Here is a 50,588-nt window from a genome sequence, read left to right on the forward strand (position 1 = left end):
CGTCGAACCGGGCCTTGATCTCGACGAGCGCGAGCACCTGCTTGCCCGCCTCGGCCGCGTCGATGAGCGCGTCGACGATCGGCGAGTCGCCCGACGTCCGGTACAGCGTCTGCTTGATCGCGAGCACCGCCGGGTCGGCCGCCGCCTGCTCGAGGAAGGTCTGCACCGACGTCGAGAACGAGTCGTACGGGTGGTGCAGCAGGACGTCGCGCTCGCGGATCGCGGCGAACACGTCCGTCGGGGACGAGCTCTCCACCTCGGCGAGGAGGCGGTGCGTCGTCGGGACGAACGGCGGGAAGTGCAGGTCCGCCCGGTCGAGGTCGGCGATGAGGTTGAGGCCCGTGAGGTCGAGCGGCAGCGGGATCTCGTACACCTCCTCCTCGACGACGCCGAGCTCGCGCACGAGCAGCGCGCGGATGCGCGGGCTGATGCCCGGCGTGAGCTCGAGGCGCACGGGAGGGCCGAACCGGCGGCGCAGCAGCTCCTTCTCCATCGCCTGGAGCAGGTTCTCCGCGTCGTCCTCCTCGACCTCGACGTCCTCGTTGCGCGTGACACGGAACAGGTGGTGCTCGCGCACCTCCATGCCGGGGAACAGGTGGTCGAGGTGCTGGGCGATGACCTCCTCGATCGGCACGAACGACGTCGGCCCGCGGTCGGGCGACGCCGTCTGCGACGTCGGCGCGCTCGGGCGGCCCCGCGCGTCCACGGCGATGAACCGGGGCAGCAGCGGCGGCACCTTGACGCGCGCGAAGTGCTCCTTGCCCGTCGTCGGGTTGGCCACCACGACCGCGAGGTTGAGCGACAGCCCCGAGATGTACGGGAACGGGTGCGCCGGGTCGACGGCGAGCGGCGTGAGCACGGGGAAGATCTGCTTGCGGAAGAACTTGTGCAGGCGCTCCTGCTCGCGCGTCTCGAGCTCGTCCCAGTGGACGAGCGTGATGCCCTCCGCGGCGAGCGCCGGCTGCACGTCGTCGGCGAAGACGCGCGCGTGGCGGTCCATGAGCTCGTGCGCGCGCTCGCTGATCGCGTCGAGCACCTGGCGCGGCGACAGGCCCGAGGCGGCCGTGACCGCGATGCCCGTCGCCATGCGGCGCTTGAGGCCGGCGACGCGGACCATGAAGAACTCGTCCAGGTTGGACGCGAAGATCGCGAGGAACCGCACCCGCTCCAGCAGCGGCTGGCTCGGGTCCTCCGCGAGCTCGAGCACGCGCTGGTTGAACGCGAGCCAGCTCAGCTCGCGGTCGGCGAACCGGTCGTCGGGCAGCGGACCGAGGTCGAGCTCCGCACCCACCGGTTCGATCTCCGGCTCCTCGGCGATGTGCTCCGCGATGTGCGCGGCGAGGTCCGGGTCGAGGGTGCGCTGCGTGGACGTGTCGGTCATGGGTTCATGGTGGCACCAGATGATGAACGGTGCGTGACGCGGGTCACCGCGCGGTCACCGCGGCCGGGGCGGGGTCAGCGGGCGGGGCGGGCGTACTGCACGTGCACGGCGCGCCGCACGAACCCCGCCCGCTCGTACGTCCGCACCGCCGGGACGTTGTCGCCGTCCACGTACAGCACCGCCGTGCGTGCCCCGCGCTCCGCGAGGTGCGCGAGCCCGACGGCGGTCAGCAGCCGCCCGAGCCCCTCGCCCTGGGCGGACGGGACCACGCCGACGACGTAGATCTCGCCCTCGCGCGCGGCGTCCGGCTGGTCCGTCGGGATCTTGGTCCAGACGAACCCGACGAGCTCGGGCGCCCCGTCGCCGGGCGCCGGGTCGCGCTCGAGGAGCAGGAGGCCGGCGGCGTCGAACCAGTCCTCCCGCATCCGCGCGCCCAGGTCGTCGGCCGTGAGCCGGCCCTGCTCCGGGTGGTGCGCGAACGCGAGCGCGTTCGCCCGCACCCACGCCGCGTCGTCGTCCCCGGGCACGAACGCGCGCAGCCGCAGACCCGCCGGGACCGCGGGGCGCTGGTGCTCCGCCGGGCCGCCCAGCGGGCGCTCGAGCACGAGCAGCTCGCGCACGACGGCGTACCCCGCCCGCGCGGCGAGGGCCTGCGCCGCGGGCAGGTCGCCGTGGGCCCACACGCGCAGCGGCGCGACGTCCCTGCCGGGGGAGGGGGCCGGTGCGGGGGAGCCGTCCGTCGGGCCCTCGTCCGGGGTGCCCGCGTCCGCGGCGCGCTCGGACGGGCGCGGCTCGACGGCGCGGTCCGCGGCGCTCCCGAGGAGGTGGAAGCCGAGGCCGTGGCGGCGGTGCGCCGGGCGCACGACGAGCTCGGCGCTCGGCGCGTCCCCGCGCTTGTCCACCTGCGCGTAGCCGGCGAGCTCGCCCCCACGCCACGTGAGGAGGTGCACGACGTCGTCGGTCGCCTCGCGCAGGTTGAGCAGCGGCTGCTCGGAGAGGGGCGCGACGCCGTCCTCCCGCTCCGCCGCCGCGGCGAGGTCGTGGACCTGCGCGATCTCGACGTCGTCGATGAGCGGCCCGGTGTGCCAGAGGATCGCGGTCTCCACCGGTCCATCTTGCCCCCGGCGCCCGCGCACGACCGAACGGGCGCAGCCGAGCACGGGGTTGCTCGCCGTCGACCACGGGGTTGTCGTCGTGGAGAGCGCGATGACGACGGCAACCTCGTGTTCGGCACCTCACCTCGGGGTGGGGGAAGGTTCCGCGAGGGCGGGCCGTTGTCCCGGACGTGAGCGAGCGGACCCACGGGCGAGAGACGGCGGCACCGGGCACGGCGGGCGCGGACCCGCTCGGTCCGGGCGGAGTCGTGCACGACGTCGTGGTCGTCGGTGCGGGCCAGGCCGGGCTGTCGGCGGCGTACCACCTGCGGCGCGCCGGGCTCGACCCGCTCGTGCTCGACGGCGGGCGCGGCCCGGGCGGCGCGTGGCAGGACCGCTGGGACGCGCTGACGATGGCCGAGACGCACGCCGTGCACGACCTCCCGGGTGTCCCGCTCCCGGCCGGCGACCCGGACGAGCGCGCGAACGTCGCCGTCCCGCGCTACTACGCGGCGTACGAGCGCGAGAACGACCTGCGCGTGGTGCGGCCCGTCACGGTGCACGACGTGCGCGACGACCCCGGCGACCCCGCGCTCCTGCGGGTCCGCGCGACGGTCGGCGCCGGGCCGGACGCGCGCGACGTCGTCGTCCGCACGCGCACGCTCGTCAACGCGACCGGCACGTGGACCCGCCCGTTCTGGCCGCGCTACCCCGGGATGGAGACGTTCCGCGGTCGCCAGCTCCACACGCACGACTTCCGCGCCGCCGAGGACTTCGCGGGGCAGCACGTCGTGGTCGTCGGCGGCGGGGCGTCCGCGACACAGCTCCTGCTCCAGATCGCGCCGCACGCGTCGGGCACGACGTGGGTGACGCGCCGCGAGCCCGTGTGGGTCGAGGAGGAGTTCTCGCCGGAGCTGGGCCGGGCCGCCGTCGCGCGCGTCGCCGAGCGGACGGCTGCGGGCCTGCCGCCCGGGAGCGTCGTCTCGGTCACGGGCCTGCCGCTCACGCCCCGGTACCGCGCGGGGATCGCGAGCGGGGTGCTGCGCCGTCGGCCGATGTTCGCGCGCGTCACGGCGACCGGCGTGGAGTGGGCTCCCGGCGCGAACGACGACGGCCTCCTGCACCAGCCCGCCGACGTCATCCTCTGGGCCACCGGGTTCCGCGCCGCGCTCGACCACCTCGCGCCCCTCGGCCTGCGTGCGCCCGGCGGCGGGATCGTGCTCGACGGCACGACGGCGGCGAGCGACCCGCGCGTCCAGCTCGTCGGCTACGGGCCCAGCGCCTCCACGATCGGGGCCAACCGGGCGGGGCGCGAGGCGGCGCGCGGCGTGCTGCGGGCGCTCGGCCGACGGCCCGAGCGCGGCCCCGCGGCAGGATCTCGGCGACCGGTGGCGGTGTGAGGGCTCGTCAGCGCCCGCCGTCGAGCCCTAGCGTGCACCCGTGAGCACCGAGTCCTCCCCGGCCCCCGACCCGTCCGCCGCCCGCGAGCCCGCCCCGGTCGCGGTCGACGCGCCTGCCCTGCCGACGCAGCGCCGCACCCTGACGACCCTCGTCGCGACGCAGGTGCTGTCCGGCGTCGGGGTCGCGAGCGGCATCGCCGTCGCGCCGCTCGTGGCCTCGGCGCTGTCCGGGTCCGACGCGATCGCGGGGCTCACGTCGACCTCCGGCGTCGTCGGCGCGGCGCTCGTCGCGCTGCCGCTCGCCCAGGTCGCGGGTCGGCGCGGCCGACGGCCGTCGCTCCTGCTCGGCTTCGGCCTCGCGACCGGCGGCGCCCTCCTCGCGACGGTGGCTGTCCTCCTGGGCTCGTGGCCGCTGCTCGTCGTGGCGATGCTGCTCTTCGGCTCCGGCACGGCCGCCGGTCTCGCCTCCCGCTTCGCCGCGACGGACCTCGCGACCCCGCAGCGCCGGGCCCGCGACCTGTCCGTGGTGGTGTGGGCGACGACCGTCGGGTCCGTCGTCGGGCCGACGCTCGCGGGCGTCGCCGACCGGGTCGCCGGACCCGCCCTGCGCCTCGGGGACGCGCACGCCGAGCACGGGAGCACCGCGCCGAGCGCGGCCCCGTTCGTGCTCGCGACGCTCGCGTTCGCGCTCGCGGCGACCGTCGTCGCGGTGTGGCTGCGCCCGGACCCGCTGCTCGCCTCGCGTGCGCCGTCAGGGGCGGGTGCGGTGGGCGCGGGTGGTGCGGGGGGAGCGCCGGGTGGCGCGCCCGGCCACGTGTCGTGGCGCGACGGCCTGCGCGCCGGCTGGGCCGTGGTCGCGGCCAGCCCGACGGCGCGGCTCGCCCTCGGCGCGATCGTGCTGAGCCACCTCGTCATGGTCGGCCTCATGTCCATGACCCCGGTCCACATGAACCACGGCGGCGCGACGCTCCAGGTCGTGGGCCTCGTGATCAGCGCCCACATCGCGGGTATGTACGCGCTGAGCCCCGTGGTCGGCTGGCTCGCGGACCGGCTCGGGCACGCGCGCGTGCTGTACGCCGGCGGCGCGCTGCTCCTCGCCGCGGCGGTCGTCGTGGCGGGCGCGCCGGGCGAGGACTCCGCGCGTCTCACGGTCGGCCTGGTGCTGCTGGGGCTCGGGTGGTCGTGCGGGCTCGTCGCCGGGTCGGCGCTGCTCGTCGACGCGACGCCCGGGCCGTCGCGCACCGCCGTGCAGGGCCTGTCCGACCTCGCGATGAACACGGGCGGCGCCGTCGGCGGCATCCTCGCCGGCGCGATCATCGGGTTCTCCTCGTACGGCGCGCTCGCGTGGGGTGCGGCGGTGCTCGTCGTGGTGTGCGCGGTCGTGGCGGCTCCGCTCGCGCGGCGGGCAGCGCTCCGCTGACGACGGCCGCCGAGATCGGCACCCGGAGGCGGGATCGGTGGTCGTGACCGCCGACCTCGCCCGCGACCGCCGACGTCGCCCGCGGGCGCCGATCTCGCGGGGTGAGCGGCCGGGGGAGCGTCAGGCCAGGACGGCCGGGAGCGCGGTGCGCTCGTCGCGGCGGACGGCGCCGACCTGCGCCGGGGTGAGGAACAACGCCCGGGAGAGGTCCGTGCCGCGCGCGTCGGCGCCGCGCAGGTCGGCGCCGAGCAGGTCGACGGCGTCGAGCCGGGCCCCCCGCAGGTCGGCGCCCAGGAGCAGCGCGCCCCGCAGGTCCGACGCCGTGAGGTCCAGCCCGCGGAGGTCCGCACCGACGAGGTCGGCCCCCGGTCGCAGCCGACGACGCAGCCCGGCGCCCGGAGCCCGGTGCCGCGCTCCGTCGTCGGGCGGGGCCGCTGCGCGCGCGCCGTGGTGCCGCGCGGGGCCGTGCCGTGCGGGGCCGCGCCGGGCGTCCGGGCTCCGACCCGCCCGGGCCGCGTCCCGCACGAGCGCGCTCGCCCGGTCGACCAGCGGACCGACGGCGCGACGGACCGCGCCGACGTCGAGCGCGAGCAGGTCCGCCGTGGCGAGGTCGACGAGGGGCGCGGTGCGGTCGAGCGCCTCCCGGGCGTCGTCGTGCACGGCGGCGGCCGCGGGGAGCGCGAGCACCTCCGCGAGGTACCAGAGCAGCTCCTGGAGCTGCGTGACGACGGGCAGGGCGGCGAACGCGTCGTGCGCGGCGGCGGGGTCGTCGCGCCAGGTCGCGCCGTCGTGCGCCGCGCGGACGGCCGCGGTCACGCGCTGGCCCGCGCCCAGGCAGTCGTAGGCGACGCAGCCGGGGAAGCCGGACTCGGGCAGGCGGGCGTGGATGCCGCAGCCGAAGTCCGTGCGCAGGTTCGGGCAGGGCGTGCCGGCGGGCTTGTCGATCGCGAAGTCGGCGGACCGCACGAGGTGCAGGCCCACGCAGCACAGCCCGGTGCAGCGGGAGCAGTCGCTGCGCAGGTCGAGCTGCTCGACGAGGAGGGCGCGGCCGTCGGCCGCGGGGACGCGGGGCACGCCTCGACGCTACGCCGTCGCGGGGACGCCGGGCACGGGCATATCGTCCGCGTGCGCGGGCCGGGGGCGACCGCAGCGCGAGAACGGGGCCGGTGCCGTCGTCGCGCGGACGACGGCACCGACCCCGTGGCCGGCGTGCGGCGCGTCAGTCGTCCGAGGACGACGGCTTCTGCAGGCCTGCCGAGATGAGCTCCATCACGGACGAGTCCGCGAGGGTCGTCGCGTCGCCCACCGTGCGGTTCTCCGCGACGTCGCGCAGGAGGCGGCGCATGATCTTCCCGGACCGCGTCTTCGGCAGCTCCGGCACGACGAGGATGCGCTTCGGCTTGGCGATCGGGCCGATCTCCTTCGCGACGTGGTTGCGCAGCTCGGTCTGCACGGCGGCCGCGCCGTCGGCGTCCGACGCCCGGCCGGCGTGCTCGCCGCGCAGGATGACGAACGCGACGACGGCCTGGCCCGTGAGGTCGTCGCTCGCGCCCACGACCGCGGCCTCCGCCACGGTCTCGTGCGAGACGAGCGCGGACTCGATCTCCGTCGTGGAGAGGCGGTGGCCCGAGACGTTCATGACGTCGTCGACCCGGCCGAGCAGCCAGATGTCGCCGTCCTCGTCCTTCTTGGCGCCGTCGCCCGCGAAGTAGATGCCCGGGAAGCGCGACCAGTACGTGTCCTTGAAGCGCTCGAGGTCGCCCCAGATGCCGCGCAGCATCGACGGCCACGGCTCGGACAGCACGAGGTACCCGCCGCCCCCGTTCGGCACGGAGCGCGCCTCGTCGTCGACGACGTCCGCCACGATGCCCGGCAGCGGCACCTGGGCGGAGCCCGGCTTGGCCGCCGTGACGCCCGGCAGCGGCGAGATCATGATCGCGCCCGTCTCCGTCTGCCACCACGTGTCGACGATGGGCGTGCGGTCGCCACCGATGACGCGGCGGTACCACATCCACGCCTCGGGGTTGATGGGCTCGCCCACCGACCCGAGCACGCGCAGCGACGACAGGTCGAACGTCGCGGGGATCTCCTCGCCCCACTTCATGCACGCGCGGATCGCGGTCGGCGCGGTGTAGAGGATCGAGACCTGGTACTTCTCGACGATCTCCCACCAGCGGCCCTGGTGCGGGGAGTCCGGGGTGCCCTCGTAGATCACCTGCGTCGCGCCGTTGAGCAGCGGGCCGTAGACGACGTACGAGTGGCCCGTGACCCAGCCGATGTCGGCCGTGCACCAGTAGACGTCGGTCTCGGCCTTGAGGTCGAACACGTTGCGGTGCGTGTACGCGGCCTGCGTGAGGTAGCCGCCCGTGGTGTGGAGGATGCCCTTGGGCTTCCCCGTGGTGCCCGACGTGTAGAGGATGAACAGCGGGTGCTCCGCCTCGACCCACACGGGGGCGTGCGTCGGGTCGGCGGCCTCGAGCGCGTCGTGCCACCAGACGTCGCGGCCCGCAGTCCACGCGGTGTCCTGGCCGGTGCGACGCACGACGAGCACGTGCTCGACCGTCGTCGGGGCCGCGCCCTCCTTCGGCGCGAGCGCCTCGTCGACCGCGGGCTTGAGCGCGGAGGCCGCGCCGCGGCGGTAGCCGCCGTCGGCCGTGACGACGAGCTTCGCCTCGGCGTCCGCGATGCGGCTGCGCAGCGCGTCGGCGGAGAACCCGCCGAACACGACCGAGTGCGGGGCGCCGATGCGCGCGCACGCGAGCATCGCGACGACGGCCTCGACGACCATCGGCAGGTAGATGACCACGCGGTCGCCCGTCTCGACGCCGAGGGCCGCGAGCGCGTTGGCCGCGCGCGACACGTCGCGCTGCAGCTCGGCGTACGTGACCGTCCGGGTGTCGCCCGGCTCGCCCTCGAAGTGGATCGCGACCCGGTCGCCCAGGCCGGCCTCGACGTGGCGGTCGACCGCGTTGTACGCGGCGTTGAGCGTGCCGTCGGCGAACCAGCGTGCGACGGGCGCCTGCGACCAGTCGAGGGTCTCGGTGAACGGGGTCTGCCACGTGACGAGGTCGTTCGCCTGCCGCGCCCAGAACGCGAGCCGGTCGGCCCGCGCCTCCTCGTACAGCTCGGGCTGCGCGTTCGCCTGCGCGGCGAACTCGGGGCTCGGGGGGAAGCTCCGGGTCTCGTGGAGGAGGTTCTCCAGGCTGGACGTGGTGGCCGCTGCTGCGGCCTCGGGCTCGTTCTCTGGCACGCTGACCTCCGGTGCGCATCGACTCTGGTGCGGTCCCGCCGACCGCGGCGGCCGCCCGGGGGCGGCGTGACGGTACGACGGTACGACGGGGCGGACGGCCGCACGACCGGGGCCCCGACCTGGCGAGTGTAGACCTCCTGCGGTGAGCGCGGTCACATCCGTCCGGGATTCGGCGAGAGTGCTCGCAAAGGAGCGGGCGGGCGGCCGGGACGGTGGGGAGCGCGCCGTCGGGCGACGCGCCGGGCGCACCGGCGCGCTGTTGCCGCACGGGGGGTGGTGCCCCACCATGGGCTCACGTTCCTCGCGGAGCGTGCGGCCTCACGGCGAGGCACAGGGGGCGGGTTGGCGTACGCGGCGGTGCGGGGCGCGCGGTCGCGCCCTGCCGCGCCCGCACGCCGGGACGACGGCGTCGACGTCGCGTCCCGGGACCGCGTGCTCGCCGTCGCGGTGGCCGCCGGGCTGCGTGCCGTCGGCCGCTGCAGGGCGCGCACGATCCCCGAGGACGCCCTCCGGCCGGGGTCCGGCGGCCGCCGCGGGCTCGTGCTCGTGGCCGACGACGCGGGCTCCCTCCCCGGCCCCCCGCTGCTCGCGGTCGTGCGGCGCCCGGGCCCGGTCGTGGTCCTGGGGGGCGCGGTCGCCGCGGAACGGCTGCTGGTCGCAGCACGCGCCGGCGCCCTGGTCGTCGCCGCGGAGCGGCCGTTCGGCGACCAGGTGCGGACGGTCGCCCGCATGCTCGCGGGCGACGTGCGCGCGGGCGACGCGCTGCTGGTCGACCAGCTCGTCGGGGTCGTGCGCGACCGCCGGGCGGTGGCGTCGCTCACGGGCCGGGAGACCGAGGTGCTGGAGCACCTCGCGGCCGGTCGGTCGGTGGCCGAGATCGCTGCTGCGCTCGTGCTGTCGGTCGCGACCGTGCGCGCCCACGTCCGCTCGATCCTCGGCAAGCTCGGCGTCTCGTCGCAGCTGGCGGCCTCCGCCGCCCTGGCCCGCGCACGGGGTGGCCGTCCTGTCCGCAGATAGTCAGAACTGACGATGTGGGACGGTCGGCGCCCGGCGGATCCTGGCGACGGACCCGGACGAAGGCACCGGGCCGACGGCGGGGCGACGCAGCCCCGCCGACGCACGAGAGGGGGCACGACATGCTGGTGGTCTGTACACAGGACGACGACATCCGCGAGGCCGTCGAGGAGCACGGTTCCGGGGCGGACGCGTGGGGCGAGGTCGTCCTGCTTCCGAAGGGCTCACGGGCCGCGGCGGAACGGGCGCTCGTCGCGGCGCTCGCGACGGCGCGAGGCCCGGTCTGCCTGTCCGCGCACGGCAACGACGAGGAGATCGGCGACGAGGGGAACGGCGCCGACGACTGGGGGTGGAACCGGCGGCAGGTCGCACGGCTCCTCGCCCGGGTGCCCGGGCGGGTCGGCCCGGTGCTCGTGCACGCGTGCGCCGAGAACGTCTCCAACTTCTCGGCGGGGCTCGCCCTCGCGCTCCAGGAGGAGCGGGCGCTCGAGGGCGTCTGGGTCTACGGCTACAACCGGCCCGTCCCGGCGGACGCCCGCTACCCGCGGCCGGACGTGCTGAGCACGCAGGTCGACCTGCAGGGCACGCAGGTCGTCTTCTGACCTCGCGCCACGGGGGCGGGGCGGTCGCCGCGCTCCGACACCGCACCACACGTCATCGGAGGAAGTCATGTCGCTCGTAAGAGACATCGTCAAGCAGTTCGACAACAGCGACGAGCTCGCGCAGTCGCAGCGCGAGGTCGTGGAGTCGCTCGCTCGGCTCGGGGAGACGAAGGCCGAGCTGTTCGAGGCGAAGATCCAGGAGTCGCTCCGCGGGGCGGGAGGCACGAACTCGACCGTGCCCATCACGTCCATCCTCGCGTCCAAGAAGGAGGTGCACGCCTTCACGTCCACGTCGGCGGAGCACCTCGCCGACACCGTGAAGTCGTCGCTCAAGTCGTTCGTCTCGGGGACGGCGGACAGCATCATCGACGGGGTGGGCGGCCTCATCTCCGAGGCCCTCACCGTGTTCCTCGGCGGCGCGTCGGCGTCGACGGGCACGATGGAGGAGTACTACGTCGTGACCGAGGGCCTGTCCATCGTCCGGGTGGACCTCAAGGCGTGGTACCTCAACGTCTCCGCCCGCGGCATCTACGAGAAGATGGAGCGCATCAGCGCGTTCGTCGCGGTCAAGTCCACGGTGGACCTGACGAAGATCGACTTCAACACGTTCCTGTACCTCTACCAGAACCAGCTGACCGCGGCTCACCTCGACAAGAACCAGGTCAAGCAGGCGCTGCAGGAGGCGAAGGAGATCTACCAGGAGTTCCACGGGGCCGGCCTGCGCACGCAGGCGGTGCACCACATCACCCGCGCTCCGGGCAGCACGGCGCCGCGCTCGTCCTGACGCGGGGACGACGGCGGGTGCGGCGCCCCGGGACGCCGCACCCGCCGTCGGGCGTGCACCGACCGCCGTGCGTGCCGTCAGCGCGCCCGGCGCTGGCGCACGGCCTCGTACAGCACGACGGTCGTCGCGCTCGCGGCGTTGAGCGAGCTCGCGGCGCCGAGCATGGGGATGCTCACCATGACGTCGCACGCCTCGCGCCACCCCGCGCTGAGACCGGTGGTCTCGTTGCCGGTGAGCACGAGCGTGGGCCCCGTGAGGTCGTGCTCGGCGAGCTCGACCTCGCCGTGCTCGTCGGTCCCGACCAGGGACAGCGGGACGCCGGAGGAGCGCTGCGCGGCGACCCAGTCGAGGACGTCGCGCCCCGCGGGGACGCGGACCGTCGGCACGGAGAAGATCGAGCCGGTGCTGGCACGGACGGCGCGCGGGTCGTACGGGTCGGCGGCGTGCCCGGCGACGACGAGCCCGTCGCCGCCGAACGCGTCGAGCGACCGCGAGACGGTCCCCACGTTGCCCGGGCTCGTGGGCCGGTCCAGCACGACGCCGAGGAAGTCGGCGCCCGGGGCGCCGCCGCCGATCCGGCCCAGGTCGTCCGGCGGCGTCGCGACGACGGCGAGGAGCTCAGGCGTCTCGTCCTCCTTGCCGCCGAGCTCGCGCAGGAGCGCGGACGACACGGCGAACCGCTGCGCGCGGACGCGGTCGAGCATCGCGTGGGCCCACGACGACAGCGACCGGTCGGCGTCGACGAGCCAGGTCCGCACGGTCCACCCGGACTCGACGGCGAGCGTGATGGGCCGGACCCCCTGGACGACCATCTCGCCCGCCCGGTGCCGCTTCGTGCGGTTGGTGAGCAGCGCCTCCCACTGCTGGAACGCCGCGTTGCGGGTCGTGACGCGCTGCACGCTCAGGCCTCCGGGGCGGTGGTCGGGGCGGACGTGGTCGGGGTCGCGACGCGCGGGAGCCCGCCGGTCAGCGCGGGAGGCTCGGCGACGCCGTCCTCCCGCGCGGCGCGCTCGACCGCCGCGGCGACGAGCGTCGTCACCTCGGGGTTGAACACGCTCGGGATGATGTAGGTCGGGTTGAGCTGGTCCTCGTGGATCGCGGACGCGAGCGCGCGGGCGGCGGCGAGCAGCATCGCGTCGGTGATCCGGTGCGACCGCGCGTCCAGCAGGCCGCGGAACACGCCCGGGAACGCGAGCACGTTGTTGATCTGGTTCGCGAAGTCGGAGCGCCCGGTGCCGACGATGGCGGCATGCTCGGCTGCCTCGACCGGGTCGACCTCGGGCCGCGGGTTCGCCATCGCGAACACGATGGCGTCCGGCGCCATGCGCGCGACGTCGTCGCCGGTGAGGACGTCGGGGGCGGAGACGCCGATGAACACGTCCGCGTCGACGACGGCCTCGCGCAGCGTGCCGGTGACGCGCCGCGGGTTGGTGTTGACGGCGGTCCACGCGAGCGACGGGGACAGGCCCGGGCGGCCCGGGTGCACGACGCCCTCGATGTCCGCGACGACGACGTCGTGCGCGCCCGCCGCGAGGAGCAGCTTGAGCACCGCGGTCCCGGCCGCGCCCGCGCCCGAGAGGACGATGCGCACGTCGGGCAGCTCCTTGCCGACGACCTTGAGCGCGTTGGTCAGCGCGGCGAGCGCCACGATGGCCGTGCCGTGCTGGTCGTCGTGGAACACGGGGATGTCGAGCTCGGCCCGCAGCCGCGCCTCGATCTCGAAGCACCGGGGGGCCGAGATGTCCTCGAGGTTGATCCCCGCGAAGACGGGCGCGATCGCCTTCACCGTCCGCACGATCTCGTCGACGTCGGTCGTGTCGAGCGCGATGGGGAACGCGTCGATGTCCGCGAACCGCTTGAACAGGGCCGCCTTGCCCTCCATGACGGGCAGCGACGCGAGGGGGCCGATGTCGCCCAGCCCGAGCACGGCGGACCCGTCGGTGACCACGGCGATGGTGTTGCGCTTGATCGTCAGGCGGCGGGCGTCGTCGGGCTTGGCGGCGATGGCCTCGCACACGCGCGCGACGCCGGGCGTGTAGATCATCGACAGGTCGTCGCGGTTGCGGATCGGCACCTTGGACTCGATCTTCAGCTTGCCGCCCAGGTGCAGCAGGAACGTGCGGTCGGAGACGCGGTCCACGACGACGCCCGGGAGCGCGCGCAGCGCCTCGACGATCTGCCCGGCGTGCTCCTCGCCGCGCGTCGCGACGGTGACGTCGACCGTGATGCGCTCGTGGCCCGACGCCGTCACGTCCAGGGCGGTGACGATGCCCCCGGTGTGCTCGATCGCCGTCGTCAGCTCGCTCACGGCGGTGGGGCGGGCCTCGACCTGGAGGCGGGCGGTGATGGAGGAGGAGACACTCGGCGCTGACGTCATGGGCCCCAGTATCGCCCCGCGGGCGGGCCGCGACGCGGGAACGCGGCGCGCGAGCCCGGACACGACGACGGCGCCCTCGCGGACGCCGTGGTCGCCAGCGGCGACGGTGAACAGGCGCGCTCGCTCCAAGTCGCTGCAACGGGTCGGGGGCCGTCGTGGCCGGGTCCGCCCCGGTCAGCGCGTCCTTCGGTGGACTGCCCTGCGCGTGGGTACCGCCGCGGTGCTGTTGTCCTTCCATCACAGCCCGTCGGGACGGCGGACGCAAGCGCTCCGGGGGTTCTTCCACACCGTGTTCTACCGGGGTTCGAACACGCCGGTGCGGATGGTCCGGGAGGTCCGGATCGGGCCCTTCGGCGGTCGTCCGCGGACGCCGGACGCGCGGGTCAGCCGCGCGGGCGGCGACGCTGAAGAGGGTCAGCCGCGCGAGCGGCGGCGCCACGCCCGCCACACGAGCCACCCGACGACGCCGAGCCCGACGAGGCCCGCGGCCGCGAGCACCGGCGTCGGCGCGGCGAGCTGCGAGCGCAGGGCGACGGGCCGCGAGAACGTCAGCGCGCCCCACCCGTGCTCGGCGGCGAGACGACGCAGCGTCCGGTCGGGGTTGACGACGAACGCGTGGCCGACGGCGCTCAGCATCGGCGCGTCGGTCACCGAGTCCGAGTACGCGTAGCTCGCCGCGAGGTCGTAGCCCTCGCGCTCCGCGAGCTCGCGCAGGGCCACGGCCTTGTTGTCGCCGTACGCGTAGAAGTCGATCGCGCCGGTGTAGCGCCCGCCCTCGACGGCCATCCGGGACGAGATGGCGTGGTCGGCGCCGAGCACCGCGGCGATGGGCTCCACCACCTCGCTGCCTGACGCGGAGACGATGACGACGTCGTGCCCGTGCTCGTGGTGCGACTCGATGAGCTCGACCGCCTCCGCGTACACGACCGGGTCGATGTGCTCGTGGAGCGTCTCCTCGACGATGCGGGAGACGGTCGCGACGTCCCAGCCGGTCACGAGGTTCGACAGGTGCGCGCGCATGCGCTCCGTCTGGTCCGCGTCGGCGCCGCCCACCATGAACAGGAAGTGCGCGTACGCGCTGCGGAGCACGTCCCCGCGGTTGATGAGCCCGCCCGCGAAGAACGGCCGCGAGAACGCCGCGGCCGACGACGTCGCGATGATCGTCTTGTCCAGGTCGAAGAACGCGGCGACCCGGCCGGCGCGTGGCGGGACCTTCGGGTCCGGGAGCGGGGTCACGGTCGCGAGCCTAGCGGCGGAACGTGGCCGTCCCCAGGAGCGCTCGCCGACGGGCCCGTCCCCAGGGTCGGCGACGGGCCGACGGCGGCCCGCGTCCACGGGCGAGGGTGGTCCCCGGTCGACGGAGGGCGGGGGAGCGCGATGGTCGGAGCGGTCGTGGCGGTGGTCGGTGCGCGCGGCGGGGCAGGGGCGAGCGTCGTCGCCGCGTCGTTGGCCCGGGCGGTCGCCCGGCGGCGCGCCCCGACGTGCCTGGTCGACCTCGCCCTCCTGGGCGGGGGCCTCGACGTCCTCCTGGGCGTCGAGCAGGACCCGGGCGTGCGCTGGCCGGACCTCGCCGACGCGCGGGGCCGGCTCGACGGCGACGACCTCCTCGCGCGCCTGCCCCGCTGGGGCACCGTGCCGGTGGTCAGCACCGAGCGCGGCGGGGGCCCGGAGCAGGCGGCGCTCGCCGACGTGGTCGCCGCGCTCGCCGAGGCCACGGCGGCGAGGTCCGGGGTGCTCGTGCTCGACGCCGACCGCGCGGCCCTCGCGCCGGGTGCGGCCGGGGCGTCGTTGCTCGAGGCCTGCGACGAGGTGCTCCTCGTGACACCGCTCGACGTCGCCGGGGTGGCGGGCGCGGCCGCGGTGCGCGACCGGCTCCCCGGCCGGGCGGCCCTCGTGGTCCGCGGTCCCGCGCCCGGTCGGCTCTCGCCGCCCGAGGTGGCCGCCGCCGTCGGGCTCGACGTCGCCGCGACCGCCGGGTGGGACCGCGCGCTCGCGGGCGCGGTCGAGCGCGGGCAGGGACCGTGCGTCGGCCGCGGCGCGGTCCTGCGGGCCGGTCGCGAGCTCGCCGCGCGCTACCTCGGGCCCGTCCGGTGACGGGGCGGGAGGCGCGTGCGCCGCGCGAGGGGCGCGGTCGTGACCGGGGTGTCGTGGACGACGCGCACCGGCGCGGGGAGGCGTCGCCGCGTGCGGAGCGCGGCCGGGTCGCGCTGCTCGACGGCGTCCGGGACCGCCTCGTGCGGTCGGGCGACGAGCAGGGCGGTGCCACCGAGACGCTCGGCGACGCGGCCGTCGCGGACGCGCTGCGGGCGTCGGGCCGGGTGCTCGGCACGACCGCGCTGCGCGAGCTGACCCGGACGGCCCACGCGGAGATCTTCGGGGCAGGGCCGCTCCAGCGGTACCTCGACGAGCCCGGCGTCACGGACGTGCTCGTCAACGGGCCCGACGACGTGTGGGTCGACCGCGGCGCCGGGCTCGAACGGGTCGAGGTCGCGCTCGGCGGCCCCGAGGCCGTGCGGGCGCTCGCCGTGCGTCTCGCCGCGGCGGGTGGGCAGCGGCTCGACGACGCGTCCCCCGTCGTCGACGCCCGCCTCCCGGACGGGACGCGGCTGCACGCCGTCGTCGCGCCCGTGTGCGCGACGGGGGCGGTCGTCTCGCTGCGCGTCCTGCGGACGCGGACGTTCCGGCTCCACGACCTCGTCGCGGGCGGGACCGTCCCGCACGCGTGGGAGGCGGTGCTGCGCGGGCTCGTCGCGCGGCGCGCGAACGTCCTCGTGTCCGGCGGCACGGGCACCGGCAAGACGACGCTCCTCGCCGCGCTCCTCGCGCTCGTCCCGCCCGACGAGCGGGTCGTCTGCGTCGAGGAGGCGCGCGAGCTCGACCCCGACCACCCCCACGTCGTCCCGCTCACCGCGAGGCGTCCCAACGTCGAGGGCGCGGGCGGCGTGGACCTCGCCGACCTCGTGCGCGCCGCGCTGCGCATGCGGCCCGACCGCATCGTGCTGGGCGAGTGCCGCGGCCCGGAGGTCCGCGAGGTGCTCATGGCGCTCAACACCGGCCATGACGGCGGCCTCGCGACGATCCACGCCAACGACGTCGAGGTGGTCCCCGCCCGGCTGGAGGCGCTCGCGGCGCTCGCGGGGATGGACCGGGCCGCGGTCGCCGCGCAGGCCGCGGGCGGGCTCGACGTCGTGCTGCACCTGCGCCGCGTCCGCACGGCGGGCACGACCCGGCGCGTCCTCGCGCAGCTGGGCGTCGTGCGGCAGGACGAGCGCGGCGCCCTGCGCGTGGACGTCGCGGGGTCGTGGGACGGGACGGTCGTGCCGCCGGGCGGTGGGTCGACGGGTGCGGCGGGGCCGGCCGCGGGACCGGCGTGGGACGAGCTCGTGGGGCGGTGGTCGGCATGACGCGGCGGCGCGGCGTGGGCCGTCGGCCGGGTGCGGCCCCGACGACGCGCGGCGGGAGAAGCGGCGCATGACGGTCGTCGTGGGTCTGCTCGTCGGTGCCGCGGTCTGGTGCGCCACGGCGCGGGTCGGGCGGTCGGCGCGTCGCGTCGTCGGCCGGCCGGCGTCGCGCGCCACGCGGTGGTCCGTGCTGCGCCGCCCCGGCCGACCGCAGGCGGTGCCCGAGCTCGTGCGCGTCGTCGTGACGCAGGTCGGGTCGCTCCTGCGGTCGGGAGCCGCGCCCGGCGTCGCGTGGACCCGTGCGGTCGGCGTGCGCGTCGACGGCGGTGGCGTCCCCCGGGTCGCGGACCTCGCGCCGCACGTCGGCGGTCCGGCGACGGCGCGTGCCCTCGTCTCGGCGTGCCGGCTGGCCGCGGAGCTGGGCGCGCCGCTCGCGACCGTGCTCGACGAGGTCGCCGCGTCCGTGGCCGCGGACGCCGAGGCGCGCGCCGAGCGGGAGGCGGCGCTCGCCGGACCACGCGCGACCGCCCGCGTGCTGCTCTGGCTCCCCGTGGTCGGCGTGCTGCTCGGCTACGTGCTGGGCGCCGACCCGCTCGGCACCGCGACCGACGGCGGCCTCGGGACGGCGGGCGTGCTCCTCGGGGTCCTGCTGCTCGCGGCGGGGCGCACGTGGTCCGCGCGGCTCGTCGAGCGGGCGCGCACGGCGGGGGAGGACCGGTGACCGCGCTGCGCCCGAGACCGGCCCGGGAAGGAGAGCACCGATGACCCTCGTCCTCCTGGCGCTCTGCGTGCTGGCGGGCGCCGCGCCGTGGTGGTCCGCGCGCGCCGCCGTCGGGCGGCGCGCGGCCGCCGTCGGGCGGCGCGCGGCCGCCGTCGGGCGGCCAGGACCCGAGCGCGACGCGGCCTCCGCCGGGGAGGGCGGTCGACGGCCACGGGGTGACGACCGCGACCCCGGCATCGAGACCGGGGTGCTCCTCGAGCTGCTCGCGGCCGCCGTCGGGTCGGGTGCGGCGATCCCGCGGGCGCTGGACGTCGTCGGGACGTGCGTCGGGGGCCGCGACGGTGCCGGGCTGCGTGCTGCGGGAGCCGCGCTCCTCCTGGGGGCGTCGTGGGACGGCGCCTGGGCCGGCGCGCCGCCGCGGCTCGGGGTCGTCCAGCGCGCGCTGCGGCCCGCGTGGCTGCACGGCGCTGCTCCCGCGTCGTCGCTGCGGGCTGCCGCCGAGGCGTCGCGGCAGGACCGGACCGGAGCGGCCAAGGCGGCCGCGGCACGGCTCGCCGTGCATCTCGTGCTCCCGCTCGGTGCGTGCTTCCTGCCCGCGTTCGTGCTCGTCGGGCTGCTGCCCGTCCTCGTCTCCCTCGGTGCCGGCCTGCTCTCCGGATAGGGGCTCGGGAGGTCGGGACGGGCGGCCGCGCTCGCTACGGTGGCCGCATGGAACCGTCCCCCGCCGCCCACGTGCCCGGCCTGCTCCGAGACGACGCCTGGCGTGAAGCAGGGAGCGGCGAGTCCTCGGCCCGTGTGCTCGTCAGCGCGGACGGCTCCCGGTACGCCAAGGTCGTGGGCCCGGACCAGGTGGCCTCCCTGGCGGACGAGCGGGACCGCGCGCTCTGGGCGGCCTCCCGCGGGATCGCCGTCCCCGAGGTGCTGGCGTGGGAGGACACGGGGGAGGGTGCCGTCCTCGTGACGCGCACGGTGCCGGGGGTGCCCGCCGACACCGTCCGCCCCGACCAGGTCGACCGCGCCTGGACGAACGTCCTCGCGGCGGCGCGGACCCTCCACGACCTCCCCGTCGACGGCTGCCCGTTCGACCGGAGCCTCGACGCCATGGTCGCCCTCGCCCGCGACGTGGTCGACGGCGGCCGCGTGCACGCGGAGTTCCTGCGGCCGGAGCAGGAGTCCCGGGACCCTGTGGACCTGCTCGCGGAGCTCACCACCGAGCTGCCGACGCGCCGGGAGCAGCAGGTGGCGGACCTCGTCGTCTGCCACGGCGACCTGTGCCTGCCCAACGTCCTGCTCGACCCGGAGACGCTGGAGGTCCGCGGTCTCGTCGACGTCGGGCGGCTCGGGGTCGCGGACCGGCACGCCGACCTCGCCCTCCTCCTGGCGAACGCCCAGGACACCTGGCCGGAGCACGCCCGTGCCCTGGAGGAGACGCTGGCGCCGCGGTACGGGTCCCCGGTCGACCCGGGTCGGCTCCGCTTCCACCTCGAGCTCGACCCGCTGACCTGGGGCTGACCGCACGCGCCTCGACGAGGGCGGGTCGCTCGACCTGTCGACCGGGCCGCGCGCTTCGACCTGTTGACCGGGCCACGCGCTCCGACCTGTCGACCGGGTCGGCCGCTTCGACCTGTCGACCCGGGCTGGGTGCTCGGCCTGTCGACGGTGGCTCGCCACTCGGCCCGTCGACGCGGGCGGAGCGCGCGCTGCTGTGCACAGGTCGTCGCCTCGACGGCCCCGTCCACCGGCGCGGCGGGGTGGGGTGCGCCGCAGCCGCCGGTCCCGGCAGGGTCGCTCCGACCGCCCGCACGACGCGGGCCACGAGAGGGGAGTCGGAGATGACACGACAGCCGCGACGCGCGTTCGCGCGCCTGACGGGGACGAGCACGGGGCAGGGCGAGGCGGGTCTCGCGACCGCGGAGTACGCCATCGCGACGGTCGCCGCGGCGGGCTTCGCCGGGCTGCTCATCGTCGTGCTGAAGAGCGGCGAGGTGCGCGAGATGCTGCTCGGCATCGTGCGCAGCGCGCTCTCGCTGGGCTGAGCCCGTGCGACGGGACGCCGGGGCCGACGGCCGCCGGCCGAGGGATCGGGCCCGTGAGGGGAGCGAGCGCGGTGCGGTCACGGCCGAGCTCGCGGTCGCCCTGCCGGCCGTCGTCCTGGTTCTCGTCGTGGTCCTCACCCTCGCCGCGGCGGCGGGCGCCCAGATGCGCTCCGCCGACGCGGCGAGGGCCGCCGCCCGGGCGGCGGCCATCGGCGAGGACGACGCGACCGTGCGTGCGACGGCGCTCCGGGTCGCCGGAGCCGGCGCGACGGTCGGCGTGGTGCGGGGCGACCCGTGGGTCGAGGTGCGCGTGACGACGCCCGTCGTGGGCGGGTGGCTCGCGGGCTCGCCCTTGCGCGCCAGCGGTGAGGCCGTCGCCTGGGCCGAGCCATGACCACGGCGCAGCCACCTCGGGGGCGGTGCACCGAGACCGAGACCGCGACCGCGGGCGAGATCGAGACCGAGACCGCGGGCGAGATCGAGACCGACGGACGAGCAGCGGCGGGACCCGGGGCGGTCACCATCCCCGACACCGACACCGACACCGACACCGACACCGACGCCGAGCACGGAGCGGGCACCGTGCTCGTGCTCGGCGTCGTCGCGGCAGTCCTGGTGCTGGCGGTCGCCCTCGGCGCGCTCGCGCAGGCGCAGGCGGCGCGTGGCACGGCGCAGACCGGGGCCGACCTCGCGGCGCTCGCGGCGGCGACGGCAGCCCGCGACGGGTGGGAACCGTGCGGCCGGGCGCGCGAGGCCGCGGCGCACAACCGGGTCGTGGTGGTCGCGTGCACGGAGCAGGGCGCGGGGGTCGTCCGGGTGGACGTCGAGTCGAGAGCCGGTGTCACGTTCCTCGGCGCCCCGCTCGGTCGCGCGAACGCCGCGGCACGTGCCGGCCCGGCGAGCGCGCGGTGAGCCGCAGCGGGCCGTCGGGCGGCGGCACCTGTCCGGGCCCGGCCGCAGCGGTCCTCGACCCCGTGGGGGAAGCGGTGCCCTATCGCGCGGAACCGGCGCTCCGCCCCGCGGGGTCGGTCTCGGCGACCGGGGCGTGCGCCAGGACGGCGTCGAGCAGCCGGACGGCGGCGGCCTTCTCGAGCGGGGCGTTGTACGACCCGCACTTCGGCGACTGCACGCACGCCGGGCAGCCGTCGTGGCACGGGCAGAGCGCGATGGCGTCGCGGGTCGCGCGGAGCCAGGTCGCGCCGAGCTCGAACCCGCGCTCGGCGAAGCCGGCTCCGCCGGGGTAGGCGTCGTGGACGAACACGGTGGCCTCGCCGGTGTCGGCGTGCAGCGCGGTGGACACCCCACCGAGGTCCCAACGGTCGCACGTCGCGAGGAGGGGGAGCAGGCCGATCGACGCGTGCTCGGCGGCGTGCAGCGCGCCGGGCAGCTCGTCGGCGTCGACGCCCGCCTCCTCGATCACGGAGGCGGGGACGGTCCACCAGACGGCCATGGTCGGCAGCGTGCGCTCGGGGAGGTCGAGGGTCTCCGTGCCGAGGACCTGCATGTCGAGGAGGCGGCGACGCTGGAAGCTCACCACCTGGGAGCACACGTCGACCGGGCCGTAGCCCCAGCCGACCGGGCCCCAGGTGCGCTCGACGACGTCGCGGCCCGTCGCGACGTCCCCGCCCGTGGGCTCGTCGACGATCGTGATGGACGTGGTCGACCGCGACCACGTGCCGTGGTCGACGTCCTGCCGACGCACGAGCGCGACGTGGTCGGCGAGGTCGAGGTGCTCGACGACGTAGGTGCGGCCCTGGTGGACGTACACCGCGCCGTCGTGCACCGAGCCGTCCGCGGAGGCGGCGTCGACCGTCCCGAGCAGCCGGCCGGTGCGCGCCTCGGCGACCCGGACGGGCGCGCCGCCGGACCCGCGCAGGTCGGTCATGCCCGACGCGGGCTGCGCGTGGGTCCAGTACCAGCCGGAGGCCCGGCGTCGCAGGGCTCCGCGCGCGACGAGCACGTCGAGCAGGCCGCGCACCACGTCGGGCGCGCCGAACGCGGCGAGGTCCTCCGAGCGCAGCGGCACCTCGGCTGCCGCCGCGCACAGGTGCGGCGCGAGGACGTAGGGGTTCGCGGGGTCGAACACGGTCGCCTCGAGCGGCGCGTCGAGCACCGCCTCGGGGTGGTGCACGAGGAACGTGTCGAGCGGGTCCTCGCGCGCGACGAACGCGACGAGGCCGTCGGCGCCCGCCCTCCCGGCGCGGCCCGCCTGCTGCCACACCGACATGCGGGTGCCGGGCCAGCCCGCGATGAGCACGGCGTCGAGCCCCGAGATGTCGACGCCCAGCTCGAGGGCGTTGGTCGTCGCGAGGCCCAGCACGTCGCCGGTGCGCACCGCGTCCTCGAGCTCGCGCCGTTCCTCGGGCAGGTACCCGCCCCGGTAGGCGGCGACGCGGCGCACGAGGCGGGGGTCGACGACGCGCACGCTGTCCTGCGTCTGGACCGAGACGGACTCCGCGCCGCGGCGCGAGCGCGTGAACGCGAGCGTGCGGGCGCCCGCGATGACGAGGTCGGCGAGCAGGTCGGCCGTCTCGGCCGTGGCGCTGCGGCGCGGGTGCTCGGGCCCCTCGGCGGGCGTCGCGACCGCGGGGTCGTCGTCGTGACCCTCCGCGGGCCCGGCGTCCGCGGACGCCTCGAAGCCCACGACGACGGGCGGCTCCCACAGGGCGAACGTCTTGCGCCCCGCGGGCGAGGTGTCGCGCGCGACGGTCACGACGTCGTCGGGCTCGACCCCGACCAGCCGTGCCGCGCTCGTGGCCGGGTCGGCGGTCGTCGCCGACGCGACGACGAACGTCGGAGGCGGGTCGCCCTCCCGCGCGTAGTGCGCGGCGAGCCGCCGCAGGCGCCGCAGGACGAGGGAGACGTGCGCGCCGAACACCCCGCGGTAGGCGTGCCCCTCGTCCACGACGACGTACCGCAGGTCCCGCAGCAGCCGCGTCCAGCCGCGGTGGTGCGGCAGGAGCGCGAAGTGCAGGAAGTCCGGGTTCGTGAGGACGACGTCGGCGTGCTCCCGCACCCACCGGCGCTCGTCCTGCGCGGTGTCGCCGTCGCACGTCGCGACCCGCACGTCGCGCGTCCCGGCGGCGTCGAGGAGCCGCTGGAGGCCGGAGAGCTGGTCGGCCGCGAGCGCCTTCGTGGGCGAGAGGTAGAGCACGGCACCACGGCGCGCGACCGACTCGATGCGACCGGGGTCGAGCACGCGCGCCGCGGCGTCGGCGCGGACGGCCGTGAGCGCCGGGAGCCAGAACGCGAGCGACTTGCCGGAGCCCGTGGAGGTCGCGAGCGCGACGTGCCGGCCCGACCACGCGGCGTCGGCGGCCTCCACCTGGTGCTCCCAGGGGCGCTCCACGCCCAGCGCGCGGTACCCGGCGACGAGCGACGCGTCGGCCCACGCGGGCCACTCGCCCTGCGTGCCGGGGCGTGCGGGGAGCTCGCGCAAGTGCCGCAGCCGCTCGTCGCGCCGCCCGCCCGCGCGCAGCACGTCGAGCAGCGTCGCGCTCGTCGGTCGCGGGGAGGTGGTGGGGGCGTGCAGCACGTCTCCGAGTCTCCCACCTCCGGCCCACGGTCCGGCCGAGGGCCGCCGTGCTCGGGACCTCCGGCCCTCGCGCGGGGCGGGGCGCACGGCCGACGATCGACGCATGGCAGCGTGGCGTGGGGTCCGGGTCGTGACGACGACGGCGCTCGCCGTCGGGGCGCTCCTGCTCACCCGGCGCCTGACCCAGACGTGGGGCACCTGGGAGGGCGAGCACGAGTGCGTGCTCCCGGGGGACGACCTCGTGCCCGACGCGCGGGCCGTCGTCGCGACGCGGGCCGTGACGGTCGACGCGCCGCCGGCCGCCGTCTGGCCGTGGCTCGTCCAGCTCGGCCAGGGCCGCGGCGGCTTCTACTCCTACGACGCGCTCGAGAACCTCGTCGGCCTGGGCATCCGCAGCGCGGACGCGATCGAGGAGCGCTGGCAAGGCCTGGCCGTGGGCGACGACGTCCACCTGGCCGACGAGGCCGTGCTGCGGGTCGCGGCGCTCGAGCCGGGTTCGCACCTCGTGCTGCTCGGTGCGCCGGGGCCCGGGCAGGCGGACACGATGCCGTTCCGGTTCTCGTGGGCGTTCGTCGTGCGGCCGCTCCCGCCGGGGCCGGACGGCACGCTCCGGTCACGTCTGCTCGTCCGCGAGCGGTACCTGCCGCTGGGCGCCGCGGGCCGCGCGATCGTCGAGGCGGTGCAGCCGGTGAGCTTCCTCATGACGCAGAAGATGCTGCGCGGCGTCCGCGCCCGCGCCGAGCGCCCCTGACGGCCACGACCAGGCGGTCGCGGCTCCCCGACCAGGCGGTCGTGGTCCGTCCGGTGTCCGGGACGGGCCGGAACCGCCTGCTCGGCCGGTGGGGGTGGGGGGCTCAGCCGCGGAAGAGGTCGAGCACCGCGCGGGACAGGTACCAGGGGTCCACGACGGCGGTGAGCTCGCGCGCGGAGTGCATCGAGAGGATGGGGACGCCGACGTCGACCGTGCGGATGCCGAGTCGGGTCGCGGTGAGCGGCCCGATGGTCGAGCCGCACGGCACGGTGTTCTTCGAGACGAACTCCTGGCTCGGCACCCCGGCCCGGGCGCAGGCGCGCGCCCACGCGGCCGCGCCGTGCGCGTCGGTCGTGTAGCGCTGGTTCGCGTTGATCTTGAGGATCGGTCCGCCGCCCGCGAGGGGACGGTTCGCGGGGTCGTGCCGCTCGGGGTAGTTCGGGTGGACGGAGTGGCCGACGTCGCTCGACACGCACAGCGACGCCGCGAGCTGGCGGTGCCGCTCCTCGGCCGTCGCGCCGAGGCCGGCCGCGACCCGGTCGAGCACGTCGGCGAGGAACGGGCCCGACGCGCCGGAGCGCGACTCCGACCCGATCTCCTCGTGGTCGAACGCGGCGAGCACGGGGATCGTGGCGCTCTCGACGGGCCGGCCGGGCGTGCCCGCGACCTCGAGCAGCGCGACGAGGCCGGCGTGCACCGACAGCAGGTTGTCGAGCCGCCCGGACGCGAGGAACGCGTCGTGCGCGCCGAACACGCGGGGCGCCTGGGTGTCGGCGACCACGACGTCGTACCCCGCGACCTCGCTCGCCCGCACGCCCGCGTGGTGCGCGAGCTCGGCGAGCACGTCCCCGCCGCTCGTCCCGTGCGGCGCGCCCGCGACGTCGGACCCGGCCGGACCGGACGCCGACGCGAGCCCCCACACGGGCTGCGTGTGCTGCTGCTTGTCGAGCGTGAGCCCGTCGTTCGCGGCGCGGTCGAGGTGGATCGCGAGCTGCGGGATGCGCAGCAGGGGACCGGTGCGCACGAGGTGCTCCTCGCCGTCGGCGGTGACGAGCCGCCCGGCGAGCTCGAGCTCGCGGTCGAGCCACGAGTTGAGCAGCGGACCGCCGTAGACCTCCACGCCCGCCTGCCACCAGCCCTCGCGGCCGACGCTCGGGCGCGGCTTGAGCTTGAAGCCGGGCGAGTCGGTGTGGGCGCCGAGGATCGCGAACGGCGTCGTCGCGGTCGCGCCCGCGGGCACGGCCCAGGCGATCACCGCGCCGTCGCGCACGACGACGTACCGCCCGCCCGCGGGCCCGTCGCCCTCGCCGCCGGTCGCCGTCGGCCACGCCGCGGTCTCGTCCAGGCGCTCGAAGCCGACGGCCTCGAGCCGGCGCGCGACCTCGTGGGCGGCGTGGTACGACGACGGGGACGCCTCGACGAACGTCGCGAGGTCGTGCGCGTGCGCGAGGGCGCGGTCGTGCGGGGTCGGGTCGGTCACGGGGGTGCTGGGCGTCGACACAGGCTCCACCCTACGCACGCCCAGGAGCGCTCCGTAGGGTGGTCGCGCACCGCGAGAGAGGGAGTCCGCATGACCTGGGTCGTCCTGCCGGGCCTGGCGCTCACCCCTGAGGACTTCGCCCCGCTCGCGCGCGCCCTCGGGACCGCGTCCGGTCCCGGAGCCCCGGCCCGCAGCGACGACGTCCGGGTCCTCGACGCGTGGCGCGTGCCCGTGACGGGACCGGTCGACGTGGTGCGCGCGGGCCTCGGTGTCGACGGGTCGGAGCCCGTGGACCTCGTCGGGCACTCCGTGGGCGGGCTCACGGCGATCGAGTGGGCGCTGCTGCACCCGGGCGAGGTCCGGCGGCTCGTGCTCCTCGACCCGACGAGCCCGTGGGAGGTCCATCTCCCGGCCCTGCACACGGGCACCGTCGCGGCCCGGGCGGGCACGGCGGTGGCGGGCGCCCTCGCGGCCGGTCTCGCCGTGACCGGGCCGGCGCTGCGCCGCGCGGGCGTGCGGGTGGTCACGCGCGCGCCGGACCGTCTCCCGCACGACCTCGCCCGCGCCCGCTACGGGTCGCGCGACGCGTGGACCCTGCTCGCCCACCAGTGGTTCGCGAGCTGGGAGCAGGCGCCGCGCGTGCGCGCCCTGCTCGACCACGGCCACCGCCTGCCCGCGGGCGCCGAGCCGCTGCTCGTCGCCGGGCTGCGCGCGAGCGCCAGGTTCCTGCGCGCGCAGCGCGAGCTGTCGGACCGGCTCACGGTCCCGCGCGTCGGGCTCGCGGGGGAGGGCCACCTCTACCCGCTCACCCGGCCCGACGCCGTCGCGCGCCTCGCCGTGGGCACCCGCCGAGGGGCCGCGCGACCGCCGGGCTGACCCGCCCGGGGGCGCTGTCGCCGAGCACGCTCGTGACGTCCTGCACGAGTGGTCGTGACGTACGACACACGTGCGTAGACTCACCCCCATCGCTCCGGCAGGGGACCGGCGCGACGGTCGCGCGGTTCGTCAAGGAGGACGGATGCTCACGCTCGGTACGGAAAGTCTCACCATCGTCGCGGTCATCGCGGCGATCGCCCTCGTGGCCCTGGCCTTCGCGGTCGTCCTGCGCAGACAGGTCCTCGCCGCGGACGAGGGCACGGCGAAGATGCAGGACATCGCCCAGGCCGTGCAGGAGGGCGCCGGCGCGTACCTGAGCCGCCAGTTCCGCACGCTCGCGCTGTTCGCGGCGATCGTCTTCGGCCTCCTGATCCTGCTGCCGGGCGACGGCGGCATCCGCGTGGGGCGCTCGGTCGCGTTCCTCGTGGGCGCCGGGTTCTCGGCCGCGATCGGCTACCTCGGGATGTGGCTCGCGGTGCGCGCGAACGTGCGCGTCGCCTCGGCCGCGACCCGGCCGGGCGGGCGCTCGGAGGGTGCGCGCATCGCGTTCCGGACGGGCGGCGTCGTCGGCATGTCGGTCGTCGGGCTCGGCCTGCTCGGCGCCGCGGGCGTCGTGCTCGTCTACAAGGGCGACGCCCCGGCGGTGCTCGAGGGCTTCGGGTTCGGCGCGGCGCTGCTGGCGATGTTCATGCGCGTCGGCGGCGGGATCTTCACCAAGGCGGCCGACGTCGGCGCCGACCTCGTCGGCAAGGTCGAGCAGCACATCCCGGAGGACGACCCGCGCAACGCCGCCACGATCGCGGACAACGTGGGCGACAACGTCGGCGACTGCGCGGGCATGGCGGCCGACCTGTTCGAGTCCTACGCGGTGACGCTCGTCGCCGCCCTCATCCTCGGCAAGGCGGCGATGGGCGAGGAGGGTCTCGTCTTCCCGCTCGTCGTCACGGCGCTCGGTGCGCTCGTCGCGGTGCTCGGCGTATTCATCACGCGCGTGCGGGGCCAGGAGAACGGGCTCAAGGCGATCTACCGCGGCTTCTACCTGTCGGCGCTCGTCGGCGCGGCGCTCGCGGCCGTCGCGGCGTTCGTCTACCTGCCGTCGTCGTTCGCCGCGCTCGACGGCACGGCGGACCTCGGCGAGCTGTCCGGCATCGCGGCGGACCCGCGCGTCGTCGCGAGCCTCGCCGTCGTCATCGGCATCGTCCTCGCGGGCATCATCCTGTGGATCACGGGCTACTTCACCGGGACGACGTCGAAGCCCACCCTGCACGTGGCGGCCACCTCGCGCACGGGCGCGGCGACCGTCGTCCTGTCCGGCATCGGGGTCGGGTTCGAGTCGGCGGTGTACACGGCGGGCGTGATCGCCGCGGCGATCTGCGGCCTGTTCCTCCTCGCGGGCGGGTCCGTGTGGCTCGCGCTGTTCCTCGTGGCCCTCGCCGGGTGCGGCCTGCTGACGACGGTCGGCGTCATCGTCGCGATGGACACGTTCGGCCCCGTCTCGGACAACGCCCAGGGCATCTACGAGATGTCGGTGGGCGAGTCGGGCGACGGCGACGAGGAGGCGGCCCAGATCCTCACGGACCTCGACGCCGTGGGCAACACGACGAAGGCCATCACCAAGGGCATCGCGATCACGACGGCCGTCCTCGCCGCGACGGCGCTGTTCGGGTCGTACGCGGACGCGGTGAGCCATGCGATGGCCGACGTCGAGCGGGTGGGCGGGGGGCTCGTCGCGTCGATGCTCGACTACGAGATCATCTCGCCGATCACGCTCGTGGGCCTCATCCTCGGCGCCGCGACCGTCTTCCTCTTCTCGGGTCTCGCGATCGACGCCGTGACCCGGGCCGCGGGCGCGATCGTGTTCGAGGTGCGGCGCCAGTTCCGCGAGCACCCCGGGATCATGACGTTCCAGGAGCGCCCCGAGTACGGCAAGGTCGTCGACATCTGCACGCGCGACTCGCTGCGCGAGCTCGCGACCCCCGGCCTGCTCGCGGCGTTCGCGCCCATCGCCGTCGGCTTCGGCCTGGGCGTCGGGCCGCTCGCCGGGTTCCTCGCCGGGGCGATCGGCGCGGGCGTCCTCATGGCGGTGTTCCTCGCCAACTCGGGCGGCGCGTGGGACAACGCGAAGAAGATCGTCGAGGACGGCGCGTACGGGGGCAAGGGCTCGCCGGCGCACGACGCGACGGTCATCGGCGACACGGTGGGCGACCCGTTCAAGGACACCGCCGGTCCCGCGATCAACCCGCTCATCAAGGTGATGAACCTCGTGTCGGTGCTCATCGCGCCGGCGGTGGTGCTCATGAGCGTGCCCGAGGACGCGAACCACGTCCTGCGCATCGGGATCGCGGTCGTCGCGGCCGCCATCGCGTTCGGCGCGGTGATCATGTCGCGGCTGCGGGCGGCGCGCGTCGACCGCGAGGAGTCCGCCGTCGAGCGGGAGCGCGTCGCGACCGGTGCCTGACGCACGGCCACCACGCGCGCCGGAGGGCGCCCGGGTCGACCCGGGCGCCCTCCGGCGCGCGCGGCGTGTGCCTGCAGCCCTCGGGGCTACCCCGTGACGGTGAACGTCGCGCGCAGGAGGGCGTCCTCGCGCGACGACGGCCCGACGCGCAGCTCGAACTCGCCCGGCTCGACGACGCGGCGCCCGCGCGCGTCGACGAGCGTGCAGTCCGCCACGGGCACCTCGAGGCCGACGGTCGTCGACTCGCCCGGCGCGAGGTCCACCTTGCGGTAGGCCTTGAGCTCCTTCTCGGCCCACGTCACGGACGTGACGGTGTCGCTCACGTAGACCTGGACGGTCTCGCGCACGGGGCGCGGCCCGGTGTTCGTCAGCGTGACCTCGGCGCGCACGACGTCGTCGGGCCCGTGCTCCGTGCCGAGCACCCGCAGGCCGTCGTACTCGACGGTGGTGTAGCTCAGGCCCTCGCCGAACGCGAACGCGGGGCTCTGCGTGAGGTCAGCGTAGCGGACGCCGTGCTGGCCGCGGACCACGTTGTAGTACGTGGGCTGCTGGCCGGCGTGGCGCGCGAACGAGATCGGCAGGCGCCCCTCGGGCTCGATCAGCCCGAGCACGAGCTCCGCGACGGCCTGGCCGCCCCGCATCCCGGGGTTGGCCGCCCAGACGACTGCCGCCGCGGCGTGCGCCGACGGCGGCAGGACGAGCGGCTTCGACGCGACGACGACCACGACCACGGGGGTGCCGGTGGCGACGAGGGCGTCGAGCAGCGCGACCTGTCCGCCGACGAGCTCGAGCGTCGCGGTCGAGCGGCCCTCGCCCACGAGCTCGATGCGGTCGCCCACCACGGCGACGGCGAGGTCGGCGTCGCGGGCCGCGGCGACGGCCTCGGCGATCAGCGCGTCGTCGGGGGCGGCCGGCACGACCACCTGGGGCCGGGGCTGCCCGTCGGGGAACAGCTCGCCCTCGGGGTCGGGCGCGAGCGTGAGGACGTCGGCGCCGCGCGCGTGCGTCACGGCCCAGCCCTCCGGGGCGAGCGCGCGGAAGCCGTCGAGCACGGTCGTCGTCATCTCGCGCGGGTGGCCGTCGGGCAGCCAGTCGGCCTGCCCCGACGCGCCCGCCCAGTCGCCGAGCTGGGTGTGGTCGTCGTCCGCGTTCGGGCCGACGACGGCGATCGTCCGGGCGGGCGCACCGCCCGGGGCGAGGGCCCGGCCGTCGGGCACGCCGGCGGCGCGGGCGAGCCCGCCCGCGAACGGGAGGGTGCCGTCGTTGGTGAGGAGCACGAGGGAGCGGCGCGCGACCTCGAGGTTGACCGTGGTGTGCTCGGCCGACGCGATGACCGCCTGCTGGCGCGCGACGTCCGGCCGGCGGGGGTCCTCGAACAGGCCGAGCCGGAACTTGAGCGTGAGGATGCGTCGCACGGCGGCGTCGATCGCGGCCTCCTCGACGAGGCCGCGGTCGACGGCCTCGAGCGCTCCCTCGAAGAAGCGCGGCGTCGTCATGACCATGTCGTTGCCGGCGCGTACGGCCGCGGCGGACGCGTGCACGTAGTCGGGCTGGATGTGCTGCTCCCACACCATGCGACCCACGTTGTCCCAGTCGGTGACGAGCGTGCCGGTGTACCCCCACTCGCCGCGCAGGACGTCGTCGAGCAGCCAGCCGTTCACGGTGACGGGCACGCCGTCCATGGACTGGTAGCCGAGCATGAACGTGGCGCAGCCCTCGCGCGCGACCCGCTCGAACGGGGGCAGGAACCACGACCGGAGCTTGCGCTGCGAGATGTCGGCCTCGCTCGCGTCGCGCCCGCCCTGCGTCTCGGAGTAGCCCGCGAAGTGCTTCGCCGTGGCGAGGATGCCCGTCGGGTCGGACAGCCCGTCGCCCTGGTAGCCGCGCACCATCGCGGACGCGAGCTCGCCGATGAGGAACGGGTCCTCGCCGAACGTCTCGTCGACGCGGCCCCAGCGCAGGTCACGCGCGATGCAGAGCACGGGGGAGAAGGTCCAGTGGACGCCGGTCGCGGCGACCTCGACCGCGGTCGCGCGCGCGACGCGCTCCACGAGCGCGGGGTCCCACGTCGCGGCCATGCCGAGCTGCGTGGGGAAGATCGTCGCGCCGACCCAGAACGAGTGGCCGTGGATGCAGTCCTCGGCGAGCAGCAGGGGGATGCGCAGCCGCGTCCGGCCGGTGAGCTCGTGCGCGGCGACGACGTTCTCCGGCGAGGTGTGCAGCAGCGAGCCCGCGTGCTTCTCGAGCACCGCGGGCCCGACGCCGTCGCGCGCGTCGAGCTGGAGCATCTGGCCGACCTTCTCGGGCAGCGTCATGCGGGCGAGGAGGTCCTCGACGCGGTCGGCCACGGGCACGGCGGGGTCGAGGTAGGGCAGGGTGCTCACGGACGGTCCTTCCACGGCGGCGGCGACGGCGCCCGGTGGCGCCGCGGGTGCGTGCGGCGTCGGCGGACCGGGCGTCGCCACTCTACCGGGAAACCAAGTAACTGGTCAGTAAGTTTGCGAGCTCAGCGCCAGTGGTCGAGGAAGCGCGCGACGGTCCGCGTCGCGTGGTCGAGCACGCGGCCGTCCTCCGCCGCGGCCCCCGAGAGCAGCGCCGCGTCCACCACGTGCGCCACGAGGTCGGTGTCCGTCACGTGCTCGTGGCCCGACGCGTCGAGCACCGTCCGTGCGGCGGCCAGCAGGCGCGGGCGGGACGCGCGCATGATCGGCCGCAGCGCCGGGTCCCGCATGGCCGTGAGCATGGGGTCGAGACGCACGTCGACCACCGAGTCGTCCACGTGCGGGGCGTACAGCGTCTCGATGAGCTCGCGCGCCGTCGCAGTGCTCGAGCGACGCCGGTGGGCGAGCGCGTCGGCGTGCTCCTGCGCGGCCGTCGCGCGCACGTCCTCCGCGGCCTCGACGGCCGCGGCGACGAGCGAGGCGCTCGTCGGGAAGTAGTACGAGGCCGAACCCTGCGGCACGCCCGCGGCGCGCGCGACCTGCCGATGGGTCACGGCGGCGAAGCCCTGGTCGATGAGCAGGTGCGCGGCGGCGTCGGCCATCGCGCGCTGCCGCTGCGCGCTGCGCCCCTGCACCGTGGTGCGTGCGCCTCGCGCGCCGCTCGTCGCCGACCGGTCCCGGGCACCCGCAGCGTCGTCCACGCGGCCATCGTAGTGAGGAATAACCTATACGCGCGTATGGTTATCGCCCTCGGACCGCAAGCGCGGCCCGTGGAACGAACGAGGAGTGGAGAAGGATGGTCGCCGCCGAGGGGCTCGTCATCGACTGGGCGCAGATGCCCACCTACAACACCGTGATGTCCGTCGCCGTGGGCGCCGGGCTGATCCTGCTGGTCATGCTCGGCCGCGAGCTCCTGCGGGCGCCCGGGAAGATCGTCGTCGAGGGCTGGTCGCTCGCGTTCGGCGTGCTGGGCACGATCCTCACGGCGACCGGGCTGCACATGACGCTCACGTGGCCGCTCGCCGCGGGCGGCTTCCCGTTCGACAACATCATCTTCGGCGAGACGAGCCTCGCGTTCGGCGTGCTGCTCCTCGCTGCCGCGTTCTACCTGTGGACGCGCGGCCGCGCCGCGCTCGAGCGGGCCGACGCCACCGAGCACCTGCAGGCCGTGGCGCGCCCCGTCTCGGTGTTCGTGCTCGGCATGGGCCTCGGCCTCGTCGCCATCGCGATCGCGGGCGTGACGTACCAGCTCTTCGCCGCGCCGCCGGAGGAGCCGATCTCGGGCGCGTTCGCCGCCTACCCGCTCGTCGAGGCGATCTTCATGTCCGGGCTCATCGCGCTCGTGGGCGTCGGCGCGATCCTCTTCCCGTTCGCGGTCCGCTCCGGGCGCCGCGTCGTGCGGGTCGTCATCGGGTGGGCCTGGGGCCTGTCCGGCGTCGCGTTCCTGCTGTTCGGCGCGATGAACTTCTTCACCCACATCGGCCTCATCGTCAACACGATGGGCTGACGCCGCGGCGACCGTGAGGACCCCGTGGGCCTGCCCGGCCCGCGGGGTTCTTCGCGCGCGCGGGAGGCGTCATCATAGGGGCCATGCAATCACCGGTGCGCGCCGTGGCCCACGCCGCGGTCCTCGCCGTCGTCGCCGGGCTGTGCCTCGCGGTCGTGGCGAGCGGGGCGTTCGACGTCGTGTCGCTCCCGGGCTCCGCGCCCGCCGCCGCGCCGCCCCCGCCGGCCGCTCCCGGGCCCGGTTCCGCGGACGCCGGGGACCCCGCGGACGGCACGGACCCCGACCCCGCGGGTCCCGGCACGACGGACCCCGGCGCGACCACCGCGCCGGACGACGGCGCGGACGCGGGGGCGGGCGCCGTCGACCCGGCGTGCCGCGAGGCGGAGGTCGCGTGGGCCGCGGCGGCCAAGGCGCAGGTGAACCTCACCGTGGAGCACCCCGTGGCGCTCGTCGAGGGGTTCACCACCGCCCGCGACACGCTCGCCGGGGCCACCCCGCCCGCGGCGGTCGCGCGCGACTGGGCCGTCGTCACGACCTACCTCACGATGATCGCGGACGAGGTCGAGGCCACGGGCACGCGGGACACGGGCGAGCTGTCGCGGGCGATCGACCGTGTGGGTCGCCGGATCGACACGGCGGCGCTCACGTCGTCGTCCCGGGCCGTCACCGAGTACTTCCGGGCCGGCTGCGCGCGCTGACCGGCACCCGCCGGAACTTCACCCCGTGGCGATGGCCACATGGGGAGCGGTCCCCACTTCGACGTTTTGAGGGCGCGCGACGCGCGTCCGTGGGAAACCATGGGCGTCATGCGCACCCGACTGACGATCACCAAGACCACGACCGCCCTCGCGACGAGCGCCCTCCTCGTGCTCGGCCTGGCCGCCTGCGGTGGCTCCGCCGACGACGCGAGCACCGACTCCGAGACCACGCCGGCGGAGGAGACCAGCACGTCGGCCGAGGAGGAGACCACCCCGTCCGAGGAGCCCACCGAGGAGGAGTCCGGCGACACCGAGGCGTCGGGCGACTTCTGCACCGCCTACGACGCCCTGCTCGACGCCCAGACGACCCTGAGCTCGATCGACACGAGCGACCCGGCCGCCGCCGTGACGCAGTTCGAGACGTTCACGGCGTCGCTCGAGGCCGCCGAGGCCCCGGCCGAGATCAGCACCGACTGGGACAACGTCACCGGCGTCTTCCGCCAGCTCACCGACACGCTCGAGACCGCGGTCGACGACCCGGCGAACGCCGACATCTCCTCGATCACGTCGCTCATGACGGACGAGACCTTCCAGACCTCGGCGCAGAACGTCGCGGTCTACGGCACGCAGAACTGCTGACCACGCCGTCCCCCCGCGACCCGACGGACCCCCGGCACGCCTCGGCGCGCCGGGGGTCCGTCGCGTCCGGGGCGGCGCGGGCCCTCGGCCGCCGCGCGCAGATCGGTGAGGATGGAGCCATGCCTCCCGCCTCCAGCACCCCGAGCCCGTCGTCGCGCACCGCCGCGGACGGGCCCGGCCCCGTCCCGCCCGGCGCGGGCCTCGCCCCCGCCGACCTCGCGGCCGCCGCGGCGACGCTGCGCGAGGACCTCGCGGCGGCGGGCTTCACGGTCGACGGCGTCGAGCGCGCGCTCGGTCCCGTCGCGTCCGCCGCGCTGCACCGCGAGCAGGCCGTCCCGGCGCTGCGCGCGCTGCGGGACCGCGGTCGGGAGGAGGCCGACCCCACGGCCGCTCTCGCCGCCCTCTTCCTCCTCGGCGACGACGTGCCCCGGCGCGCCCTCGACGCGGCGCTCGGGCGCACGGGGGTCGACGGCGCACGGCGGCTGGGCCTCGTCGAGGCGGCAGGCGCGGGCGACGACGACGCGGTGCGCGCGCTCGTCGACCTGCGGCCGTACGCGGCGACCGACGCCGCGGGCCCCGTTACGTGGTGGCTGTCGTCGGACCTGGGCGAGCTGGCGACGGGCCGCCGGCTCGCCCCGGACCACGTGCTCGGCGCGGGCGGCGCGTCCCTGACGCTCGCCCAGGTGACCGTCCGGACGCCCGTCGGGCGCGTGCTCGACCTCGGGACGGGCTGCGGCATCCAGGCCCTGCACGCCGCGCGGCACGCGCGCGCTGTCGTCGGCACGGACATCTCGCGCCGGGCGCTCGGCTTCGCCGCGTTCAACGCTGCCTTCAACGCCGCGTTCGACGAGGACTCTGGCGACTCCCCGGCGGCCGGGCCCGGAGGCGCCGCACCGGCCGGGCGGGTCGAGCTGCGGGAGGGCTCGATGCTGGAGCCGGTCGCGGGCGAGCGCTTCGACCTCGTCGTGTCGAACCCGCCGTTCGTCATCACGCCGCGCGCCGCCGGGGCCGCGCTCCCGGACTACGAGTACCGCGACGGCGGCCGGTCGGGCGACGACCTCGTGCGCGACCTCGTGACGGGCGTCGGCGCCGTGCTCGAGCCCGGGGGCGTCGCGCAGCTCCTCGGCAACTGGGAGCACCGCCGCGGGATCCCGTGGGACGAGCGCGTGGGCGCGTGGCTCGACGAGGCCGGTCTCGACGGCTGGGTGGTCCAGCGCGAGGTGCTCGACCCCGCGGAGTACGCGGAGACCTGGATCCGCGACGGCGGCACGACCCCCGAGCGCGAGCCCGCGGCATGGGCGGCGGCGTACGGCGCGTGGCTCGACGACTTCGCCGCGCGCGACGTGGAGGCCGTCGGTTTCGGCATCGTCACGCTGCGCCGTCCGCTCGCGGGCGCCCGCCCGACGCTGCGGCGGCTCGAGGAGCACACCGGGTCGGTGCGCCAGCCGCTCGGCGCGCACCTCGCCGCGTCGCTCGCGGCGCACGACTGGCTCGCGGCGCGCGACGACGCGGCCCTCGCGGGCGAGCGGCTCGCCGTCGCGCCCGACGTCACGGAGGAGCGGTTCCACACGCCCGGCGCGCCCGACCCCACGGTCGTCCTGCTGCGCCAGGGCGACGGCCTGGGCCGCGCCGTGCGGGCGACCACAGGTCTCGCCGCCCTCGTGGGCGCGAGCGACGGCGAGCTGACGGTGGGGCAGCTCGTGGGCGCGATCGCCGCGCTGTTCGAGGTCGGCGCGGAGGACCTCGCGGGCGAGCTCCTGCCCGACGTGCGCGGGCTCGTGCGCGACGGCTTCCTCGTCCCCGTGGGCTGACGCGCGCGACACGCCCCGGCCGCACCGATACGTTGGGGCGGCATGGACCTCGAGGTGCGGCACCTGCGCATGATCGTGACGGTGGCCGAGACGGGCAGCGTGACCAAGGCGGCGGCGTCGCTCGGTCTCGCGCAGCCCGCCCTCACGGCCCAGCTCAACCGGATCGACCGCACGCTCGGCGGGTGCGTCTTCACGCGCGACCGCCAGGGCGCGCGCCCCACGGAGCTCGGCGAGCTCGTGCTGCGGCACGCGCGCGTCGTGCTGCCCGCCATGTCCGCCCTGGTCGACGACGCCCGGCGGCTCACGAGCGAGCACGGCACGGTCGGCCGGGTCCACGTGGGGACGGTGAGCTCCGCGATCGGCGGGTTGTTCGCGAGCCGGCTGCACACCGCGCTGCCCGGCGCGCTGGGGGTCGACGACCTGCTCGTCACGACGGCGACGTCGTGGTCGGTCGAGGAGACCGCGGACCGGCTCGCGAGCGGCACGCTCGACGTCGCGCTCGTCGGCATGTGCGGTGACGCGTCCCCGCCCGCGGCCGGGGGCCTGGTGTGGACGGCGGTGTCCACCGACCCGGTGTTCGTGCTCGTCGACGAGTACCACCCCGTCGCGGCGCGCGACGCCGTCGGCCTGGAGGAGCTCGCCGACGCGCTGTGGCTCACGGCCCCGGGCAGCGGGTGCTTCGAGCGCTGCTTCGTCGGGGCGTGCGCGCGGGCGGGCTTCACGCCGCGCGCGATGGGGGAGTCGGACCGCACGTCGTGCATCGACCAGGTGCGTGGCGGGCACGCGGTCGCGCTCGTCCAGCCGGTGCTCCTCGACGCGCCGGGCGTGCGGACCGTCGCGCTCGACGGTGCCCCGCTGCGCTGGACGCACCACGTGGGGTGGCGGCGCGACGCCGTCGACCGCCTCCCGGTCGACGCGGTCCTGCGGGCCGCGACGGGCGCGCACCGCGACGCCGTGCAGCGCTCGCCCCGCTACCGGCGGTGGCGCGCCGAGCACCCGGTGGAGACCGCGTAGGGGCGACCTCGCACATAGCGCCCGCGTATGACCTGATCGTGATCTGGGCGTGCCCTGGACGCGTCCCTAGCGTGGCCTCGACCGGGCCACCCGGGCCCGGCGAAGGGAATGGACGACATGACACGACCACTCCGCAGGAGGCTCGCCGCGGTCACCGCCGCGGCGACGCTCCTGGCGGGCGGGGCCGCGACGCACGCCGTCGCCGCCACGCCCGCACCCGACGACCAGCGCGCGACGGTGCGCGCGGTCCCCAAGACGGCCCCCGGCCTGGAGCGCGCGCTGGAGCGCGACCTGGGCCTCAGCGCGCGGGACGCACGGACGCGCCTCGCCTTCCAGTCCGACGCGGCCGGCACCGAGGCCGCGCTCGAGCGGCGTCTCGGCGCCGACTACGCGGGCGCCTGGGTCGACGCCGCCGCGAACGTCCTGTACGTCGGCGTCACGGACGCCGCCGACGCGCGCACGGTCCGCGCCGAGGGCGCCACCGCGGTCGACGTCGACCACACGCTGGCCGACCTCGAGACGTGGCGCGCGACGCTCGACGGCGCGCTCGCCGACGACCCGGCGGCGCTGCCGGGCTGGTACGTCGACGTGACGCGCAACCGCGTCGTCGTCGCGGTGCGCGAGGGCGGGCAGGCGGACGTCGCCGCCCAGGTCGCCGCCGCGGGCGTGCCCGCCGACGCGGTCGCGTACGAGGAGACGACGGAGTCCCCACGCCCGCTGATCGACGTCGTGGGCGGCAACGCGTACACGATCGGCGGCGGCAGCCGGTGCTCCGTCGGGTTCGCGGTCCAGGGCGGGTTCGTCACCGCCGGGCACTGCGGCTCGACGGGCGCGCGCACGTCCGGCCCGGCGGGCACGTTCCGCGGGTCGAGCTTCCCGGGCAACGACTACGCCTGGGTCCAGGTCGACGCGGGCAACACGCCCGTCGGCGCGGTGAACAACTACGCGGGCGGCCGCGTCGCGGTCGCGGGTGCGACGCAGGCGCCGGTCGGGGCGTCCGTCTGCCGGTCGGGATCGACCACGGGCTGGCACTGCGGCACCGTCCAGGCGTACAACGCGTCCGTCACCTACCCGCAGGGGACCGTCACCGGGCTCATCCGCACGACGGTGTGCGCCGAGCCGGGCGACTCCGGCGGCTCGCTCCTCGCGGGCAACCAGGCGCAGGGCGTCACGTCCGGCGGCTCCGGGAACTGCAGCTCCGGCGGGACGACGTACTTTCAGCCGGTGGGCGAGATCCTCTCGGCGTACGGCCTGACGCTCGTCACGAGCGACGGCGGGGGCGGCACGCCGCAGCCGCCGGCGGGCTGCAGCGGCTACGCCCGCACGTACACCGGGTCGCTCGCCGCGGGCACGACGGCCGTGCAGCCCAACGGGTCGTACTACACGGCCGGGGCCGCCGGGACGCACCGCGCGTGCGTGAGCGGTCCGAGCGGTGCCGACTTCGACCTCTACCTCCAGCGCTGGAACGGGTCGACGTGGGCGACGGTCGCGCAGTCGACCTCTCCGGGCGCGAACGAGTCCGTCTCCTACTCGGGGGCCGCGGGCTACTACCGGTTCGTCGTCCAGGCGTACTCCGGCTCGGGCGCCTACACGCTGGGGGCGACGACGCCCTGACCCGCCCGCCGCGCGCCGAGCACGAGGTTGCCGTCGTTCCCGTCCGCTTCCCGGGAGCAGCCTCGTGCTCGGCCGCGCGGGCCGTCAGGCCAGCAGCGCCGGGCCGTACTTGAGCAGCACGAGGGCGGCGAGGCCCACGAGCCACGCCGCGACGAGGTAGCCGTACGCGCCCGACCGCACGAACCCGAGCAGGCGCGCCTGGGCGCCGCGCGGCAGGTAGAGGTTGTCCTCCAGGACGTTCCAGTGCAGCAGCGACGCGAACACGAGCGTCGTGGAGACCGTGATGAGCAGGCACCACGGGCACAGCGCCCCGATGACGAACATCGACTGGTAGAAGAGCCAGTACGCGAACACGACCCCGAGCAGGTACACGCACTGCGCGGCGAAGAGGAACCACCGGGGGAAGCGGGTCCCACCGAGCGCCGCGACCGCCGTCGTGATGACGATCGGCTCCGCGACGAGCCCGAGGAACGCGTTGGGGAAGCCGAACACCTGCGCCTGCCACGACTGCGCGACCGTCCCGCACGACAGCACGGTGTTGACGTCGCACGACAGCACCGCGCCGGGGTCCCCGGCGAGGAGGACGGCGTCGTACGACAGCACGAACGCCGCGGTGAGGCTCAGCAGCCCGAACAGGAGCATCTCGCCGAACAGCACGGAGCGGGAGTGGGTCCAGCCGGTGGGCCGGGCGAAGGGGTCGAAGCCCGCGTCCGGCGTGGTGCCCGACGCCGTCGGGCCGGCCGAGCGGGCGTCGTCCGCGAGCGCGGTGGTCGTTCCGGTCACGGGCGGTCCTCGGGTCCGCGGGGCCCCGCCGGATCGGTCCGGCGGGCGGGCAGAAGGTGGCGCCGGCCGGCAGGGTGGGCGCGCTGCCGGCCCGGCGCCGCCCCCAGCGTACGAACGCGCGCGGCGGCCCCGACAGGGACCATGGTCCCGGATCCGGGGCGCTTCTCGGGTGGTCCCGGGCCGCCCGGTCGGACGCCCGCCGAGCCCGTCGGGAGGGCGGCCCGCGGTGGGTCGTGGGGGCGGTGGGGGCGGTCCGCCCTAAGATCTGGGGGCGCCCCCGCGTGTGGCGCGCCCCGGCCGCCGCCGGGCACCGACCCACCCCGCCCGAGAGGACCTGCGTGCAGCACGACGACGTCGACTCCCTGCGACGGTCGAGCGCGGCGTGGCGGCTCCTGCGCGCGGACACGGCGCCGCTCGTGCTCTCGTTCCTCGGCACGCTGTTCGTCGAGGACAACGTGCGCGCCATCCCGGAGAGCGAGCTCGTCGCGCGCCTCGACGACCACCTGTGGGCCGTCGACGGCCGGGCCGCGCGCGCCTCCGGCACGGAGCCGCGGTACCCGCGCGCCCCGCAGGCGTACGTCGACCACTGGACGCACCCGGACCAGGGCTGGTTGCGCGCCTGGTACCCGCCCGGCTCGGCCGAGCCGCACTACGACGCGACGCCCGCCGTCGAGCAGGCCGTTCGCTGGGTCGCGTCGCTGCGCGGGCGCGGGTTCGTCGGCACCGAGTCGCGGCTCAACACCGTCTTCGAGCTGCTGCGCCAGCTCGCCGTCGGCACGCAGACCGACCCGGCGGAGCGCCTGCGCGAGCTCGAGGAGCGCCGTGCCGCCATCGACGACGAGATCGCCCAGGTCCGCGCGGGGCGCGTCGCTGTCCTCGACGCGGCGGCGCAGCGCGACCGCTACCAGCAGCTCACCCAGACGGCGGCCGACCTGCTCTCCGACTTCCGCGAGGTCGAGGCGAACTTCCGCTCCCTCGACCGGGAGCTGCGCGAGCGCATCACCGGCTGGGACGGCGCGAAGGGCGAGCTGCTCGAGGAGGTCGTGCGGTCGCGCACGGCCATCGCGGAGTCGGACCAGGGGCGGTCGTTCCACGCGTTCTACGACTTCCTCCTCGACCGGCGCCGCCAGGAGGAGTTCGCCGCGCTCGTCGACCGCGTCCAGTCCCTCGACGCGATCGCGCCCGACGTCGTCCGGCCGGCCCCCGGGACGCCGGGCCCGGTCGTGGACGCCGCCGCGCAGGCCGCGGCCCGGGAGCAGGAGCACCGGCGCCTGCGCCGCGTCCACTACGACTGGCTCGACGCCGGGGAGCGGACCCAGGCGACCGTGCGGACCCTCTCCGAGCAGCTCCGTCGCTTCCTCGACGACCAGGTGTGGCTCGAGAACCGACGGGTCATGGACATCCTGCGCGGCGTCGAGGCGAAGGCGCTCGCCGCGCGCGACGTCGCCCGCGCGGCAGGCCGCGCCGGTGCCCCGCCGGGGATGCCGGTGGACGCCGTCGCGCCCGAGGTCGTGCTGCCGACGGAGCGGCCGCTCTTCACGCCGCGGCCCACGGCCCGCCTCGACTCCGACCACGTCGAGGTCGGCGACGACGACTTCGAGGTCGACGCGCTGTACGACCAGGTGCACGTCGACCCGGAGCGCCTCGCGCGCACGGTCCGCGCGACGCTCTCGCGGCCCGGGGGCCCGGGGGAGGTCGCGCTCGCGGACCTGCTCGCCGAGGCCCCGCTCGAGCACGGGCTGGCCGAGCTCGTGACGTACCTGTCGCTCGAGGACCCGCGGTTCGTCGTCGTGCACGACGACGAGCGCACCGACGAGGTGCGCTGGGAGGGCGAGGCCCCGGCGGGGCCCGTCGCCGAGGACGGCGCGCCGGACCCGGTGGTGCGCGTCGCGCGCCTGCCCCGCGTCACGTACGCGCGGCGGACGAGCGGCTCGCCGCCCGGCGAACCCCCCGCCCGGCACCCCGACGCACGACCCGACGCCGTCCCCGACCCGAGCCCGGAGGAGACCCCGTGAGCACGACCCGCACCGCGCGCGACCCGGAGCTGTCCGTCGTCGTGACGTCGCTGCTCAAGGGCGTCGTCTACCGCGAGTCCGGCGAGGCGCTGTGGCGCGACCTGCTCGCGCGCGAGGCGCAGGTGCGCGACGCCGTCGCGATGCTGGGGCTGCAGGTCGTCGTCGACGAGGGCGACGGCTACGCCTACCTGCGCTCGCAGCCGGAGCACGAGCGCGACGAGCGGGTGCCGCGCCTGATCCCGCGCCGCGAGCTGCCGTTCGACGTCAGCCTGCTGCTCGCCCTCCTGCGCAAGCGGCTCGCGCAGGCGGACTCGGAGGGCGGCGAGACGCGCCTCGTGCTCACGCGCTCGGAGATCGTCGACCTGCTGCGGGTCTTCCTCACCCAGGACGCGGGCGCCGCGGCGAACGAGGCGCGGCTCGTGGACCGGGTCGACGCGCTCGTCCGGCGGGTCGTGGAGCTCGGCTTCCTGCGCCCCGCGGGTCGCCCGGACCCGGACGGGCCCGACGGTGCTGCGTCGCCCGACGGCGGCGACACGGCCGACGGGGAGGCCCGGCGGTACGAGGTGCGCCGCATCCTCAAGGCGTTCGTCGACGCGCAGTGGCTCGCGGACTTCGACGCGCGCCTCGCGCAGTACCTGGAGCTCGCCGCGGACGGCGGCGGCCCGGGGTCGGGGGCGCGCGCCGGGGCCGGCGCGGGGACAGGCCTGGCGACGGGCACGGCGGGCACGACGACGAGGACGGTGGCGTGATGGAGGGCCTGTTCAGCGCGGTCGAGCTGCACGACCCGGCGGCCGACCTCGACGCACGCGCCGGGTTCCGGCTCGAGCGCCTCGAGGTGCTCAACTGGGGCACGTTCGACCAGCGGGTGTGGGCGTTCGACCTCGACGGGCGCAACGCCCTCCTCACGGGCGACATCGGCTCGGGCAAGTCGACCATCGTCGACGCGGTCACGACGCTGCTCGTGCCGTCGCACCGGATCTCGTACAACAAGGCGGCCGGGGCGGGCGCGCGCGAGCGGTCGCTGCGGTCGTACGTCGCGGGGCACTACAAGTCGGAGCGCGACGAGGCGACGGGCACGACGCGCCACGTGGGCCTGCGCGAGCGCGGCACGTACTCGGTGGTGCTGGGGAGGTTCTCCAACCGCGGGTTCGACCAGGAGGTCACGCTCGCGCAGGTGTTCTGGCTCGCCCCGGGCCAGGCGGGCCAGCCGGACCGCTTCTTCGTCACGGCGGACCGTCCGCTGACGATCACCGAGGACTTCGCGGGCTTCGGCGGCGACGTCGCGGCGCTGCGCCGTCGCCTGCGCGAGTCCGGCGCGCAGGTGCGCGACCACTTCCCCGACTACGGGCGCGACTTCCGCCGCCTGCTCGGCATCCCGTCGGAGCAGGCCATGGACCTGTTCCACCAGACGGTGTCGATGAAGTCGGTGGGTGACCTCGGCGAGTTCGTGCGCGAGCACATGCTCGAGCCGTTCGACGCCGACCGCTGGACGGACCGGCTCGTCGCGCACTTCGACGACCTGACGAGCGCCCACGACGCCGTCGTGCGGGCCACCGCCCAGATCGAGCGGCTCGCGCCCCTGCTGGCGGACTGCGACGCGCACGACGCGCTGGGGGAGCGGGCCGACGCGCTCGTCGCGCGCCGCGACGCCCTGCGCGCGTTCACCGCGTCGCGCCGCGTGGCGGACCTCGACGGTCTCATCGGCGCCCTCGACGAGCGCGTGGCCGACGGCGAGGCCCGGCGCCGCCGGCTCGTGGACGAGCTCGGGCTGCTCGGGGCCGAGCGGCAGCGGCTCGAGCTGGAGCGCGCGGGCCACGGCGGCGACCGGCTCGCCGCGATCGAGGGCGAGGTCGCGCGCCGCGAGGTCGAGCGCGCCGCGCGCGAGCGCCGCGTCGCCCAGCTCGCCGGGTACGCGGCGGCGGCCGGTCTGACGCTCGGCGCGGCGCAGGGCGCCGAGGCGAGCGGGACGCGCGCCGTCGGGGGCGCGGCACGCGTGGCCGCCGCGCTCGTCGACGCCGAGGCGTTCGCCGCGCTCCGTCGCGAGGCCGACGACGCCGCCGTGCGCGTGCGCGACGAGCTCGCCCGGGCGGAGGAGCACGCGAGCGAGGTCGCGGCGCAGGTCCGCGCCGTCGAGCAGGAGACGGCCGACGTCAAGGCCGAGCTCGCGAGCCTCGCCGACCGCCGGTCCAACCTGCCGCGCACCCACCTGGAGGTCCGGGACCGGCTGTGCGCCGGCGTCGGGCTCGCGCCGGGCGACGTCCCGTTCGTGGGCGAGCTGCTCGCCGTCCGCCCCGAGCACGCCGACTGGGAGGGTGCGGCCGAGCGCGTGCTGCGCGGCTTCGCGCTCTCGCTCCTCGTGCCGGCGGCGCACTACGACGCGGTGTCCGCGTGGGTCGACCGCGAGCACCTCGGCCTGCGGCTCGTCTACCACCGGGTGCCCGAGCGCGTCCCCGCCGCCCGGCCGGCGCCGCGCGAGGACGGCGTCCCGCTCCTCGCCGACCTGCTCGACGTGCGCCGCCTCGACGACGCGCCGACCCTCACGGCCTGGGTCGAGGCCGAGCTCGAGCGCCGCGCCGACCACGCGTGCGCCCCGGACCTCGACGCGTTCCGCCGCCTCCCGCGCGCGATCACGCGCGCCGGGCAGGTCAAGCACTCGCCGGACCACCACGAGAAGAACGACACGCGCGCGGTCGACGACCGCCGGGGCTACGTGCTGGGCTGGTCGACGCAGGCGAAGATCGACGCGCTGCTGGAGCAGGCCGCAGAGGTCACGGCGCGTCGCGACGCGCTCGCACGGCGTCGCGACGAGGCGGCCGCCGCGCGCGAGGCCCTCCAGGCCCGCTCCGCCGCGCTCGGGCGGCTCGACGTCTACCGCGACTGGGACGAGCTCGACCGCGGCGCCGAGACGGCGCGCATCGCCGAGCTCGCCGAGGAGAAGCGGCGGCTCGAGCAGGCGAGCGACGCGCTCGGCCGCCTCGCGGCGCTCCTCGACGACAACGCGCGCCGTCAGGCGGAGCTCGAGGCGGAGCGCGACCGCGTCGTCGCGACGCTCGGCGCCGACCGGCACGCGCTCGACGAGGCGCGGACGGCGCGCGAACGGGCGCGTGCCGTGCTCGACGGCGCGGGCGAGACGCTCGACGCGGAGACGACGGCGGCCCTCGCCGCGGAGTTCGACCGGGAGCTCGCGGGGTTCGGTGGCGCGGGACCGGACGGCGGGGCCGACGGCCCGACGCGCGCGGCCGACCTCGACGCCGTCGAGAACGCGGTGCGCTCGCGGCTCACCGCCGAGGCCGAGCAGGCGCAGCGCGAGCGCGCGGACCTCGGGACCCGGATCGCGGGCCAGATGGCCTCGTTCCGGTCCGCGTACCCCGTCGAGACCGCGGAGCTCGACGCGGACGTGCGGTCGGCCGACGGCTACCGCGAGATCCACGACCGGCTCGTGCGCGACGACCTCCCGCGGTTCGAGGCCGACTTCAAGGCGTACCTCAACACCAACGCGATCCGCGACATCGCGGGCTTCGCGGCCGAGCTCGCCAAGCAGGCCGACGTCATCCGCGACCGGATCGACACGATCAACGACTCGCTCCGCGCGATCGACTACAACCCGGGCCGGTACATCCGCCTGGAGATGTCGCGCACGCCCAACCTCGAGGTGCGCGAGTTCCAGCAGGACCTGCGCGCGTGCACCGACGGCGACGGGATCCTCGCCGAGGACGACCGCGCCCTCGCCGAGGGCGACGGGTCGCTCGCCGACGGCGCGCTGTCGTACTCGGAGGACCGGTTCCTGCGGGTCAAGGCGCTCGTCGAGCGGTTCCGCGGCCGCGAGGGCATGACGGACCTCGACGAGGCGTGGCGCCGCCGCGTGACCGACGTCCGCAACTGGTTCGTGCTCTCCGCGTCCGAGCGGTCCCGCGCCGACGACTCCGAGCACGAGCACTACTCCGACTCCGGCGGCAAGTCCGGCGGCCAGAAGGAGAAGCTCGCGTACACCGTGCTCGCGGCGTCGCTCGCCTACCAGTTCAAGCTCGACTGGGGCGCGGTGCGGTCGACGGCGTTCCGGTTCGTCGTCATCGACGAGGCGTTCGGCCGGGGGTCGGACGAGTCGACGCGCTTCGCGCTCGAGCTGTTCCGCCGCCTCGGGCTGCAGCTCCTCATCGTCACGCCGCTGCAGAAGATCCACGTCATCGAGCCGTACATCTCGGCCGTCGGGTTCGTGGACAACCCGACCGGCCGGTCGTCGCGCCTGCGGACGCTGTCCATCGCCGCGTACCGCGAGGGCCGCCGGGAGGGCGACGCCGCGCCCTCGGAGGGCGGCGCCGAGCGCGCGGTCGAGGCGGTGCCCGAGACCCTGCCGGAGAGCGTGGCGACGTAGCGCGTCAGGCGAGCGGGCGGGGCCGCCGGGCGCCCGCCAGGGTCGCGGCGAGGACGGCCTCGATCGCGAACGCGGTCGCCTCCGCGAGGTCGACGGCGTCGGGGTCCAGCAGCCACTGGGTCTGGAGGCCGTCCATCGCGGCGATGATCGTCGACGCGGCGAGGTCGAGCGCGCGGTCGTCGGGCACGGCGGCCGTCTCGTCGCCCGCGGCCCGCCGCTCCTCGACGACCTCGCGGAGCGCGCCGGCGACATCGGCGCGCAGCCCGGCGAAGCGCGCGGTGACCCACGCGCGCGCCGGGTGGTCGTCCGTGACGGCCTCCCCGGTGAGGACCGCGTAGGTCTGCACGATCCCCGGGCGCTCGGTGTTGGCCGCCGCGGTCGCGACGAGGTGCCGGAACAGGTCGAGCCCGGCCGGCATGTGCTGCCCCTCGAGGTGCGCGACGCCGTCGCGGTCGCGGGCCGCGAGGACCTCGGTGAGGAGGCGCTCCTTCGAGCCGAAGTGGTGCAGCACCCCGGCGTGCGTGATCCCCACCTGCTCGGCGACCTCCGCGAGCGAGCCCTGGTGGTAGCCCCGCGACCCGAAGACGCGCGTCGCCGCGCGGAGGATCTCCTCCCTGCGCTCCGCCGTCCCGGGGCGCGGGCGCCCGGGCCGCGGACCGGGGGAGGACGCGGGGCCGCTCGCGTCGCCGTCGGCGTCGTCGGTGGCGCTCGGCGCGGGGGAGGCGTCGGTCATGGCGTCACCCTACTGGCGGCCCGCGGCGCCTCGTCCGGGACCGTCGACCGGGACCGTCGACCGTGACCGTCGACCGGGGCGTCCGGACCACGAGGCCGGACCGGTCCGAGGCAGCGCCCGGAGCTCTTCCCGCCGTCTTCCCCGAATGCGCACACGCGTCCTCTACGGTGGTGGGATGCCTTCCGACCACGCCCCGACCCGGCCGCTGCCGACCAGCGGCGGGGCGGGTACGCGGCCGCTCCCGGCGACGCAGCCGATGCCGCCCACGCCCGGACCGGCGGCCGCGCCGCCGCCTGCGGCAGCGCCCCCCGGGACCCCGTACCCGCCCGTCCCGCAGACCGCCGCGGGCGGTCCCTCCGCCCCGGCGCCGCGCAGGATGCCGCACGCGCACGCCGTCCCGGGGCCCGGCGGGCCGAGCACGGGCTCGCGCGTGGTCGCGGGCGTCGTCGCGCTGCTCGCGGTCGCGGGGGCGTGGCTCGTGTGGCGGTTCTTCGTCGACACGTTCGCCGGGCAGATGCTCGAGCGGGCGGCTTTCGACGGCGCCGTGACCGGTCAGGGCGAGCTCTGGGCGGTCGCCGAGCCGGTGCTCGACACGGTCTCGGTCGCGTTCGTCGTGGGCGGCCTGGGCGCCGCGATGGGCATCGCGCTGCTGCGCCGCCGCTGGGGCCTCGCGGTGCAGGTCGCGTTCCTCGTCGTCGGCGCGAACGTCACGACGCAGCTCGTGAAGCACTCGCTCCTCGGCCGCGAGGAGCTCATCGGCGGCTGGCACTGGGAGAACTCGCTGCCCAGCGGCCACACCACCGTCGCGGGGTCGGTCGCGGCCGCCCTGCTGCTCGTCGTGCCGCGCGGGGCGCGGCCGCTCGTCGCCGTCCTCGGGGGTGCGTACACCGCCGCCACGGGGATCTCGACCCTGGTCGGCCAGTGGCACCGCCCGAGCGACGTCGTCGCCGCCGTCCTCGTGGTCCTCGCGTGGGCCGCGCTCGTGTGCGTCTTCACGCCGCGCTCGGCGCTCGACCCGGGCGCCGGGCCCACGCCCGGCTCGACCGTCACGGCGGTGCTCCTCCTGCTCGGCGCGGCCGCCGCGGGCGTCGGAGCGCTGCTCGCGCTGCGTGCGACGCCCGCGACCTGGGGCACGACGGCGGCGCAGGAGGTGACGGCCTACGCGGGCGGCGTCGCGGGGGTGCTGGCGGTGACGGCCGCGGCGTTCGCGGTGCTGCTCCTGGTCCGTCAGTCCACAGCCCGCCCCGACCCGCGTCCCGTTCGGGGGTAGGGTGCGTGCGGCTGGCGCGACGGGAGTAACGTCGTAGGCTGCCACGGCGGGCGACCGGAGGGTCGTCCCGGGTCGCCGGGCCCCGGCGGGGCCCGCCGCCGTCGGGCAGGGAGCGCCCGCCACGGACACGTACGCACGGACGAAAGCAGGATCGGATGCCACGCAAGCTCGTGATCGTCGAGTCGCCCGCCAAGGCTCGCAAGATCCAGGGCTACCTCGGCGACGACTACGAGGTCGAGGCGAGCGTCGGGCACATCCGTGACCTGCCGCAGCCGTCCGAGCTGCCCGCGGACATGAAGAAGGGCCCGTACGGGAAGTTCGCGGTCGACGTCGACCACGGCTTCGACCCGTACTACGAGGTCTACGCGGACAAGAAGAAGAAGGTCGCCGAGCTCAAGCGCGCGCTCAAGGACGCCGACGAGCTCTACCTCGCGACCGATGAGGACCGCGAGGGCGAGGCCATCGCGTGGCACCTCCTGGAGGCGCTCAAGCCCAAGGTGCCGGTCAAGCGCATGGTCTTCCACGAGATCACGCGCGAGGCCATCCAGCGGGCGCTCCAGAACACGCGCGACCTCGACGAGCACCTCGTCGACGCGCAGGAGACCCGTCGCATCCTCGACCGCCTCTACGGCTACGAGGTCTCGCCGGTGCTGTGGCGCAAGATCGCCCAGGGGCTCTCGGCGGGCCGCGTGCAGTCGGTCGCGACGCGCCTCGTCGTCGAGCGCGAGCGCGAGCGCATGGCGTTCGTCCCCGCCGAGTACTGGGACGTCACGGGGACCTTCGAGCACGCCGACGCCTCGGCACCGGACGCGGGCAAGGCGTTCGGCGCCCGGCTCGTGCAGCTCGGCGACAAGCGCGTCGCCTCGGGTCGTGACTTCGACGACCGCGGGCAGCTCAAGCCCGCGGCGGCGCGCGACGGCGTCGCGCACCTCGACGAGACGACGGCGCGCGCCGTCGTGACGGGCCTCGCGGACGCGGCGTTCGCCGTGCGGTCGCTCGAGACCAAGCCGTACACGCGCCGTCCCGCCGCGCCGTTCACGACGTCGACCCTCCAGCAGGAGGCCAGCCGCAAGCTGCGCATGTCGTCGCGCCAGGCCATGCGCACCGCGCAGTCGCTGTACGAGAACGGCTACATCACCTACATGCGTACGGACTCGCCGTCGCTGTCGGCGGAGGCCACCACGGCCGCCCGCCGCCAGGCGGCCGAGCTCTACGGCCCCGAGTTCGTCCCGGAGAAGCCGCGCGTCTACGCCGCGAAGAACCAGGGCGCGCAGGAGGCGCACGAGGCGATCCGCCCCGCGGGCGACTCGTTCCGCACGCCCGCGCAGGTCAAGCGCGAGCTGAGCGACGACCAGTTCAAGCTCTACGAGCTCGTGTGGAAGCGCACCGTCGCGTCGCAGATGGCGGACGCGAAGGGGTCGACGGCGTCCGTCCGCCTCGGCGCGACCCTCTCGTCCGCCGCGGGCGACGTCGCGGGCCGCGACGCGGTGTTCGCCGCGTCGGGCACCGTCATCACGTTCCGCGGGTTCCTGGCCGCGTACGAGGAGAGCTCGGACGTCGACCGGTACGCGGAGGACGCGCCCGTCGTCGGCGCCAAGGGCGACGACGACGCGCGCCTGCCGCAGATGAGCGAGGGCGACGCCCTGCGAGCCGACGACCTCACCGCCGACGGGCACTCCACGTCCGCGCCGCCGCGGTACACCGAGGCCAGCCTGGTCAAGGCGCTCGAGGAGCTCGGGATCGGGCGGCCGTCGACGTACGCCTCGACGATCTCGACGATCCAGGACCGCGGGTACGTGCTGTCGCGCGGGCAGGCGCTCGTGCCGAGCTGGCTCGCGTTCGCCGTCGTGCGGCTGCTCGAGGAGCACTTCGACCGGCTCGTCGACTACGACTTCACCGCACGCATGGAGGCCGACCTCGACGAGATCGCCGCCGGGCGCCGCGACCGCGTCGCGTGGCTCACCGAGTTCTACTTCGGCGACGCCGCGAAGGGCGAGGACGCCGAGGGTCTGCGCGACCTCGTGGCGAACCTCGGCGACATCGACGCGCGCGGCATCAACTCGGTGCCGATCGGCGAGGGCATCCAGCTCCGCGTCGGGCGTTACGGACCGTACGTGGAGGACCTCTCCGTCCCCGTCAAGGAGGGCGAGAACCCGCCGCGCGCGTCCGTGCCCGACGACGTCGCCCCCGACGAGCTGACCGTCGCCAAGGCGCGCGAGCTGCTCGCCGCGGGTGCCGACGACGGCAAGGTGCTCGGCACCGACCCGGTGTCCGGCCACGAGATCATCGCCAAGGCGGGCCGCTACGGCCCGTACGTGACCGAGGTGCTCGACCTCCCGCCGATCGACACGAGCCTCTCGGCCGCCGCGCAGAAGAAGGCGAAGGCCGCGCAGCCCAAGCCGCGCACGGCGTCGCTCCTCAAGACGCAGTCGCTGGACACGATCACGATCGACGACGCGTTGCGCCTGCTGTCGCTGCCGCGCGTCGTCGGGACGGACCCGGAGTCGGGCGAGGAGATCACGGCGCAGAACGGCCGCTACGGCCCGTACCTCAAGAAGGGCACCGACTCGCGGTCGCTGCCCGACGAGGAGTCGATGTTCACCGTCACCCTCGACGAGGCGCTCGAGCTGTACAAGCAGCCCAAGCGAGGGCGCGGCCAGCGTGCCGCGACACCGCCGCTGCGCGAGCTCGGCGACGACCCGAACAGCGGCAAGCCGATCGTCGTCAAGGACGGCCGGTTCGGCGCGTACGTCACCGACGGCGAGACCAACCGCACGCTGCCCCGCGACGTCACGCCCGAGTCGATCACGCCCGAGCAGGCGATCGAGCTCCTCGCGGAGAAGCGCGCGCAGGGCCCGGCGAAGAAGCGCACGACGGCTCGCAAGCCGGCCGCGAAGAAGGCCCCCGCCAAGAAGACGGCCGCGAAGAAGTAGCGGCCGTTCGCGGCCGTCACCCGTCACCGTCACCCGTCGCCCATCGGTCGACCAGGCGATCGTGGGGGGGGCGGGGTGGGGGAATAGTCTAGATCGCCCGGTTGGGGGGGAAGTGCCGCGGGGTGGGGGGGAAAGGAAGGGGGGGGGGGGGTTTGACGAGGTGGGGAGGGCGGACCCC

At 76.1% G+C, this 50,588-nt stretch carries 40 protein-coding genes (1 of these 40 cut by a window edge); 27 read left to right on the forward strand and 13 right to left on the reverse strand.

The annotated features are described in order from the left end of the window. Both ACZ4MO_RS02805 and mshD read right to left on the reverse strand, forming a co-directional pair. Positions 1-1,381, reverse strand: partial view of an RNA degradosome polyphosphate kinase gene (locus ACZ4MO_RS02805; protein ID WP_085386554.1) — the 5' portion only. The gene continues 884 nt to the left of window position 1, outside the view; only the first 1,381 of its 2,265 coding nucleotides appear in the window; its start codon is at positions 1,379-1,381; its stop codon lies beyond the left edge, outside the window. 74 nt (positions 1,382-1,455) lie between these two features. Next, on the reverse strand, positions 1,456-2,487 hold the full coding sequence (mshD, locus tag ACZ4MO_RS02810; protein WP_175007590.1) for a mycothiol synthase: 1,032 nt from the start codon (positions 2,485-2,487) through the stop codon (positions 1,456-1,458). A gap of 179 nt (positions 2,488-2,666) precedes the next feature. Here mshD and ACZ4MO_RS02815 point away from each other — a divergent pair, with 179 nt between their 5' ends. Then, complete coding sequence (locus ACZ4MO_RS02815) at positions 2,667-3,875, forward strand: FAD-dependent oxidoreductase (RefSeq protein ID WP_342779517.1); 1,209 nt, start codon at positions 2,667-2,669, stop codon at positions 3,873-3,875. Positions 3,876-3,915: 40 nt separating this feature from the next. Next, positions 3,916-5,295 (forward strand): MFS transporter, encoded by a 1,380-nt coding sequence (locus tag ACZ4MO_RS02820; protein WP_175007591.1) that lies wholly within the window; start codon positions 3,916-3,918, stop codon positions 5,293-5,295. Positions 5,296-5,415: 120 nt separating this feature from the next. On the opposite strand, the gene ACZ4MO_RS02825 is transcribed toward ACZ4MO_RS02820, so the two are convergent. Next, the gene (locus ACZ4MO_RS02825) at positions 5,416-6,369 is read right to left on the reverse strand and encodes a pentapeptide repeat-containing protein (RefSeq protein ID WP_175007592.1); all 954 of its coding nucleotides are present in this window, start codon (positions 6,367-6,369) and stop codon (positions 5,416-5,418) included. Positions 6,370-6,514: 145 nt separating this feature from the next. After that, positions 6,515-8,545 carry an acetate--CoA ligase gene (gene acs / locus ACZ4MO_RS02830; protein ID WP_175007593.1) on the reverse strand — a complete coding sequence of 677 codons (2,031 nt, stop codon included), beginning with the start codon at positions 8,543-8,545 and terminating at the stop codon, positions 6,515-6,517. A 342-nt stretch (positions 8,546-8,887) separates the two neighbouring features. On the opposite strand from acs, the gene ACZ4MO_RS02835 reads away from it, so the two are divergent. The 3 genes from ACZ4MO_RS02835 to ACZ4MO_RS02845 all read left to right on the forward strand — a co-directional run bounded on the left by ACZ4MO_RS02835 (position 8,888) and on the right by ACZ4MO_RS02845 (position 10,945). Then, on the forward strand, positions 8,888-9,562 hold the full coding sequence (locus ACZ4MO_RS02835; RefSeq protein ID WP_175007594.1) for a LuxR C-terminal-related transcriptional regulator: 675 nt from the start codon (positions 8,888-8,890) through the stop codon (positions 9,560-9,562). Between the two features lie 125 nt (positions 9,563-9,687). Next, on the forward strand, positions 9,688-10,161 hold the full coding sequence (locus tag ACZ4MO_RS02840) for a hypothetical protein (RefSeq protein ID WP_175007595.1): 474 nt from the start codon (positions 9,688-9,690) through the stop codon (positions 10,159-10,161). A 67-nt stretch (positions 10,162-10,228) separates the two neighbouring features. Continuing rightward, positions 10,229-10,945, forward strand: a complete 717-nt coding sequence (locus tag ACZ4MO_RS02845) for a hypothetical protein (protein ID WP_175007596.1) — start codon at positions 10,229-10,231, stop codon at positions 10,943-10,945. Positions 10,946-11,022: 77 nt separating this feature from the next. Here the strand turns inward: ACZ4MO_RS02845 and ACZ4MO_RS02850 are convergent, their stop codons facing one another. The 3 genes from ACZ4MO_RS02850 to ACZ4MO_RS02860 form a co-directional block, all read right to left on the reverse strand. Then, positions 11,023-11,844 (reverse strand): TrmH family RNA methyltransferase, encoded by an 822-nt coding sequence (locus ACZ4MO_RS02850; RefSeq protein WP_342779518.1) that lies wholly within the window; start codon positions 11,842-11,844, stop codon positions 11,023-11,025. A gap of 2 nt (positions 11,845-11,846) precedes the next feature. Beyond that, positions 11,847-13,322, reverse strand: a complete 1,476-nt coding sequence (locus ACZ4MO_RS02855; RefSeq protein WP_175007597.1) for a malic enzyme-like NAD(P)-binding protein — start codon at positions 13,320-13,322, stop codon at positions 11,847-11,849. 414 nt (positions 13,323-13,736) lie between these two features. Further along, a complete protein-coding gene (locus ACZ4MO_RS02860; RefSeq protein ID WP_175007598.1) occupies positions 13,737-14,558 on the reverse strand; it encodes an HAD-IB family hydrolase in 822 nt (273 codons plus the stop codon). Positions 14,559-14,699: 141 nt separating this feature from the next. Here ACZ4MO_RS02860 and ssd point away from each other — a divergent pair, with 141 nt between their 5' ends. The 8 genes from ssd (at position 14,700) to ACZ4MO_RS02900 (ending at position 20,392) form a co-directional block, all read left to right on the forward strand. After that, positions 14,700-15,416 (forward strand): septum site-determining protein Ssd, encoded by a 717-nt coding sequence (ssd, locus tag ACZ4MO_RS02865; RefSeq protein WP_186810320.1) that lies wholly within the window; start codon positions 14,700-14,702, stop codon positions 15,414-15,416. Between the two features lie 53 nt (positions 15,417-15,469). Then, positions 15,470-16,726, forward strand: coding sequence for a TadA family conjugal transfer-associated ATPase (locus ACZ4MO_RS02870; RefSeq protein ID WP_499278589.1), 1,257 nt, complete (start codon positions 15,470-15,472; stop codon positions 16,724-16,726). Positions 16,727-16,793: 67 nt separating this feature from the next. Continuing rightward, the gene (locus ACZ4MO_RS02875; protein WP_175007599.1) at positions 16,794-17,444 is read left to right on the forward strand and encodes a hypothetical protein; all 651 of its coding nucleotides are present in this window, start codon (positions 16,794-16,796) and stop codon (positions 17,442-17,444) included. 40 nt (positions 17,445-17,484) lie between these two features. Further along, on the forward strand, positions 17,485-18,105 hold the full coding sequence (locus ACZ4MO_RS02880) for a type II secretion system F family protein (protein WP_175007600.1): 621 nt from the start codon (positions 17,485-17,487) through the stop codon (positions 18,103-18,105). A 47-nt stretch (positions 18,106-18,152) separates the two neighbouring features. Then, positions 18,153-18,956 carry a phosphotransferase gene (locus ACZ4MO_RS02885; protein WP_175007601.1) on the forward strand — a complete coding sequence of 268 codons (804 nt, stop codon included), beginning with the start codon at positions 18,153-18,155 and terminating at the stop codon, positions 18,954-18,956. Between the two features lie 320 nt (positions 18,957-19,276). Continuing rightward, a complete protein-coding gene (locus ACZ4MO_RS02890) occupies positions 19,277-19,480 on the forward strand; it encodes a DUF4244 domain-containing protein (RefSeq protein WP_175007602.1) in 204 nt (67 codons plus the stop codon). Between the two features lie 4 nt (positions 19,481-19,484). After that, a complete protein-coding gene (locus ACZ4MO_RS02895) occupies positions 19,485-19,874 on the forward strand; it encodes a TadE family type IV pilus minor pilin (protein WP_175007603.1) in 390 nt (129 codons plus the stop codon). Then, positions 19,871-20,392: an Rv3654c family TadE-like protein gene (locus ACZ4MO_RS02900; protein ID WP_175007604.1), complete on the forward strand. Its 522-nt coding sequence runs from the start codon at positions 19,871-19,873 to the stop codon at positions 20,390-20,392. Before ACZ4MO_RS02895 ends, ACZ4MO_RS02900 begins: the two co-directional genes overlap by 4 nt. Before the next feature lie 79 nt (positions 20,393-20,471). On the opposite strand, the gene ACZ4MO_RS02905 is transcribed toward ACZ4MO_RS02900, so the two are convergent. Beyond that, positions 20,472-22,961: a DEAD/DEAH box helicase gene (locus tag ACZ4MO_RS02905; RefSeq protein ID WP_499278596.1), complete on the reverse strand. Its 2,490-nt coding sequence runs from the start codon at positions 22,959-22,961 to the stop codon at positions 20,472-20,474. A 157-nt stretch (positions 22,962-23,118) separates the two neighbouring features. On the opposite strand from ACZ4MO_RS02905, the gene ACZ4MO_RS02910 reads away from it, so the two are divergent. Further along, positions 23,119-23,766: an SRPBCC family protein gene (locus ACZ4MO_RS02910; protein ID WP_175007606.1), complete on the forward strand. Its 648-nt coding sequence runs from the start codon at positions 23,119-23,121 to the stop codon at positions 23,764-23,766. A gap of 103 nt (positions 23,767-23,869) precedes the next feature. Here ACZ4MO_RS02910 and ACZ4MO_RS02915 read toward each other — a convergent pair whose 3' ends face one another. Next, positions 23,870-25,267 (reverse strand): M18 family aminopeptidase, encoded by a 1,398-nt coding sequence (locus tag ACZ4MO_RS02915; RefSeq protein WP_499278590.1) that lies wholly within the window; start codon positions 25,265-25,267, stop codon positions 23,870-23,872. A 69-nt stretch (positions 25,268-25,336) separates the two neighbouring features. Between ACZ4MO_RS02915 and ACZ4MO_RS02920 the strand changes: the two genes are divergently transcribed. After that, positions 25,337-26,122 carry an alpha/beta fold hydrolase gene (locus ACZ4MO_RS02920; RefSeq protein WP_175007607.1) on the forward strand — a complete coding sequence of 262 codons (786 nt, stop codon included), beginning with the start codon at positions 25,337-25,339 and terminating at the stop codon, positions 26,120-26,122. Between the two features lie 142 nt (positions 26,123-26,264). Continuing rightward, a complete protein-coding gene (locus ACZ4MO_RS02925) occupies positions 26,265-28,580 on the forward strand; it encodes a sodium-translocating pyrophosphatase (RefSeq protein WP_499278591.1) in 2,316 nt (771 codons plus the stop codon). An 86-nt stretch (positions 28,581-28,666) separates the two neighbouring features. Here ACZ4MO_RS02925 and ACZ4MO_RS02930 read toward each other — a convergent pair whose 3' ends face one another. Both ACZ4MO_RS02930 and ACZ4MO_RS02935 read right to left on the reverse strand, forming a co-directional pair. Then, positions 28,667-30,964: an exo-beta-d-1,3/1,6-glucosidase gene (locus ACZ4MO_RS02930; RefSeq protein ID WP_255436950.1), complete on the reverse strand. Its 2,298-nt coding sequence runs from the start codon at positions 30,962-30,964 to the stop codon at positions 28,667-28,669. Positions 30,965-31,086: 122 nt separating this feature from the next. After that, complete coding sequence (locus ACZ4MO_RS02935; protein ID WP_175007608.1) at positions 31,087-31,722, reverse strand: TetR family transcriptional regulator; 636 nt, start codon at positions 31,720-31,722, stop codon at positions 31,087-31,089. Positions 31,723-31,817: 95 nt separating this feature from the next. Between ACZ4MO_RS02935 and ACZ4MO_RS02940 the strand changes: the two genes are divergently transcribed. The 6 genes from ACZ4MO_RS02940 (at position 31,818) to ACZ4MO_RS02965 (ending at position 38,304) form a co-directional block, all read left to right on the forward strand. Further along, positions 31,818-32,528, forward strand: a complete 711-nt coding sequence (locus ACZ4MO_RS02940; RefSeq protein WP_021482095.1) for a DUF981 family protein — start codon at positions 31,818-31,820, stop codon at positions 32,526-32,528. A gap of 83 nt (positions 32,529-32,611) precedes the next feature. Beyond that, positions 32,612-33,226, forward strand: coding sequence for a hypothetical protein (locus ACZ4MO_RS02945; protein WP_175007609.1), 615 nt, complete (start codon positions 32,612-32,614; stop codon positions 33,224-33,226). Between the two features lie 108 nt (positions 33,227-33,334). Further along, positions 33,335-33,865 (forward strand): hypothetical protein, encoded by a 531-nt coding sequence (locus ACZ4MO_RS02950; protein ID WP_175007610.1) that lies wholly within the window; start codon positions 33,335-33,337, stop codon positions 33,863-33,865. Positions 33,866-33,984: 119 nt separating this feature from the next. Then, the gene (locus ACZ4MO_RS02955; protein WP_175007611.1) at positions 33,985-35,676 is read left to right on the forward strand and encodes a DUF7059 domain-containing protein; all 1,692 of its coding nucleotides are present in this window, start codon (positions 33,985-33,987) and stop codon (positions 35,674-35,676) included. 42 nt (positions 35,677-35,718) lie between these two features. Further along, positions 35,719-36,690: a LysR family transcriptional regulator gene (locus ACZ4MO_RS02960; protein ID WP_074810329.1), complete on the forward strand. Its 972-nt coding sequence runs from the start codon at positions 35,719-35,721 to the stop codon at positions 36,688-36,690. A gap of 117 nt (positions 36,691-36,807) precedes the next feature. Next, the gene (locus ACZ4MO_RS02965) at positions 36,808-38,304 is read left to right on the forward strand and encodes an alpha-lytic protease prodomain-containing protein (protein WP_175007612.1); all 1,497 of its coding nucleotides are present in this window, start codon (positions 36,808-36,810) and stop codon (positions 38,302-38,304) included. Between the two features lie 84 nt (positions 38,305-38,388). On the opposite strand, the gene ACZ4MO_RS02970 is transcribed toward ACZ4MO_RS02965, so the two are convergent. Then, positions 38,389-39,087 (reverse strand): vitamin K epoxide reductase family protein, encoded by a 699-nt coding sequence (locus ACZ4MO_RS02970; protein WP_255436951.1) that lies wholly within the window; start codon positions 39,085-39,087, stop codon positions 38,389-38,391. A gap of 338 nt (positions 39,088-39,425) precedes the next feature. On the opposite strand from ACZ4MO_RS02970, the gene ACZ4MO_RS02975 reads away from it, so the two are divergent. From ACZ4MO_RS02975 to ACZ4MO_RS02985, 3 genes are read left to right on the forward strand one after another with little or no spacing between them, the layout of a single operon-like run. Continuing rightward, positions 39,426-41,102, forward strand: coding sequence for a DUF3375 family protein (locus ACZ4MO_RS02975; RefSeq protein WP_175007613.1), 1,677 nt, complete (start codon positions 39,426-39,428; stop codon positions 41,100-41,102). Next, positions 41,099-41,851, forward strand: coding sequence for a DUF4194 domain-containing protein (locus ACZ4MO_RS02980; RefSeq protein WP_209828346.1), 753 nt, complete (start codon positions 41,099-41,101; stop codon positions 41,849-41,851). The genes ACZ4MO_RS02975 and ACZ4MO_RS02980 overlap by 4 nt, the downstream gene beginning before the upstream one ends. Further along, entirely contained in the window at positions 41,851-45,474 is a 3,624-nt protein-coding gene (locus ACZ4MO_RS02985; protein WP_175007614.1) for an ATP-binding protein, read from the forward strand. The genes ACZ4MO_RS02980 and ACZ4MO_RS02985 overlap by 1 nt, the downstream gene beginning before the upstream one ends. Positions 45,475-45,478: 4 nt before the next feature. Here ACZ4MO_RS02985 and ACZ4MO_RS02990 read toward each other — a convergent pair whose 3' ends face one another. Continuing rightward, positions 45,479-46,207, reverse strand: coding sequence for a TetR family transcriptional regulator (locus ACZ4MO_RS02990; protein WP_175007615.1), 729 nt, complete (start codon positions 46,205-46,207; stop codon positions 45,479-45,481). Between the two features lie 175 nt (positions 46,208-46,382). Here ACZ4MO_RS02990 and ACZ4MO_RS02995 point away from each other — a divergent pair, with 175 nt between their 5' ends. Both ACZ4MO_RS02995 and topA read left to right on the forward strand, forming a co-directional pair. Then, a complete protein-coding gene (locus ACZ4MO_RS02995) occupies positions 46,383-47,477 on the forward strand; it encodes a phosphatase PAP2 family protein (RefSeq protein WP_255436952.1) in 1,095 nt (364 codons plus the stop codon). Between the two features lie 155 nt (positions 47,478-47,632). After that, the gene (topA, locus tag ACZ4MO_RS03000) at positions 47,633-50,410 is read left to right on the forward strand and encodes a type I DNA topoisomerase (protein WP_074810313.1); all 2,778 of its coding nucleotides are present in this window, start codon (positions 47,633-47,635) and stop codon (positions 50,408-50,410) included. The last annotated feature ends 178 nt before the right edge of the window (positions 50,411-50,588 follow it).

The organism is Sphaerisporangium cinnabarinum (genome assembly GCF_055567015.1).

Coding starts and splice junctions, on each gene's coding strand:
- ACZ4MO_RS02945 (WP_175007609.1), top strand. CDS start 32,612: ATGCAATCACCGGTGCGCGCCGTGGCCCACGCCGCGGTCCTCGCCGTC.
- ACZ4MO_RS02965 (WP_175007612.1), top strand. CDS start 36,808: ATGACACGACCACTCCGCAGGAGGCTCGCCGCGGTCACCGCCGCGGCG.
- ACZ4MO_RS02880 (WP_175007600.1), top strand. CDS start 17,485: ATGACCCTCGTCCTCCTGGCGCTCTGCGTGCTGGCGGGCGCCGCGCCG.
- ssd (WP_186810320.1), top strand. CDS start 14,700: ATGGTCGGAGCGGTCGTGGCGGTGGTCGGTGCGCGCGGCGGGGCAGGG.
- ACZ4MO_RS02920 (WP_175007607.1), top strand. CDS start 25,337: ATGACCTGGGTCGTCCTGCCGGGCCTGGCGCTCACCCCTGAGGACTTC.
- ACZ4MO_RS02950 (WP_175007610.1), top strand. CDS start 33,335: ATGCGCACCCGACTGACGATCACCAAGACCACGACCGCCCTCGCGACG.
- ACZ4MO_RS02890 (WP_175007602.1), top strand. CDS start 19,277: ATGACACGACAGCCGCGACGCGCGTTCGCGCGCCTGACGGGGACGAGC.
- ACZ4MO_RS02995 (WP_255436952.1), top strand. CDS start 46,383: ATGCCTTCCGACCACGCCCCGACCCGGCCGCTGCCGACCAGCGGCGGG.
- topA (WP_074810313.1), top strand. CDS start 47,633: ATGCCACGCAAGCTCGTGATCGTCGAGTCGCCCGCCAAGGCTCGCAAG.
- ACZ4MO_RS02940 (WP_021482095.1), top strand. CDS start 31,818: ATGGTCGCCGCCGAGGGGCTCGTCATCGACTGGGCGCAGATGCCCACC.
- ACZ4MO_RS02960 (WP_074810329.1), top strand. CDS start 35,719: ATGGACCTCGAGGTGCGGCACCTGCGCATGATCGTGACGGTGGCCGAG.
- ACZ4MO_RS02855 (WP_175007597.1), bottom strand. CDS start 13,322: ATGACGTCAGCGCCGAGTGTCTCCTCCTCCATCACCGCCCGCCTCCAG.
- ACZ4MO_RS02990 (WP_175007615.1), bottom strand. CDS start 46,207: ATGACCGACGCCTCCCCCGCGCCGAGCGCCACCGACGACGCCGACGGC.
- ACZ4MO_RS02955 (WP_175007611.1), top strand. CDS start 33,985: ATGCCTCCCGCCTCCAGCACCCCGAGCCCGTCGTCGCGCACCGCCGCG.
- ACZ4MO_RS02985 (WP_175007614.1), top strand. CDS start 41,851: ATGGAGGGCCTGTTCAGCGCGGTCGAGCTGCACGACCCGGCGGCCGAC.
- ACZ4MO_RS02885 (WP_175007601.1), top strand. CDS start 18,153: ATGGAACCGTCCCCCGCCGCCCACGTGCCCGGCCTGCTCCGAGACGAC.
- ACZ4MO_RS02910 (WP_175007606.1), top strand. CDS start 23,119: ATGGCAGCGTGGCGTGGGGTCCGGGTCGTGACGACGACGGCGCTCGCC.
- ACZ4MO_RS02925 (WP_499278591.1), top strand. CDS start 26,265: ATGCTCACGCTCGGTACGGAAAGTCTCACCATCGTCGCGGTCATCGCG.
- ACZ4MO_RS02900 (WP_175007604.1), top strand. CDS start 19,871: ATGACCACGGCGCAGCCACCTCGGGGGCGGTGCACCGAGACCGAGACC.
- ACZ4MO_RS02845 (WP_175007596.1), top strand. CDS start 10,229: ATGTCGCTCGTAAGAGACATCGTCAAGCAGTTCGACAACAGCGACGAG.
- ACZ4MO_RS02875 (WP_175007599.1), top strand. CDS start 16,794: ATGACGGTCGTCGTGGGTCTGCTCGTCGGTGCCGCGGTCTGGTGCGCC.